Below are 57671 nucleotides of genomic sequence, written 5' to 3'. Positions count from 1 at the left end.
TGGGGCTTCCAATGGTTCTGGTTTCCGTTATTTGGATGGGGGATTGGGCTAACAATTCATGGGTTCTCTGTATTTGGATATGGTTCAGAGTGGGAAGAGCGCAAGATTCAGGAAATAATGGATAAAGATAAACTAAAAACAAAATCCTGGGAATAATGAGAACTAATTATAAAGAGAATTTTAGTTATAAATCAGCTCAAAAAAGGGTAAAGGATATTAAAGGCTTTTATGTTCATCTGATAATTTATCTGTTTGTAAATATCGCCATTTTTGTTGTCACCACTCAGGGTGAAGGATTTATAAGTGGCTTATCTAATTTATCAAATTATAGCACCATATTCTTTTGGGGGATAGGATTGTTTGCTCATTGGGCCAGTGTTTTCGGACCTAATTTTATTTTTGGAAAGAAATGGGAAGAACGGAAAGTAAGGGAATACATGGAAAAAGAAGAAAAGCAGCGTTGGGAGTAATGAAAATAGTAATTGTAGAAGACGAAAAACCTGCTGCCCGGCGTTTGCAAAGAATGCTAAATAAAATCGGTTTAGAAGTAAACGTGATGTTGCATTCGGTGAATGAAGGAATTGCCTGGTTTAAGGAAAATACTGCACCAGACCTGGTTTTTTTAGATATCCAATTAAGCGATGGCATCTCTTTTGAAATTTTTGAAGAAGTAACAATAAATAGTGCCGTTATTTTTACCACAGCCTATGATGAATATGCACTAAAAGCCTTTAAACTGAACAGCGTAGATTATTTGTTGAAGCCTATAGATGAGGAAGAATTGATCAATGCTGTAACCAAGTTTAGAGAAAATTATCTGCAAAATTCACCAAAAATAGATTTTGATGCTTTCAAGAAAATCCTGGAAACAGGAACAAAGCCAGATTATAAATCTCGTTTTACGATTCAGGTGGGCCAGCATTTAAAGATTATAAATACCGAAGATATTTGTTGTTTTTATTCAGAAAATAAGACTTCTTACCTAACTACTAATACCGGAAGGAATTATCCGGTAGAACTCTCGCTAGAAAATCTGGAAAACGAACTAGATCCTGAAAATTTCTTTAGAATTAATAGAAAATCTATCGTTAATATTAACTGTATAGAAGATATTATTAGCTATACCAATAGTCGATTAGAGATTAAGCTGAAAACTTTTAAAGAGTTTCAACTAATCGTAAGTAGGGAGCGTGTGCGAGATTTTAAAAACTGGATTTCTTAAATAACAGTGTTAAAATCTAAGTAAACAAAACCCAAAGCTGTGTTTTTACGTATATATCTTTAGACAGTGGGGTAATTCAAATCTAATTTGCTACTAGCCCCGGTTTTCTTGAATTTTTTTTGGTTGGTTAAGTAAGGGTTTGCTGTATGTTTACAGCAGGCCTTTATTTTTTATGAATTAGAATTAAGAGATACTGGCTTTTTGTTTATCAATGTTCTATTTCTAGAAAGTGTTGCTAGTTTAGTTTTCACTAAGGGCTTAGTCTCCTTTTTAATAAATAATAAGATGTTTATTTATGGAGCGGCTACGGTACCTAAAACATATAGCTGATCCATAGTTGGAGTCTCACTACCACCTTCAGGTTCTAAAGTAATTCCAAATGCTTCAGACTGGTTTTGGTTTTCAAGACTAAAAACTTTATTGTCATCGGCTTTAAAATCTGCCAGTAAACCTATACTGGTAGGGGTAAGTGGTTGCATGGTGAGGGACCATACCTGGTAAACTTTTCCTCTTGGTGGTTCAGGAAGGTCTTTTGCATCTATATAAGCGGTATTATCACGGGTGTTCCAATATACCGAGGCATAAGCTTCCGGAGCTACTTCCTGCCCCCTTAATGGGATGCGCTGTACATTTTTATCCCTAATAATTGCCAGTAATTCCTCAGCATCTTTTGCATTCTCCCTGGCATTGGCAATTTGCTCTTCCATTTGCACATTTCTGGCTTGTGCTGTACGTAATTCTTCTCTTAAATTATTGGTACGGTTAAAGAAGGTAAAAAGTCCTATAAGTAATAATAAACTAGCTGCCCAACCGGAATAGGTAATCCAACTTATGGTTCTAACTGGTCTTTCAGGAGTAGTTTTTGCAGATGTTCCGGTTAATTTATCTTTTATACTGGTAATTAAATGTTCTGCATTATTAGGTGCAGTAGCAGCCGATAAATTGAGTAGAGCTTTTTCAATCTCCTCTACTTCGGTTTTAACTTCCGGGTATTTTTTAAGCACACGGCTTACCTCCCGACTTTCTTTTTCAGAAAGCGCGCCATAAACATAGAGTTCCAGGATTCCAGATGATATGTACTTTTTAATATCCATTACTTAATAACCATTGCTCTTAACTTATCGATACAAATTCTATTACGGGTTTTTACCGTACCCAGTGGCATATCTAATTCTTCTGAAGTTTCTTTTTGTGTATATCCCTTAAAAAAAAGATAATCTATTAATTTCTTACAAACCGGTTTTAAAGCTTTAACATACTTTTTTAGGCCTATAGCATCTACTGCTTCAGAGAAATTTGTTTTTGCCTCTAATATATCTACGAAATTATCAGACGTAAGGTTTTGTTGATTGTTCTTAAAACTTTTAGACCTTATCTTATCTATGGCAGCATTTCGGGCAATATTAAGAATCCAGGTGAAAAACCGGCCTTTATTAGAATTATAGCTTGGGGCTTTGTCCCAAATTTTTAAGAATACATCCTGTAGTACTTCTTCAGCTATGCTCTCATCCCTAACTATACTATAAATAATACCATAGGTGCTTTCTGAATACAAATGATAAATACGTTCAAAGGCACGCTGGTTACCGTTTTGAAGTTCTAGAATTAAAGCATCTTGTTGCATAAAGTAGTATGTGGCTTGCCCAGTAAAAGTATGTAAATCTCTCGCCTCAAAAAAATAAAAAGCGGCATTTTGCCGCTTTTTATTAAAAATTATGTGAAAAAGATTACATTTTTATAACTCCACATCCAACTCTGGTTCCTGCAGCTCCAGAAGGTTGAGAAGTAAAATCGTCTACACCATCGTGTACAATAATCGCTTTTCCAACAATATTTTTGTTATCGTCTTCACAACCTATACACCATTCATCGGTTGTCATAGTAATAGTTCCTTCACCATTGGCATCAACTTCAAAGTTTCCTATATCGCCTTTGTGGTAGCCCTCGGCATCACCCCATTTCCCGTGTTTTTCATTGGTTGGGTTCCAGTGGCCCCCGGCAGAGGTTCCATCTTCAGCAGAGCAATCTGCTTTTTGGTGAATGTGTATTGCGTGCTTTCCTTCAGCCAAACCTGTAATGGTCGCTTCCATAGTAACTTCACCATTTTCTTGAGTGAAAGTTACTTCTCCACCTAGATCACTTCCACTTTTAGGCTCTAAAGGCACGGTAATCTCTTTAATTTCTTCTTCTTTTTCCATGCTATCCATTTCAGAATTCATTTCTGTTTCGGCAGCATTTTCTGTTTCATTTTCTTTCTTTTCGTTTTTACAACCTATAATAAATAAAGAGGCGCAAAATACTAATGATAAACTTATTCGTTTCATAATCTATGATTGGTTTTAGATTTAACAATGCTAAATTAATTTTATCGCATGGTATAGCCAAAAGATTTAAGGATAGGTTAACAACCCTTAGCCTGGTTTAGATCAATTTGGTTTTTATAGTTGTGGTTGAAGTAAGACTTTTATGCACGGGGCAACGGTCTGCAATTTCCAGTAAACGCTCTTTTTGTTTTTTGTCTAAATCTCCATAGAGCTTAATCTCTCTTCTAAAAGTATCGATTTTGGTATTGCTTTTTTCACAATTTTCGCAGTCTTTTTGATGTTCCCTTGAGTAATACACGTGGGTTTCTACATCGTCAAGAGGCCATTTTTTTCTCTTAGCATACATTTGAAGCGTCATGGAGGTACAGGCAGCCAGACCTGAAGATAAAAATTGATAGGGGGTAGGGCCATAATCTTTCCCTCCAGAGCTTATAGGTTCATCTGCCAAAAAGCTATGATTTCCTGCTTTCATTCTTGTGGTAAAAGCATCTTCTTTTTCTAAGCCTGCTACAACATCGGCATTAGATTCTGGAATTTCTTTATTCGGAATGCTTAAATACCTTGAAGCCCAGGTGGCGATTACATTACCGGCATAAGTTGCGTCTTCCTTATTACTTAAAAGATGTTCAGCCCCATCCAAAGAAACAAAACTTTTTGGATGTCTTGCTGCTATATATAATTCTTCGGCATTTTTAATGCCTACAATCTTATCTTGCGGCGAATGCATAATTAAAAGCGATTTTTTAAGCTTGTTTAGATAAGAGGTTAATTCATGTTTATCAATATCTTCTAAAAATTGTTTTTTAAGGTTAAAGCTTCTTCCGCCAATATTCACTGTTGCGTTGCCATTTCTTTCAATCTCTTCTACACTGTCTTCTATTAGATGTTGAACATGCGCGGTGGTAGAGGGAGCGCCAATAGTAGTTACTGCTTTAACCGATTGTAAGTCTTTTGCAGCAAATAATACTGCGGCACCACCAAGGGAGTGCCCAATTAAAAGGCCGGGTGCTTTAAATTCCTGCTCTAAATAGGCAGCAGCCGCAAGTAAATCCTGTATGTTTCCTGAAAAATTACTATTTGCAAAATCGCCCTTGCTTTCACCCAGTCCGGTAAAATCAAACCTTAGGACGCCATAACCGTTTTGTGCGAGGGTTCTACTTATATTTTTAGCCGCAAAGAAATTTTTATTGCAGGTAAAACAATGAGCAAAAAGAACAAAATTATGAGGATCCTGGTCTATTGGTAGTTCTAGATAGCCCGATAAATCATTACCCTGGTTGTTTTTAAAATTTACTTTTTCGGTTCTCATTACTTTATTTTTTACTTCATAAGCTTTAAGTATCAAGACCTCGAGACATGTCTTGAAACCTAAAAATCTTTTTATGGGCACCGCCAAAGGGTGCAATAACCCGAGGCCTGCCTCGAAATTAAAAATTTGTAGGTTTCCCAACAGATTTCTTGATAATTTACAAATTGTTTAGTACAAGTACTAAAATAAAAAAGAGGCTGTCTGAAGAGTATATTTTCGTCAAGCTGAAATTAATTCAGGATGACGGTTTTAAAATCTTTTCAAACAGCCCCAATTATAAAATAGGAATCAGGTTAATCTAATTCTCTAATTTTAATATTTCTAAACCACACTTTGTCTCCGTGGTCCTGAAGAGCAATATGGCCTTCTTTGGTTTTTCCAAAGTGTTCCCAATCTTTAAACTTAGAGTTTGCTACCAGTTTATCCCATTCTTCACCATGAACCGGGAATTCTGTAATTAGCGTACCATTTAAACGAACCGAACCTTTATTGGTTTTATGGTTAATTTTTATAACAGTTTTGTTCCATTCTCCGGCATTACGTGATTTATCTTCACTGGGTGGCATCATATCATAAAGAGCTCCGGCCTGCCTTATGGGACCGTTTTTGGCATCAGGATGCAGTTTATTGTCTAAAATTTGAATTTCAGGACCGGTTAAATAAGGTTCAGAAAACTCCTCACTTTCCTGAACGCCCCACATAATCCCGCTGTTTCCTGCTTCTGAAATTTTCCATTCTAATGAGAGTTCAAAATTGGCATAGGAGTTTTTAGAAATAAGGTTTTCTGTGCTTTCTCTTTTTCCCTCTGCCGGGGTAAAAGCGATAGCCCCATCTTTTACCTGCCACTGGTCTGATATTGAATCGGCATTAAAAGCTTTCCAACTTTCAAGGTTTTCGCCATTAAACAAATGGGTCCAATTATCTTCATTATTTGCCATGGCGGTACTATCTACAGTTTTATCGGCTTCCTGTGTTTTTTCATCTTTTTTATCAGATTTACAGGAGGTAGATAATATGGCTAAGGTTCCTAAAATTAAAATATTTTTCTTCATTGGTTTTTGGTTTTTTGCTCAATAATAGAGATTTATCCGCTCCGAGGCTTGGCTCGAAATCAAAAAAATCATTTATTGTCTCGTTGGTTTTTCAGAAGGTAACTTATTTAAGAGAATTACAACTCTTCTTAATTTATATTTGAAATAATATAGGGTTTATTTTATAAATTTAGTTAATTCCTAAGATTCGTTTTAATTTCTCTTCATCAACTTCGCTGCCTGCGAAATCGTCAAATTTCTTTTGGGTAGCTTCAATAATATGACTTTTAATAAAAGGCGCACCTTCACGCGCACCCTGTTCTGGCGATTTAATGCAGCATTCCCATTCAAGAACCGCCCAAACATCACAGCCATATTCGGTTAATTTAGAAAATATAGTTTTAAAATCTACCTGGCCATCTCCTGGATGTCTGTACCTTCCTGCACGGTCTATCCAGTCACCATAGCCACCAAACGAACCTTTTTTTCCGGTAGGGTTAAATTCGGCATCTTTTACATGAAACATTTTTATGAATTCGTGATAATGATCTATGTACGAAATATAATCTAGTTGTTGTAGCACAAAATGACTGGGATCATACAGTAAATTTACCCTTTTGTGATTATTTGTGGCTTCAAGGAAACGCTCAAAAGTTACCCCATCATGCAAATCTTCACCCGGGTGAATTTCGTAACAAAGATCAACTCCCTGTTCATCAAATTCATTTAAAATAGGCAACCATCGTTTTGCGAGTTCCTGAAACCCCATTTCAACCAGGCCTTCAGGTCTTTGTGGCCAGGGGTGCGCGGTATGCCAAAGCAGTGAACCGCTAAAAGTTCCGTGCACATCTAAATCAAAATTCCTGCTGGCACGAGCTGCGCTTTTTAATTGTTCTACGGCCCACTGGGTTCTTGCCTTTGGATTGCCTTTAACTTCATTTGGAGCGAAATTATCGAACATAGTATCATAAGCCGAATGTACCGCTACAAGTTGGCCCTGTAAATGAGTACAAAGCTCGGTTACTTCTAGACCATAAGAAGCTACTTTTCCTTTAATTTCCTGGCAATACTCTTTGCTTTCACCGGCTTTCTTTAAATCTATTAGAGCCGATTCCCAGGTGGGGATTTGTATTCCTTTGTATCCTAAATCTGCAGCCCATTTACATAAACCATCCAAACTATTGAATGGCGCTTTAGAATCCATAAATTGTGCTAAATAAACCGCAGGTCCTTTTACTGTTTTCATCTCTTTATAATTCTGAACCCAAAGTGGGAATTTTTACAGGTTTAAATTACTTACCTGTATATTACTTATTTTATGTCCAGCATTATGCTGGTTCATCTTACTAAAATTTTATGAGTCTAATTTCACCCAAACGTTCCCTTTATTATGGGAGTCTACTACTTTTTCAATGAAATTCATTCCGCGTACTCCATCTTTCATCGTAGGGAACTCTGCCGGATGATATTTTTCGCCATTAATAGCTTTTGCTACTCCTTTGTAGATATTACCCATAGAATCGAAAATGCCTTCGGGATGTCCCGGAGGTAGTTTTGTTCCGTCTAGCGAAAGTGCTGAATTATACTCGTGCCCGGGTTTTAAAACTTTTATTGGTTGCCCATCTTCCAATTTATAGAGGTAATTTGGGTTTTCCTGTTCCCATTTTAAGCCGGCTTTTTTTCCGTAGATTTTTACGGCAAAATTATTCTCTTCCCCGGTTGCGATTTGGCTGGACCTTAGTACTCCTTTTACATAATCTGAAAAGCGAAGCAGCACAGTACCATCTACATCCATTTTATTATCTGAATACACATAGTTTAAATCGGCTAAAAGTTCTTTTACCTCAAGCCCCGAAACGTATTCAATCATATCAAAGGCGTGTGTTCCAATATCACCAATACAACAGCTTATACCACCTTTTTCGGGATCGAGCCTCCAAATACTGTTTCTTTGATCCTTATCATGAATTATAGGGTTTATCCAACCCTGGTAATATTGTACATCTATTTTTTGAACCTCTCCAATCTCGCCTGTGGCAATCATTTCTTTCATCTGGCGAATCATTGGATAACCTGTGTAGGTATAGGTGACCGCGAAAATAGTTTTCGATTTATTGAGGGTTTCTTCAAGAATTTTAGCTTCTTCAAAAGTAGTGGTCATTGGTTTTTCACAAATCACGTGAAATCCATTTTCCAAAAGCTGCTTGGCCATAGGGAAGTGCAGGAAATTTGGCGTTAGAATAGAAACCACTTTTATACGCTCATCTTCCGGTAGTTTTGTTTCTTCTGTAATTAAATGATCCAGGTCTTGATAAACCCTATCGGTTCCAATCCCCAATTCCTTCGCAAACTTTTTGCTTTCGTCTAACTCAGGATTGAAAACGCCTCCTACAAAATCAAATTTATCAAACATAGAAGAGGCTACCCGGTGTAAAATTCCGATAAGGGAATCACCACCACCGCCTAAAACTCCTAATTTTATTTTTTTACCCATACTATTCTATTCTTTTACTGTGTTATATTTCAATATCTTTTTTTTTCTATTTTTTCATTTTTGAAGAAAATAGCAAATATTATCATTACTACAAAAGCAAATCCTGCGGGAACTACCCATATTTGTTGCCAGTCGTGACTACCATCGGCGTTTAGATAAAGATCACTTATTTGTCCTGCTACCCAAAAACCAATTAACATACCTACACCATAAGTAGCCAGGGTAATCAAGCCCTGCGCAGCACTTTTAATTTTTGGCCCGGCTTTGGAATCGGTATAGATTTGCCCGGAAACAAAGAAAAAGTCGTAACAAATACCGTGGAGTGCAATTCCTATAATTAGCATAAAAGTAAGTTCTCCGGCATCGCCATAAGCGAATAGTAAATAACGTACCACCCAGGCTAACATTCCGGCAAGTAAAGTAATTTTGAATCCGTATTTCTTAAAAAAGAAAGGCAATAACAAAAGAAATAAGGCTTCAGAAATTTGGCCAATAGACATCATAAAAGTTGGATCTTCCATACCAACTTCTGAAAGGAATGGGTTTGCATTTTGGTAATAAAAGGCCAATGGGATACAAATTAAAACCGATGAAATAAAAAACATCAAAAAGTTTTTTCCTTTAAGTAGAGCAAGTGCTTCCAGGCCTAAAATATCAGATAACGTAACTTTTTCCCCTTTACTGCTGGGAGGGGTTTTAGGCAGTGTAAAGCTAAATAAGCCTAAAATTGCAGAAGCAACTGCAGCCATTAAAAAGGTATATTTTAGCATTCCTTCTTCGCGGGCTATAGCAGAGTCCCAGCCAAATACAAGACTAATTACCACTCCCGAAATAATCCATCCAAGGGTTCCAAAAACCCTAATTCCGGAAAATTGTTTGGAAGGGTCTGTCATTTGGTAAAAGGATATAGAATTTACCAAAGCCAGGGTAGGCATATAAATAATCATATAACCTAATACAAAGGGATAGAAATTAGTAAAATCTTCAGATTGGAACATCATATAAAGCAAAACTGCACCTGCAAGATGAAGGAAGCCCAAAATACGTTCGGCATTAAAAAAGCGGTCGGCGATTAATCCAATTATAAAGGGAGCTATAATGGCCCCCCATGATTGTGTAGAAAAAGCCATACCTGTTTGTGCACCGGTAGCACTTAAATTTTGTCCTAAAAATGTTCCTAAGGTTACAAACCATCCGCCCCAAATAAAAAATTCGAGGAACATCATGGTTGAAAGTTGAATTCTGGTTAAAATTTTCATTATCTCCGGTTACTTCTATTGATTATTTAGTTTACTCCCAACTTCTATTAAAAGCTCTTTGGTGGCTTTAATGCCTTCTTCTGGAGATAAATTTTGACCTTCATATTCTACACCAATAAATCCGGTGTATCCTGCGTCATATACAGTTTTAAGTATTCTTTCATAATCCAGCGTGGTTTCTTCGCCTTGTTCATTAAAATCGTAAGATTTTGCACTTACGGCCAAAGCGTGAGGCATCATTTCTTCTATCCCCTGGTATTTGGGGTATTCTTCAACGCAGGAGGCGTCCCAACGCTCACCACCTTTTCTTTTAAGGCAGAAATTTCCAAAATCAGGTAGTGTCCCACAGTTTTCCATATTAACATCTTCAATAATTTCTACTAATAGTGCAGCATTGGAGGATAGGTAACCGTGATTTTCAACTAAAATGTTAACATTTTTTTCTGCTGCATATTCACTAAGAGCTTTTAATCCTTTAGTTGCAGCGGTTTTCCATTCTTCCGGTTCGTCGGTACCAAAAAGGTTTACCCTAATTGACTCGGCTCCCAGGAAATTAGCGGCATCAACCCATTTTTTATGATTTTCAACTGCTTTTTCACGTTCGTTTTGGTCTGGACTGGCCAATTCGCCTTCACCATCAACCATTATTAATACGTTTTCTACATTAAATTCTTCACTTTTTACTTTTAGAGTATCTAAGACCTGTTGCAAAGCTTCTTCAGGATTTTCGGCATCTTTAATCTTTTGCGCATAAAAACTACTCACATATTCAATACCTTCAAAACCCAAATCATTTGCTTTTTCAGCAAAATCCATAGGGTCTAAATCGCCTGCAAAAATAGGTTTGTTAAGAGACCATTGTGCTAGAGAAAGTTTAAAAAAAGGTTCTTTTGTTACTTCTGAACTAGCTTCGGTGGTTGCCGTACTTTCTTTTTGTGATTTTTGATCTTTACAGGAAGAAATTCCGAGGAATAATAAAAGCATAAGGGAAATTGAAAAAAAATTGGTTGAGGTAATTTTCATAAGATAAGTTTAAGTGTTACGAAATGTAATTTTACTGATATTTTTGGAATCTTAAAAGTATACTTTTTTTTAAAGAAGTAAAATTATAAGCATAAATTTATATATTTGGAAGGATTCGATTAACTAAATTATTAATTAACTACAGGAGAGTGAGCAATTATTATGAAAATGACACTTATGATGCAATAGTCGTAGGTACCGGAATTAGCGGTGGTTGGGCCGCGAAAGAGCTTAGTGAAAAAGGATTTAAAACCCTGGTGTTGGAAAGGGGGCGTATGGTAAAACATATTGAAGATTATCCTACAATGAACGATGATCCCTGGGATTATAAGCATAAAGGACAGTTAACAAGGGAGGAAAAGAAACGCCAGGAGAAGCAATCCCGTACAGGTTACACTACCAATAAAGCCAGTGCACATTGGTTCGTAGATGATATTAAGCACCCTTATAATGAAACTAAAAGATTCGATTGGATGCGTGGTTACCACGTGGGAGGTAGGTCTATTATGTGGGGAAGGCATAGTTATCGTTTAAGCGATTTAGATTTTACTGCGAATAAAACTGATGGTCACGGAGTAGATTGGCCCATTCGTTATAAAGATATTGCACCCTGGTATGACTATGTAGAGTCTTATATAGGGGTAAGTGGTGAAAATCTTGGTTTAAGTCAATTGCCAGATGGAAAGTTTCTTCCACAAATGCCACTTAATTGCGTAGAAGACCACCTTAGAAAAAGTATGTCAGAGAATTTTAGTGATGGTAGGGTGTTAACAGCAGGGCGTGTTGCACATCTTACAGGTAATAAGGAATTTGAAGGTCGTTCTAATTGTCAATTCCGAAATCGTTGTATTAGAGGTTGTCCTTATGGCGGGTATTTTAGTAGTAATTCATCTACTTTGCCGGCAGCCGAGCGTTCGGGCAATATGACATTAAGACCAAACTCTATAGTTAGCGAAGTCCTGTACGATGCCGATAAAAAACGTGCTACAGGAGTTAAAGTTATAGATACCGAAACTAAGGAGGAAATTGAATATAAGGCGAACGTGATTTTTCTTTGTGCTTCTGCTATTGCCTCCACAAGTATTCTAATGCAATCAAAATCAGATAGGTTTGAGAATGGTATGGGGAACGATAGTGGGGAATTAGGTCATAACTTAATGGATCATCACTTTCGCGCCGGAGCTTCAGGAAAGTATGATGGTTTTGAAGATCAATATTATAAAGGCCGAAAACCAAACGGTATTTACTTACCGCGATTTAGAAACTTAAAAGCTGGAGATAATCTTGATTTTAAACGAGGATATGGTTACCAGGGAGGTGCCGGTAGGGGAGACTGGAGCCAGAGCATTGCTGAAGCCTCTTATGGCAAAGAGTTGAAAGAAGCCATTGTAAAACCCGGAGGTTGGACTATGGGATTAATGGGCTTTGGGGAGACTTTGCCTTATCATGAAAATAAAATGACCCTGGATTATAACAAAACAGACGAATGGGGCCTTCCTACTGTAACTTTTGATGCCGAGTTTAAAGAAAATGAACTTAAAATGAGAAAGGATATGGTAAACCAGGCTGTTGAGATGCTTGAGAAAGGTGGATTTAGGGATGTTAGGCCTTATGATTATTTAGGAGCACCAGGTCTTGGAATACACGAAATGGGGACAGCCAGAATGGGAAGAGATCCTAAAACATCGGTTTTAAACGCTAATAACCAAATACATGCCGTTCCAAATGTATATGTTACCGATGGATCTTTTATGACCTCTGCCGGTTGCCAAAACCCATCATTAACTTATATGGCGATGACCGCAAGAGCGGCAGACCATGCTTCAAAGAACTTTAAAACATCTAACGCTTAATTTTAGGATTATGAACAGAAGACAGGCATTAAAAAACATAGGACTTGGAGCCGGAGCTATAGTTGTTGGCCCTGCAACATTAAATCTTTTGCAAAGTTGTAAAGGTGAATCCGGTTCTAATTGGGAACCCGTTTTTCTAAGCGTTTCTAATGGTTTTGCTTTAAAACAAATATTAGAGGTTATTATACCTAGAACAGATACACCAGGAGCAGAAGACCTAAACATTGCTGAGTTTATAGATTCTTATATGCAGGAAGTAGCTTCTGAAGAACGCCAGAAGAATTTTAAAGAATCTGCCGATGCTTTTTCCAGAGCTTTTAAAAGTCAGTTTAATAAAGAAGAAAGTGAAGGCAGTTTAGAAGAATATGAACAAATTGTGGCCAAGTATTTAAAAGCTACGCAAGCAGAGAGGGATGAGATAGCAAAACGAAATACCGAGACCCAGGATCCACAGGATAAAGATCTGGAAATTACGTTAGATGCCGATGCCGGTTCTCTTGCCTATTTGCAAGAAGTACGTAATATGGGAATATGGGCTTATAAAACCAGTGAAGAAATTGGTGAGAATGTAATGTGGTACGATCCCATTCCGGGGGAATATATTCCTTGCGGTCCGGTTGAGGACTTAGGTGGCGGAAAGGCCATGTCTCTTTAAGTTTAGGAAGCTAAGTGTATAAAAATATGCCCTCGCAATAATTTTTGTTGAGGGCTTTTTTATAATGTTTGGCTAATTGCGTTCAACCCATAATTGAGACTTGATGCTTCAGGGCTTGCCTCGAAATCAAATAATATTTAATCCCTTTTGGCTTGACACGGGGTAATTAACATATTCCCTTTTTTGAAGCAATGTTGAGAAGCTATATAAATGTTTGTTTAAATAGTGATACAGATTGTTTCACGATATTTTTAGGTCATTATTGACAGTTTTTCAGGAGAAATTTTGACATAAATTTCTTCTTCTTCACCAATATATTCACCATCAATTTGAAATGAAACCGGATTTTTACAATAGACTCGTGCTTCTTTTAAAGGAATTATCTCTACAAATTCAGAATTCACTTCGGTTTCGTTACGTAGAGTTTTTAAGATTTCAAGCATATTGAAATTCTTAAACAAAAGAAGCTCAAAAACACCATCATCAATTTTTCCTTTAGGATTTACATTGGCACCGGTGCCATATTTTTTTGCATTGGCAAAAGCCAGTAAGATTCCTTCTTTGGTAAAGCTTTTATCTTCCATTTGAATCTCAAATTCAAATGGATATTTACTATACAATAGGGTGGGGATAGACTGAAGAAGATATCCCATTTTTCCCCTAATTCGAGATTTTTGATAATTTTTTATCAACTCAGCATTTATTCCCAGGTCTCCCATGTGCAAACATAGCTCGCCATTAATCTCCAATACATCCATTTTGGTTACTGTGTTTCCAAAGGCAATATTTAGTTGTTCTTGTAGATCATTGGGAATACCTAAATTAAGGGCAAGCCCATTAGCTGAACCGGCCGGTATTATGGCAATAGGTGTTTTGTGCGGTAATAATGCTTCGGCTACCAGCTTTATAGTTCCATCGCCACCGGCAATTAGAATCCTATCAAAGTTCTCTGAGGCGACCAAATTTTTAATTTTCTTTTGATCATTCTCACCGGTTGTCTGGTAAACTTCTAGCTCTGCATTTAATTTACTAACCTCCGAATCAATTTTTTGATTGATATTTCTTTTATTAATCCCGCCCGAAATGGGATTTACAATCAGTAAAACCTTATCTATTTCTTTCATATAGCTTCAAATATGTTCTTAAAATTAATTATTTTGGAATTAGAAAAATTCAATAAAATTCTAAAATTTTGAAATTAGATCTAAAACTTTATCGCGGTTACGTAAATGACCAGGAGCTTAATGTATATGGACATTTATTTAAATCGTGGGCGCCAGATAAGTATAAGATGGATAGGCGCGGACTTAAACATGCGGTGGCCATTATTCATATGTTTCGCATTAGTCCTTTAGAAAATAAAGAGATCACTTTAAGGTTTAGAGATATTGAGGTTACTACTAAAACCTTAAAAGATGGCTATTTTAGGTTTTCCATTCCATTTTCTGAAGATTTAAAAAGTGGTTGGCACGAATATGAGGTGAGCTGTAATATTAAAAATTTTGGAATGATAGAAAAAGGTGAGTTTTTAAAGCCTCATCCTTCTAAATATGGTATTATTTCAGATATAGACGACACATTCTTAATCTCCCACAGCAACAGTGTTTTTAAGAAACTTTACGTCATGTTGTCCAAGAATATCAATAAACGCCAGACATTTGACGATGTGGTAGAACATTACAAACAATTAAGCCGGGCTGGCCAGGATTTAGAACATGCCTCCAATAGTTTTTTCTATGTTTCCAGTAGTGAGTGGAATTTATATGAATTTGTGAATGAGTTCGCTAAAATGCATGAACTACCCAAAGCGGTCATAAAACTTAAAAAGATTAAAACCGGGATTTCAGATTTTTTATTTACCGGGCGGGGAAGCCACGATCATAAATTTGAAAAAATAAAAGATATAATATCTTTTTATCCTAATATTCCCTACGTTCTACTAGGCGATGACTCTCAGAAAGATGCTGATATTTATGAGCGTATTTGTAAAATTTTTCCGCAGAGCTTAAAAGCGGTTTATATTAGGCAAACGGGTAGAAAGAAAAAACCTAATATCACTGAAATTCTTAGAAACATTGAAAGTCTGGGGGTTAGCATTTGTTACTTTAAACATAGCCATAAGGCTATAGAACATTCACGGGAAGAAGGGATTATTTAATTCTTTTGAACCCTATATTTGCTAAAACCTACATATTATATAATTTGAAATTGCAATAATTGAAAGTACAGGACTATATACAATCTCGCACAAAGCTGGCTGCTAAAAGCATACAAAACACCATCTCACTTTTAGAAGCCGATGCCACCATTCCGTTTATTTCTCGTTATCGGAAAGAGGCCACAGGAAATTTAGATGAAACTGAAATAGAAAAGATTTCTCAACTGCTTAGTACTTTTAAGGAATTGGAAACCCGAAAAAATGCCATCCTTAAATCTATAAAAGAACAGGAGGCATTGACCGAGGCTTTGGTTGATAAAATAAATGAGGCCACAACCTTAGCTGAAGTTGAAGACATTTATTTACCATACAAAAAGAAACGAAAAACCAAAGCAGATACTGCCAGGGAAGCCGGTTTAGAACCACTGGCTAAAATGTTAATGGCCCAGAACTCACCGAATATAGAGAGATCTGCACAACAATTTATTTCTGGAACAATAAAAAGTAAATCTGAAGCATTCGGCGGTGCCGGGCATATTATTGCCGAATGGATTAATGAGAATACTTATGTGAGAAATTCTCTTAGGAGGTTGTATACCCAAAAGGCCTTGCTAAGTACAAAATGGGTAAAAAAGGAGGAAGAACATCCTGAGGCCCCAAAATTTACACAATTTGAGAAATGGGAAGAACCACTTAAAAGAATCCCTTCTCATAGATTTTTAGCGATATATCGTGCCGAAAAATTAGGGATTATTAAGCTTAAAGTTGAAGTCGATAAATTTGATGCTTTAGCCATAATTGAAAAGGCAGTAATTAAAAATGAGGGCTTTTCAGGAGTAAAGTACTTAAAGAATGCAGCAGAAGATGCTTTTACGAGATTGCTTAAAAAATCTTTTGCAACCGAATTTCTTAATGATGCAAAAGAAAAAGCCGATGAAGATGCGATTGCTGTTTTTGCTTCCAACCTCGAGCAATTATTAATGGAAGCACCTTTGGGAAGCAAACGAATTCTGGCTATAGATCCCGGTTTTAGATCTGGTTGCAAAATTGTTTGTTTAGATGAGCAAGGAAATTTACTCTACAATGAAGCCATATTTCCCCACCCGCCACAAAAGAAAATCGATGCTGCTTCAGCAAAAATTAAAAGCCTGGTAAATGCTTATAAAATTCAAGCTATTGCTATAGGGAACGGTACCGCTGCGAGGGAAACCGAACAGTTTATTAAAAATGTTTACTTACCTAAAGAAGTATTGGTTTTTACGGTAAATGAAGCTGGCGCATCGGTATATTCGGCTTCTAAAATAGCCAGGGAAGAATTTCCTAATTATGATGTTACTGTTCGTGGCGCGGTTTCTATTGGCCGAAGATTGAGTGATCCGCTTGCTGAATTGGTGAAAATTGACCCTAAAGCTATTGGGGTAGGGCAATACCAACATGAGGTAGATCAAACAAAACTTAAGGAAAAGCTGGATGTAGTGGTTAAGCGTTGTGTAAATAAAATTGGAGTAAACCTAAATACGGCTAGCAAGGAATTACTTTCTTATGTTTCGGGAATTGGCCCCGGACTGGCGCAAAATATTCTGGAATATAGAAAAGAAAATCACCATTTTGCGAGTCGAAAGGAGTTGCTAAAAGTACCAAGACTTGGTGCAAAGGCTTTTGAGCAAGCAGCCGGATTTTTAAGAATTAGAAATGCTGAAAATCCTTTAGATAATTCGGCAGTACACCCCGAAAGTTATTTTATAGTTGAAAAAATGGCTAAAAGAAATGGTTTAAATCCTGAGGAACTTATAGGAAACAAAAAGGTCTTGGAAAATATAAAGCCCGAAGATTATGTTACGGGAGATTTAGGAGTACCCAGTTTAAAAGATATTTTGCAAGAGCTAGAAAAACCGGGTGTAGATCCCCGGGCCAGGAAAAAGCCTTTTAGCTTTGATTCTTCTATAAAAACCATTGCCGATCTAAAACCGGGTATGTGTTTACCCGGCATTGTCAATAATATTACCAATTTTGGTTGCTTTGTGGATATAGGAATAAAAGAGAGCGGACTTATACATATCTCTAAACTGGCGAATGAATTTGTGAGTGATGTAAATACCGTGGTAAAATTAAATCAGGAAATGGAGGTGACGATCTTATCGGTTGATGAGGATAAGAAGCGAGTCCAACTTTCTTTAATAGATTGATATATTGTAGAATATAATCAAAGCAAACCTCGCAAATTTTAAAATCTGTGAGGTCTCTTTATGAAAGTTTTTTAATGTTTTTTATCGGATTTTTCCGAGGAGAATTAATTTCCAGTTTTGTTTTTTTGTTAAAGTTTAACGAAAAACTCCTGAAGGGAAAACCACCACACTTTCGTGACCATCTTTCCCTACACTTGCAATTCCAAAAAAGTAGTTGTCTATTACGATTCCATCCAGGGTAAATTCATTTACATTACCCACAAAACGCGAGTATTGCCATTGTGCTTCGGTAGTTTCCCTCCAATAAATTTTATAACCTGCAATTTCACCTTCAACTTTATCCCATCTTAATTTTGCCGAGGGTTCTACAATTCCTCCAATCTCTACATTTTTTGGTGCGGGTGGAGCCCAGGCCAGGCTTGCCATATTTATGGCGTTTACTGCGGTAAGCTTTTTGGCATAATCAAAATTTACGCCGGCTACCACATCGCCATATTCTATTCCATTTTCAGTACGAATATCCTGGTGCTGCCGATTATAATTTTCATGTGCTTCCATAATTCTTATTCCGGCAAACCCCAGATCGTTAAAAGGACGATGGTGACCACCTCGGCCAAACCTGTCTAAACGATAAATCATCATTGGGTTCATTTCGGGCATATAGGTTTCTGTGGTTGTATGTACATAGCGAGCAAGTTGACGTGAAATACCATCTACCTCGCCGCCGTAAAACCTACGCCTGTTTCTTTCCCTATCTGTTTCATTTGGAGGAACGGGTTCAGAAAATATTCTAAAAGTACGATTATCGATTACGCCGTCCACTCCTTCAATATTTCCAATCATATCGTTGTTAAGAACACCAATAATTTCCCAATTATTGGCTTTAGCATATTCGGCCAGGCCTTTACCTCCAAAAAGCCCCTGTTCTTCTCCCGAAAGTCCTACATACACTATGCTATTTTCAAATTCGTATTGTGATAAAACCCTGGCGGCTTCCATAGTACCGGCCATCCCACTGGCATTATCGTTGGCGCCGGGAGCATCGGTTTTAAAATCCATGGTATTGCTGGCACGAGAATCTATATCGCCGCTCATGATGATATACCGGTTTGGATATTTTGTTCCTTTTTGAACAGCTACTACATTTACCACCCAGGCATCGTGAGGAATCCGGTCTCCATCTGCTGTGGTCACAAAATCTTTTTGATAAAAAACATCCAAACAATTATCGCAATTTTTAGAAAGATAGTCGAATTCTGATTTTATCCATCTTCGTGCAGCTCCAATTCCGCGTGTGTCAGAGACGGTGTCACTGAAGGTATTCCTGGTACCAAAACCGGCTAGTTTACGAATGTCAGCTTCAATACTATCGGCAGATACATTTTCAATAATATCGTAAATGCGCTGATCGGTTTGTGCGTTTGTTTGCTGAATTAGTAATCCTGAACATAAGAGTAGGGCAAGGGTGGGTATTTTTCTAAGCATAAAACAATTGTGGTTTAAGCTTCTAAAGTACCCAAAGTTTCTTTGATATCACAAAGAATTGCGAATTTGGTAATACTATAAATAAAAAATCCCGGAAATTTTACCGGGATTTTTTATCACATTCTATTTAAAATAGAATTTAGCTAGCTTTCATATTATGAATTTCAGCTTTTGCTTCGTGTGCTTTTTCGTCAACTTTAGATTTAGAAAGGCTAGCTTTGGTTTTGTTCTTTAAGGCATCTACTTTATGACTTAGAGAATTTGAAAATTCATTGAATTTTCCTTTAGTTCCTTCCAATGCTTCATTGCTTGAATCTGAAATCGCCTTTCTCGTATCTGCTCCTTTTTTAGGGGCAAATAACACTCCTAGAGCTGCACCTACAGCTGCTCCTGATATTAATCCTAATAACATTTTTCCTGATTTCATCGATCTAAGTTTTTAAGTTTGGTTCGTATAATTGTTCAATGTAAAAGTAGAAGATATTAGAATGTTTGCCATATTTTAGGAGTTAAGTTATGCATAAACTTTTTTGGTAAATGTCAAGGATTTTAACAGTTTCAAAGCTTAAGAGTTTTCCGCAAATTTATTCAGAATACTCCTTACTCTAGAGGTGTCTTCTACATAATAGCGGGCACTGGTTTTTTTCATCCCAACTTTAACCGTAAAAGATTCTTCAGGGAGTTCTTCAAACATATATTCATCTGTCCAATCATCTCCAATAGCAAAAATGAAATCGTACTTTTTACCAACTAGTTTTTTGTTGGAAGCTTTTCCTTTATTAACTCCGCTACTTTTTATTTCAAGCACTTTATTTCCCTCAAGAACGCTAAGTCCGTGATTAGAAATCAACTCTTTTAAAACATTAGAAAGTTCATTAGCCCTTATTTCTCCTAATTCCGGATCGGCTTTTCTGTAGTGCCATGCCAATGAATAATTCTTATCCTCAATAAAAGTACCGGGTGTTCTATCTACAAAGGTTTCGATTACCGGTCTTACCGTACTCATCCAATCGTTATTTACATTTTCAGAAAGTTCCCATTCCGAGTTTTTTTGACGCATCCAAACACCATGTTCCGAAATAAGTTCTACAGGAATTTCCTGCCACCAGGAACCCAGGGTGTCTTTGTCCCGGCCACTAATAAGGATTACATCGGTATTTTCGGATTCGTTTAATTTATGAACCAAATCAATTAATTCTTGATCGGGTTTTGCTTTTTCAGGCTTGTCTGTAAAGTTGACTAGAGTTCCATCGTAATCAAGGAATAGGATTCTACTCTCTGCATTTTTAAATTTCTCCAAAATTTCATCTGAAACTTTAGAAGATATCCTTGTAGCTTTAAATGCTTCTCGATCCTGACTTGTGTCTTTTAGTGCCTTCATAAAATCATTGGCCCATTTTTCTACGCTGTAACGTTTTAATCGCTTTTGAAGTGTTTTATTTCGTTGCTGTTGTTCTTCATTTGGCATTTCTATAGCCTGGATTAAAGCTTCTGAAATTTGCTGGAAATTATTGGGGTTTATTATTAATGCTTCATTCATTTCGTGAGCGGCCCCGGCCATTTCGCTTAAAATAAGCACCCCGGTTTGGTTTATTCGGGTAGCTACAAATTCTTTGGCTACCAGGTTCATTCCATCTCTTATTGGCGTTAATAATGCAATGTCGCAACTGGTGTAAAGATCTATTAAGTTTTCAAAAGGCATAGAACGATAGAAATACCAGATAGGAGTCCAGCTTACGGTAGAAAATTTTCCATTTATTCTTCCTACCAACTCATCTATTTCCCTTTTTAATCGTTGATATTGAGGAACATTAGATCTTGAGGGCACTGCAAGCATTACCAATCTCACTTTTTCAATAAACTCTGGGTGGTTATCCAGGAAATATTCAAAGGCACGAATTCTGTTGGCAATTCCTTTTGTATAATCTAAGCGGTCTATGCTTAAAATAAGTTTTGCATTAGGGGTCTCGCTTGCATGATGATCTAACCGCCTTTGTAATTCTGTACGCTGTTCTTCAGTATTTTTAAAATGCTCATGGGCGGCATTTTCAAATTTCTTATAGTCTATACCCATGGGGAAAGAATCTACTTTTACAATCCTTTCCGGAAGTGTGATTTCATTAAAATTCACCTGATGCCTTAAAATTCGGCTTACCGAACTTAAAAAATGTCGCTCATAATCATAGGTATGAAAGCCTATTAAATCGGCGCCCAGTACACCTTTTAACACTTCATCACGCCAGGGTAGTGTTCTAAAAACTTCATAAGAAGGAAAAGGAATATGATTAAAAAAACCAATTGTTGCTTCGGGTTGTTTTTCCCTAATCATATTAGGTACTAAAAGCAATTGATAGTCGTGCACCCAAATGTGATCACCGTCTTTATAATGTTTCAGTACTTCATCTGCATATTTTCTATTTACGCTTTTATAGGTTTCCCAGTGCTCTTTATCGGCTTCGGTATATTCCATAAAATAGTGAAAAAGCGGCCAAATAGTTCGATTGCTGAATCCAAAATAGAAACCTTCAATTTCTTCTTCACTAAGATTTACCGCAACACAATTTTCTTTTCGGGCTTTTTCTTTAACATCTTTCAAAAGATTTTCCGGGATTTCTTCTTTTGTGAGTCCGCTCCAGCCTATCCAAATACTATCACCATCCTTATGGAAAGATTTTAAGCCGGTTGCCAGTCCGCCAACACTTGGAGTGACCTCCAGATGATTATTTTCTAAACTAATTTGTAAGGGTAATCTATTGGAAATTATTATCGTTTTACTCATAATTAAATGTGAATGGCGTTGTTGCGAATTTGATTTTTATTAAATTTCCGAAAATCATTTTACACTACAAGTCTTTTTAAAGAATTTTAAGAGTATATGGAGAATTTAGATTACGGAATTATAGGGAATTGTAAAAGTGCTGCATTGATTTCAAAAACGGGATCATTAGACTGGTGTTGTTTGCCAAATTTCGATTCTTCGGCTGTTTTTGCCAAGTTATTGGATGAGAAGGTTGGAGGCAGTTTTGAGTTTATAGTAGACGATTCCTATAAAATTACCCAGGAATATCTTTGGGAAACCAATATTTTAAATACCCAATTTAATGATGGTGAAAATTCTTTTCAGGTTATAGATTTTATGCCTAGATATCCACGAGAGGACGGGTCTTTTTATGCGCCGCCAGATATAATTAGATTTATTCGTTTAACAGGGGGCAGACCTAAGTTTAGAATTAAATACGATCCTCGTTTAGATTTTTCTCGCGAGAAAACATATAATAATCTAAAGGAAAATTATATTAAAAGCTATACCAAAGAAGGTAAGTACGACTCTCTTTTCTTTTATTCCAGTTTAGACCTGAATGACATTTTAGAACAAAACGAGATCGAATTAACCGGAAACGCATACTGCTTAATTGGGTATCACGAGAAGCTTATAACGCAAACTTTAGATCGTTCTTATTTGAAATTTCAACGAACCAAGACCTATTGGATGAATTGGAGTGCAAAAACTACCCGATATACGCATTATGAAAATGAAATAATGCGAAGTGCACTGGTTTTAAAATGCCTTAGTTATAAAAAATCGGGTGCTGTTTTGGCGGCCGCAACCACCTCTTTACCCGAAACTATCGGGGAAGAAAGAAATTGGGACTATCGTTTTTGTTGGATTCGTGATGCCTCTATGGTAATTAAAGTAATGGCCGGCCTTGGGCATATAAAATCGGCTAAAGATTTTCTTCAGTTTATCATAGATATTATCCCCGATAAGGATGAGAAAATCCAGATTATGTATGGGATAAATGGCGAAAAAGAGCTCACTGAGCATATTTTAGATCATTTATCTGGTTATAAAAACTCTCACCCGGTAAGAACCGGCAATGCGGCTTATATCCAAAAGCAAAATGATATCTACGGAATTTTGATGGAGGTAATTTACCAGCAATTTAACCAGTTTGAAACCTCTTTAGAGAATTCTGAAGAACTCTGGACGGTGGTACGCGGTATTGTAAGTATTGTAGAAGAAAACTGGAAAAAGCCTGATAAAGGAATTTGGGAATTACGTACTGAAGACCGGCACTTTGTGTTCTCAAAACTTTTATGTTGGGTAGCGATAGACCGGGCTATAAAAATTGGAGAGGTTTTAAGAATGGGTATTAATGATACACATTGGAAATCTCTACGTGCCGAAATTTATAATGATATTTATAAAAACGGCTGGAATGAAGAAGTGCAGGCCTATACACAATATTATGGTTCTAAAGATTTAGATGCTTCTACTTTACTAATGGAGCAATATGGCTTTATTGAAGCTAAAGACCCCAGATTTGTAAGCACCGTGAAAGCAACCGAAAAAGAGTTGTGCAAAGATGGACTCATGTACCGCTATAAAAATAAAGATGATTTTGGCGAGCCAACTTCTTCTTTTACAATCTGTACTTTTTGGCTTATAGATAGTCTATTTAAAATAGGGGAGAAGAAGAAAGCCAAAAAAATGTTCGATCAATTACTTTCTTATAGCAACCACCTGGGGCTATTTAGTGAAGATATAGACTTTGAAACCAAAAGGTTGTTGGGGAATTTTCCGCAGGCGTATTCTCATTTGGCGTTGATAGAAACCGCTGCTAATTTTAGCATTGGAACAAGTTCAGAGGAAAGCTGGCTTAGCGAGTTTTAATTAAAAGAGCATTATCTAATTGTGGAGCTTAATTTTTTATTGGCACCGAACATCCCGGGGCTTCCTCAAAATTAAAAATTTGTTTCCAATGAATGCCTCGTGGGCTTTCCCCGAGATAGTTTACTATAGGAAGAAGTTTAGACAGATTTTATTTTATATAAATCTAAGGCTTCTTCCTGCAAATTCATAGATTAAAACCGGCAGCTACTTTAAGTCAATTATTCGTTTGGTTTTTTAATGTTTTTAGAATTGAAATGTGGCTCTTTTACCTCTACACGAGAGCGCGTTAAGTAAATTCCTTCTTCTAACTCTTTAATATAAGCAACCATTTGTTCCCTTAGTTTACAGTGTAGGTCCCAGGCCATAACTGCTGTACTGGCGCTACAAATTGCTCTTACTTTTAAAGATTTTTCAGTCATTTCTGTAACCTGTAATATAGGTGGATGCTCTTTATCCCACTCTTCAGAATTTTCGAGTAATTCTTTAAATTTCATTCTAAGTTTTTCAACATCTACTCTATAATCTACATAAAGTTCTATTTCATTTAAAGAATGGGGACTGGTTATAGAAAGATTCTCAAAAGTATCAGAAATTATTGTTTTTAAAGGTACCACCAGTCTTCTAAGATCCCAGGTTCTAACAATCATATAAGTAAAACGAATATCCTCAACATAGCCCCAGCGTCCCTCAATAATTACGGTATCCCCAATCCTGGCAGGTTTGGTAAGGGCAATTTGAATTCCGGCAATAATATTTCCCAGGGTGCTTTGCGCTGCAATACCTAAGATTATGGTTGCTAATCCTGCCGAAGCTAACATGGAAATTCCAAGTTTCTCCATAGATCTAAATTGAGATAGGATAATGGAGGTGCCAATAATTACCACCGTAAAAGTTAAAATTCTTCTGGCTACCGACAAATAGGTGAAAAGTTGCCTGGACTCATGACTGTTTTCTGAGGTAAGATCGCCAATTTTATGTTCGGCAACGTAGCGCATTGCAAAATCTAATATTCGCATAAAAAACCAGGTTCCGGATGCTATTACAATTGCAAGTAAAAGGGCATAAATAGTACTTGAATAGGCCCCGGAATAGGATATGAGTTCATTAAGACTAATATAGAAGAAGAGCACACCCGTAGCTAAGGCAGCCGGAACGCCTAACTTTTTGGATAGAGCCATAATGAGCGGTTTGTTAAATGAAAGGGCAATTCTTCTAATTAAAAGAATAGCTACCTTTCCCAACATATACGAGAATATTAGCAATATAAAAGTTAGCACCGGCTTCCATAGGGGAACGGTACCTATTTTTGCCTGTGACCAAGTTGGCATATAGCGGTCTAAAAAAGTAGGGCCGTAGACCTGGTATAAATCTTCAGTATTCTCAACAGTGTTCGCAGAAATTAACCAAAAAGCCCCATAATCTTTATATTTTACTCTTTGTAGCCTAAAAATTATATCACGATTTTCTATTGCTGCCTCGCCAAAAACCACACTTCTTCTGGGGGCACCTGCTACTGCCTGGTTGGTAGTTGTACTAATATCTACCTGCCCGTCTGGCCTGTCTGAAATACCATCCCAATTAATTGCCACGCGCTGATCCATGACAAAATATAGTTTTTGAGCGATGTTAATCGCTTCTTCTTCAGTTAAGTTGTTAGGGAACAAATTAAAATTTAAAGCATAAGCGGCATTTTTAAAATTTTTGTTCCTACAGTTAATTACAAAATGTTCCAGGGTAGCCTGGGGAGTTTGTAAGTTAAATTTGTTTGGGGCTAAACCTAAAGGATTATTTAATCGCGTAAGTTGATAATAGGCCTCATTGTAGTCTTCTAAGCTATTAGGGAGATAGTTTGATTTGTTTGGTTCATTTATTTTTTCTTCTGAAGGAAGCTCTTTGGAATTAGCTACCGAGTCTGCTTGAAATGCGTATATTGAAATGGGTAGCAAAAAAATGCTGAAACTTAAAAATAACCATTTTAATTGGTTGCTCATACCTTTTTAATGAAGTTTATTTAAAAATTGCTAATGGATTATTTTTAAAATTAAGCAATAAAAAAAAGACCGTCTAAATTTGACGGTCTTTTAAAATAGATTTATCAGAATTTTCAGAAACAATATTTATTTTCTGAAGTAAGTTTTTCAGCAATAGTATTTCTTAATTCTACAACATTTGGCATTCGGTCGTACTTGGTGAAACGCTTAAGACCCATGAGCATCATACGCTGCTCGTCTCCTTCAGCAAAAGATGCAATTCCCTCTTTGGCTTTTTGATTAACCGTATCTACAGCGTGGTATAGATACAATTTCGCCATGGCAATTTCTTCTTTTTGTGCCTCTTCGCCAAAACGCTTTGCATTTTTTTCGGCTCTTAAAATACCAGATTCGGCCATATAAGCTTCGATAAGTATATCTGAAGCAGCAAGAAGCAATTGTTGGTGCTCTTCTAAATCCTGACCAAATTTTTGAACTGCACTACCGGCTACCATCAGAAAAACTTTTTTCAGTTTTTTGATCATATCTTTTTCCTCGGCGAATGATTCATTATAGTCTGGCTTATCCATAGAAGGTATACCTGTAAGTTCTTCGCCCACCGCCTGCGCTGGTCCTAAAAGATCTACATGGCCTTTCATTGCTTTTTTAATAAGCATACCTACAGCCAACATTCTATTAATCTCATTGGTGCCTTCATAAATTCGGGCAATTCTGGCGTCTCTCCAGGCAGATTCCATAGGGGTGTCGGCAGAGAATCCCATACCTCCCAATACCTGAATACCTTCATCACTACAATTTTGAATATCCTCAGAACAAGCAACCTTTAAAATGGAACATTCTATGGCATATTCTTCAAAAGTCTTTAATTCAGCATCGGCATGAGACTGGCCATCCTGTAAGCGAAGGTTTATTCTATCTTCAATATTTTTTGCAGCCCGGTAACAAGCAGCTTCCCCAACATAAGCTGAGGTAGCCATTTCGGCAAGTTTAGATTTTATAGCACCAAACTTTGCAATAGGTGTTTTAAATTGTACCCGGTCGTTAGCATATTTAACGGCTTCTTCGGTTACTCTTCGCTGTGCTTCTAAAGATGCGGCAGCCAACTTAATTCGGCCTACGTTAAGGGCATTCATCGCAATTTTAAACCCGTTCCCTCGTTCCGAAAGCATATTTTCAGCCGGAACTACGGTATCATTAAAGAACACCTGTCGGGTAGATGAAGCGTGGATTCCCAATTTCTTTTCTTCTTCCCCAAAGGTGATTCCGTTAGGGTTTTCCTTGTCATACTCTACGATAAAGCCCGTAATATTTTTATCGTCCTTAATACGGGCAAAAACAATAAAAACGCTTGCGAATCCTGCATTAGAGATCCACATCTTTTGGCCGTTTATTTTATAGCTTTTTCCGTCGTCGGTAAGCTCGGCTTTGGTTTTTCCCGAATTGGCGTCACTTCCGGCTCCCGGTTCGGTTAAACAGTAGGCACCAAACCATTCGCCTGTAGCTAATTTAGGAACGTATTTTTTGCGTTGCTCTTCATTTCCATATAGTAGAATTGGTAGCGTTCCAATGCCGGTATGGGCTCCAAACGCAGTTGCTATAGATCCCGTTGCTCCCGAAATATAATCGCAAACAAGCATTGTTGAAACGAAGCCCATGCCAAGACCTTCATATTCCTCGGGTACAGCAACTCCTAAAAAGCCCAGTTCTCCTGCTTTTTGCATTACTTCTTCAGTAAGGGCGTAGTTCTTTTTCTCAAATTCTTCTTTTTTCGGCCAGATCTCCCGATCTACAAATTCCTTTACCGAATCACGCATCATTTTTTGCTCCTCTGTAAAATCTTCGGGCGTAAATATATCTTCTGCTTTGGTTTCCTTTACCAGGAATTGACCACCGCGGAGAAACTCATTTTTATTTTCTGTTGTTTCCATTATTTTGATGTTATTTTTAATTTTTCTTGGAATTAAGTATCCGAATACAGGAGTCAGGATTCAAGACTTGTCTAATCCGTCTATAAATCGTGAAATCATTTTTTATATTTCCTGAATTTTCAATTCACATTCTTTAAATCTTTCTTCTGAAATATATTTTTCTGAATAAGCAATTATTAATTGGGTTTCCCACTCAAAAGCTGAACCGAGACTATTTTCAAGGTATTGTATAAAATGTCTATTAGTTCTTTTACTCGTTCCTTCAGCAATATTAGAAGGAATAGAAACCGCACATCTAATTAATTGAGACACAAGATTAAATTTTTCAAAATCGGGAAAATTTCTAACTATTTTATAAGTTTCTTTAATAAGAAACATTCCTTCTTTCCAAATTTTCAATCTTTTGAAATTATGTCTTTGCATCTCTTTAGTATTAAGTCTTGTCTCTTGAGTCTTAGTTCTTGCTTCTAGCTAAGGAACTCATAAACTCCCGCAGCTCCCTGTCCTGTTCCTACGCACATGGTTACCATGGCATATTTGTCTTTTAGGTTGCGTTTTCGCATTTCATCAAAGATTTGTACCGAAAGTTTTGCTCCTGTACAACCCAATGGATGTCCCATAGAAATTGCGCCGCCATTAGGATTTAAAGTTTCAGGGTTTAAGCCTAATTCTCGAATTACAGCCAGAGATTGCGAGGCAAAGGCCTCGTTAAGTTCAATAAGCTGCATGTCGTCTTGTTTTAATCCCGCTTGTTTTAAAGCTTTTGGAATGGCGTGAACAGGGCCAATCCCCATAATTCTGGGATCCACACCTACCGGGGCATAACTTACTAATCTGGCGATAGGCTCAAGATTGAATTCTTTTACCATTTCTTCACTCATTATCATTACAAAGGCAGCACCATCGCTCATTTGTGAAGAGTTACCCGCAGTTACGCTTCCGCCTTCGGCAAAAACAGGTCTTAGTTTACCTAAAACTTCTTTGGAAGTATCGGCACGTGGCCCTTCGTCTTTATTAACCGTATAGGTTTTTGTTTGCTTCTTACCGTCTTTGCCTACAAATGTTTCTTCTACGTCAATAGGCACAATTTGATCTTGAAAACGATCTTCTTTTTGTGCTTTTAATGCTTTTTGATGAGAATTAAACGCAAATTCATCCTGGTCTTCACGGGAAACCTTATATTTTTCGGCCACTGCTTCTGCGGTTAGTCCCATTCCCCAGTAATAATCTTCGTTTCCTTCTTTGGCTACCTTGTAGTTAGGAACCGGTTTATATCCTCCCATAGGAATGTAACTCATGCTTTCTGCACCCCCTGCAATAATACAATCGGCCATACCACTTTGAATCTTGGCCGAGGCAATAGCGATTGTTTCCAGTCCCGATGCACAGTAACGATTAACCGTCATCCCGGGAACTTTCTCGGTTTCCAGCCCCATAAGAGAAATTAAACGACCTACATTTAAACCCTGTTCTGCTTCGGGCATTGCGTTTCCAACAATTACATCGTCAATTCTGGTTTTATCAAAATCGGGTAATTGTTTCATCATGTATGCAATGGTTTCTGCAGCCAAATCATCGGGCCGTTTAAACCTGAATACTCCGCGAGGAGCTTTCCCTACGGCTGTTCTATATGCTTTTACTATGTATGCTGTCTTCTTCATTTCTTAGTATTTAGATGTTAGTATTGAGTATTGAGACAACTCAAACAGCTAACGATTTTATTAAAGCGTAATTCATTTTTTGAACCTCAATTACTTCAGATAAAATTGGAGCAACTTTTTCTTCGTCCACCAAATTCAATCTATAAGAAAGTAACAGTTGAGTATAAAGTTCGTAAGAAGATCCGCTCGCAATTCCAAGGAAATTTTTAAATTCTCCCTTAGTATTTCTGCCGGCTCCTTCTGCTATATTCGAGGGAACTGACACAGCACTTCTTCTTATTTGACTTGTTAAACCGAATTTTTCCTCAGCTGGAAAATTAGCAGAGAGCTGATAAGTTTTTTCAGCAATATCCATTGCTTTAATCCAAACTTTTAAATCATTTAAATTGTGCATATTCTAAACTTTTAAGTTTTTCACTCACTACTCTATACTAAATACTCCATACTAGTTACGAAGCGGCTTCCCTTTCTTCAACATATGCTGAAGTCTCTCAAGGGTTTTGCGTTCACCGGTTAGGGATAGGAAAGCTTCTCTTTCCAAGTCTAACAAGTATTGTTCACTTACCATTTGTGGTTCAGATAAATCTCCACCGGCCATAACATAAGCCAGTTTGTTTGCAATCTTTTTATCGTGGTCACTAATATATTTACCTGCATTCATTTGGTCGGTTCCTACCAGGAAAGCACCTAAAGCCTGTTTTCCAAGTACTTTTATATTCGTACGGCGAATCGGCCTGGTATACCCATTTTCAGCCATTAATAAAGCGTGTTGTTTAGCAATGCTTAGTTGGCGCTCGGGATTAACAACTACAATATCTTTTCCTTTTTGAAGAATATTTAAATCGTATGCTTCATAGGCTGAGGTAGAAACTTTTGCCATTCCAATGGTTAAGAAATGCTCTCTTAATCGGTTTAATTCCACATCATCTTTTTCAAAGGTATCTGCGGCCCGAAGTGTCATTTCTTTAGAGCCCCCACCACCGGGAATAACGCCAACTCCAAATTCTACAAGTCCAATATAAGTTTCGGCTGCTGCCACTACCTTATCGGCGTGTAGTGAAAGTTCACATCCGCCACCCAGGGTCATGGAGTGTGGGGCAGCTACGGTAGGAATAGAAGAGTAGCGCATACGCATCATTGTATCCTGGAAATATTTTATGGCCATATTAAGCTCTTCATACTCCTGTTCTACGGCCATCATAAAGATCATCCCAATATTTGCACCTACCGAAAAGTTTTTACCATTATTGGCTACTACCAATCCCTGATAATCTTTTTCTGCCATATCTATGGCTTTATTAAGGCCATCGAGAACATCACCACCAATGGCATTCATCTTACTGCGGAATTCTACATTAAGGATTCCATCACCAAGATCTTCAACTACAACTCCGCTATTGCTGAAAACCTCTTTAGACTCACGAATATTATCTAAAATGATAAACGAATCTTGCCCCGGAATCTTAACGTGATCTTTTTTATTAATATCGTAATAATAAGTGTTTCCATCTTTAACGGTGTAAAAAGAGTCTTTACCGCTCTCTATCATCTCATGTACCCAAGCCGCGGGTTCTTTACCTTCGGCTTTCATGATTTCAACCCCTTTTTTAACACCCAGGGCATCCCACATTTGGAAAGGACCGTGCTCCCAACCAAATCCGGCTTTTACACCATCGTCAATTTTATAAAGTTCGTTAGAGATTTCCGGAATTCTGTTAGAGACATAGGCGAAAAGTGCAGCGAAATTCTTGCGGTAAAATTCACCGGCTTTACCCTTGTCACCTACTAAAACCTCGTAGCGGTCTTCCAGTTTATCTATTGTCTTGGTTTGCTCCAGTACACTAAATTTCGCGCTTTTTCTATCGCGATATTCCATTTTATCCAGGTCTAACGATTTAATTTCGCTAGAACCATCTTCTTTCTTTATCTTTTTATAAAACCCGGTATTATTGGTTTTACTACCCAGCCATTTATTATCCATCATGGTCTGTATAAAATCCGGTAAGGCAAAAAGATCGTGTGCCTCATCGTCTGGAACACCTTTATGAAGTCCGTTGGCCACATGCACCAGGGTATCTAAACCAACCACATCTACCGTACGGAAGGTGGCAGATTTCTGGCGACCAATAACGGGACCGGTAAGTTTATCTACCTCTTCTATGGTCATATCCATATCTTTCACCATATGGAAAAGACTCATTATGCTAAAAATTCCTATCCTGTTTCCTATAAATGCGGGAGTGTCTTTGGCAACAACCGATTTCTTACCAAGGTATTTTTCGCCATATTCGTTTAAGAAATCTAAAACCTCCTGCTTGGTATCTGGCCCAGGAATAATCTCAAATAACCTTAAGTATCTTGGAGGATTAAAGAAGTGTGTTCCACAAAAATGTTGCTTAAAGTCTTCACTTCTGCCTTCATTCATTTGCTGAATAGGAATTCCCGAAGTATTAGAGGTAATAAGTGTACCTTTTTTACGGTGTTTTTCCAGCTTTTCAAACACTTGTTGCTTTATATCCAGTCTTTCCACAACTACCTCTATAATCCAATCAGCTTCGGAAACCCTGGAAATATCGTCTTCCATATTTCCGGTTTCTATACGATTTGCAAAATCTTTATGATAAATAGGGGAGGGCTTAGACTTTAAAGAAGCTTGTAAAGAATCGTTTACCAATCTGTTTCTAACTTGCTTATCTTCTAGAGTAAGTCCTTTTTTCTTTTCTTTCTCATTGAGTTCTCTTGGGACGATGTCCAACAAAAGAACTTCTACGCCAATATTGGCGAAGTGGCAGGCAATACCGCTCCCCATAATTCCGGAGCCTATTACTGCTACTTTATTAATTCTTCTCTTCATAATTATAATCTGGTTTTAACTATAAGGTTTTCGTTATTGAATAAAAACTACAGATTTTTAAACTGTAGAATTACTTGTTTTTAGTTTACTTTAATTTCTTTCTGGTAAATTTTCTTTTCTGAAATAAGGTTCAGAATTGTGTTGGCTACTTTAATAAAGGTTTTTAAATCTTCTTCTGAAACGTTTTCCTTTACAGCCTCATCAAAACGCAAAACTACTTTTTTGGAGTACTCTCGCATTTCCTGACCAAAATCGGTTAAATATATAAGCACACTTCTGCCATCTTTTGGGTTTTTCTTACGGAGGATTAATTTTTTCTCTTCCATTGTTTTCAATATTCTAGATAAGCTTGTAGCTTCCATTCCCATTTTTGGGCCAAGGGAAGTAGATGGCGTCCCGTTTTCAGGATCTATACTTAACAGAGCAAAACCGGTAGACATAGTGCTTCCGGCTTTACCGGCTTCTTCATTGTACATTTTAGATACTGCCATCCAGGTAGCTCGCAAAACATAGTCTATTGTTTTTTCCTTCATTCTTAAGTGTTGATATTCAAAGTTAATAAAATATATTATGCACGCATAATAAAAATAACATAAATAATTATGTTAATGTAAGTTATGGGGTAATTGATACTTAAATTCTTTGTAAACTGTCTATAAATAAAAATTATTTTCCTCAATAGTATTTCTAAGGCATGCTTTAGTTATTCGATAATCAATATTTAATGCTCAGAGGCCAGCCTCGAAATAAAAAAATCTTTTCATTTAATGCCTCGTTGGCTTGCCATTAGGTAATTTACCCATTAAATTTAAAGGAATTGTATAAAAAAACCCTTCGGAGAGAAGGGTTTAACATTATTATATAGATTGGTAAATTTTATCGTATAATTTTTTGTAACGGTCTTTAATATTTCTTCTCTTTAATTTCATAGTAGGGGTAAGGTGGCCTTCTTCAATTCCCCAAACTTCTCCTGTGAGTTCTATCACTTTTATGCGTTCCCATTTACCGAACCTTTCATTATAAAAATCTATTTCCTCCTGAATACGGGTTTTAACCTGTTCGTTTTCGGCGATTGTCTTTTCAGAGGCATCGCCAAGGTCTATATTTTTTCGTTTTGCCCACTCCTTTATAAACTCGAAGTTTGGCTGAATGAATGCAGCAGGCATTTTTTCTCCATCTCCAATAACCATAATTTGCTCTATAAATCGAGATTGTTTCATGGTATTTTCAATAAGCTGGGGTGCAACATATTTTCCACCCGAAGTTTTAAACATTTCTTTTTTACGATCGGTAATTTTAAGAAAGCCTTCGTTATCAATTTCCCCAATATCGCCGGTATGGAAAAAATTATCTTCAGTTAAGACCTCTTTACTTTTTTCAGGCTCCTTATAATAGCCTTTCATCACGTTGGGACCTTTACATAAAATTTCTCCATCTTCAGCAATTTTTACGGTTACATTATCTATAGGTTTTCCAACAGTTCCAATTTTAAAACCTCTATTTCTTTGGTCATTCACCGCAATAACCGGAGAAGTTTCGGTTAGGCCGTAGCCTTCCATTACCGGAATTTCTGCAGCGGCAAAAACACGAGCAAGTCTGGGTTGAAGAGCAGCCGAACCAGATACTATTAATTCAATATTTCCCCCCAAACCTTCTTTCCATTTAGAAAAAATTAATTTTCGGGCTAGCTTAAGCCGGGTTTCGTACCACCATCCGTTAGCACCGTAAGGTTCATATTCTAAACCTAATTCTACCGCCCAGAAAAACAATTTTTGTTTAATTCCGCCCAGAGTAGAGCCTTTGGCAATTATTTTATCGTAAACCTTTTCTAAAAGCCTGGGTACAGCTGTAATTACATGTGGTTTTACTTCTTTAAGGTTATCGCTAATTTTATCTATAGACTCTGCAAAGTGAATAGAAACCGAATAGTATTGATATAAATATAATATCATACGCTCAAATACGTGGCAAACCGGTAAAAAGCTAAGTGCAACATAGGTGCCCCTTTCAAAAGGAACACGCTGCGAGCTATCCAGTACATTGCTTACAAGGTTTTTATGTGAAAGCATAACGCCTTTTGGTCTTCCCGTAGTTCCCGAGGTATAGATTAAAGTAGCGATATCATCTGGCTTTACCGCTTTTTTTAGTTGTTCTACCTCATCCTGGTTGCTTTTGTCCTCTCCAAGATCCAGTACTTCTTTCCAGTTTTTAGTACCTTCTATTTCATCAAAACTATAAACCTCTTTTAGTTTTGTATTCTGTTTTATGGAATTAAGTTTTTCTAAGACTTCTGAGTCTGAAACAAAACAAAATACCGCTTCACTGTGGTCTAATACATATTGGTAGTCTTCTTCAGAAATTGTAGGATATACAGGTATCGTTTGCGCTCCTGTTTGTAACACCCCAATATCCATAACATTCCATTCCGTTCGGTTGCTGGTAGATATTATAGCAATTTTATCGTTTGGTTTAATCCCAAGACGCAATAACCCGCGACTTATAGCATTGGCTTTATCAATATATTCCTGGGTAGAAAGAGCCTCCCAGATACCATTATATTTAGTGACCAGGGCCTTTTCTAAAGCATGTGTTTCCAGTTGAAAATAAGGGAAATCAAATAGTCTTGTTGGTTTATTCATGTTGGGTGTGGAATTATTATATACCTTGCAAAATAGCAAATTTGCGCTCTATTTCAAATTGAAAAATTAAAATATAACCAGATTTTTTAATAAGAATATAAAAACTTAATAAATGAGATTGGAAAAGTTTAAAGAATGATCGGTAATATGAATTTGATAATCAACCGGTTAATTTATAAAGAAAACGCCCGGGATAAATATCCACGGGCGTTTTAAAAAGTTTACTCGATAATCGAGATTTCAAATAAAAAGATTTTCTGTAAACAAGGTCTTCTGTTAAAATTTTATTTCTCTTCTAACCACTTCCTTGCATTTTCAAAGGCTTCTAACCATGGGCTTACTTCATCTCCTTTTCTATCTTTTGGATAATAAGCCCAGTTCCATGGAAAAGTAGAACGCTCCAGGTGTGGCATCATCACCAGGTGTCTCCCCGAATCGTCGGTTAACATGGCGGTGTTGTAGTTAGAGCCATTAGGGTTGGCAGGGTATGCATCATAGCCGTATTCTCCAACAATATTATAATGCTCTTTTTTATAAGGAAAACTAAACTTTCCTTCTCCATGCGCTGCCCATATACCAAGTTTACTACCGGCCAGGCTGGAAAGCATCACCGACTTGTTTTCCTTTATTTCTACCGAAGTAAAGTTACACTCAAATTTATGCGAGGCGTTATGAAGCATTTTGGGTTTTTCTTCATCCCCCGGATTTATTAATCCTAATTCTATAAAAAGTTGGCAACCATTACAAACTCCCAGAGAGAGCGTATCTTCTCTACTAAAGAAGTTGTCGAGGGCTTTTTTTGCTTTTTCATTATATAAAAAGGCACCGGCCCAACCTTTAGCACTTCCCAAAACATCAGAGTTGGAGAAACCACCAACGGCAGCAATAAACTTAATATCCTCAAGAGTTTCTCTACCTGAAATCAAATCGGTCATATGTACATCCTTTACATCAAAACCTGCAAGGTGCATTGCGCGTGCCATTTCACGTTCAGAATTTGATCCTTTTTCACGAATAATCGCAGCCTTTATCTTTTTACCGATACCTTTGGTAGAGGCTATACGACCTGTAAAATGCTCTGGAAATTTAAATTCCAGCGGCTGATTTTTATAATTATTTAATCGCTCTGTTGCTTTGTCTAAGCCACTTTGTTTTTGATCTAAAAGAAAGGAGGTTTTATACCAGGTGTCTCTTAATTCACTAATATTAAAACTGAAATTTTCTGTATTGTTCTTAATGTTAAGTGTATTTGTTTCGGTTACACTTCCAATTTTAAAGAACTCAATTTTATTATCACTTAATACTTTTCCAGCTGTTTCGTCTTTTGCCTGGAATAGAATTCCGCAGTTTTCATTAAAGAGCAATTTAACACTGTCTTCCTCATTTAATGCCGAAAGATCTATATTGGCACCCAGGTTATTATCTGCAAAACACATTTCCAGGAGGCTGGTAATTAATCCTCCTGAAGCCACATCGTGGCCGGCAAGAATTAAATCCTGTTTGATTAATCCCTGTATATTATAAAATGCATCTGCAAACTTTTTATCGTCTTTTATTGTAGGTACTTCTTTTCCAACTTTGTTCAAAATTTGCGCAAAAGAAGAGCCGCCAAGTTTAAAGCTGTCTTGTGATAAATTGATGTAGTAGATGTCGCCTCCATTTTTTTGCAACACCGGTTCAACCACCCTGGTAATATCGTCACAATGCCCGGCAGCAGAAATAATAACGGTTCCGGGTGAAAGTACTTCACTATCTTTATAACGCTGTTTCATGGAAAGGGAGTCTTTTCCGGTAGGAACATTTATTCCAAGGGAAATCGCAAAATCTGAAACTCCCTGTACCGCCTCATATAGTCTGGCATCTTCACCTTCATTATTACAAGGCCACATCCAGTTAGCTGAAAGTGAGATAGATTTTAAGCCTTTTTCTAATGGGGCCCAAACAATATTGGAAAGTGCCTCGGCTATCGAATTTTTAGAACCCGCAACCGGGTCTACCAATGCAGAAACAGGAGAGTGACCAATAGAGGTGGCCACACCTTCTTTTCCATTATAATCTAATGCCATTACACCACAATTATTTAATGGAAGTTGTAGAGGGCCAGCGGTTTGCTGTTTGGCTACACGACCTGTTACACAACGGTCTACTTTATTGGTTAGCCAGTCTTTACTCGCCACAGCTTCTAATTGAAGTACCTGATTTAAATAGTCTTTAATATGATTTGAAGAATAAACTACATCTTCATAAACCCTTGTTACCGACTTGTCTTCCATGATGGTCTTTGGTGAACTTCCAAACATATCGGAAAGTTCCAAATCCATAGGTTTTTGTTTAGATTCTGAACCTTCAAAAGTAAACCTGTAATCACCGGTAACATTACCCACCTGGTAAATAGGAGAGCGTTCACGTTCAGAAACCCGGCGCAGTATTTCATAATTTTTACCGCCAATAACCAATCCCATTCGTTCCTGAGATTCGTTTCCAATAATTTCTTTTGCCGAAAGGGTAGGGTCACCAACCGGTAATTTATCCAGGTCTATTTTTCCGCCGGTTTCTTCAACCAATTCACTAAGGCAGTTTAAATGGCCGCCGGCACCATGATCGTGAATAGAAACAATTGGGTTTTCTTCACTTTCAACCATTCCGCGCACCGCATTAGAAGCACGTTTTTGCATTTCGGGGTTGGCTCTCTGAATGGCGTTTAATTCAATACCGCTTCCAAAAGCTCCTGTGTCTGCTGAAGAAACTGCGGCACCGCCCATTCCAATTCGGTAATTTTCACCACCAAGAATCACTATTTTATCGTCTTTCTTTGGAACATCTTTTTGTGCCTGGTTGGCTTTGCCGTATCCAATTCCACCGGCCAGCATAATTACTTTATCATAGCCTAAATTTCTTTGGTGTTCTGTATGTTCAAAAGTAAGTACCGAACCAGATATTAAAGGTTGCCCAAACTTGTTCCCGAAATCTGAAGCCCCGTTAGAGGCTTTTATCAAAATATCCATTGGGGTTTGGTATAACCAATCCCGTTCTTTCATACCATTTTCCCATTTTCGGTCTTTTTCAAGTCGGGAGTAAGAAGTCATATAAACCGCAGTCCCGGCTAGTGGCAAAGAGCCTTTTCCTCCTGCCAATCTATCCCGAATCTCCCCACCACTTCCGGTGGCAGCTCCGTTAAAGGGCTCTACTGTAGTTGGGAAATTATGGGTTTCGGCTTTAAGGGAAATTACCGAATCAAAATCTTTATTTTCATAAAACTCCGGTACATCGGGAAGTTTTGGAGCAAACTGTTGTACTCGTGGCCCATTAATAAAGGCTACATTATCTTTATATGCCGAAACAATTTCGTTGGGATTCTCTTCAGAAGTTTTACGTATTAGTTTAAAAAGCGAACTTGGCTTTTCTTCTCCATCAATCACAAAAGTGCCGTTAAAGATCTTATGGCGGCAATGTTCAGAATTTACCTGTGAAAACCCAAATACTTCAGAATCTGTAAGTTTTCTACCTAATTTTTTAGACAATCCCTGCAAATAAGCAACCTCATCAGTACTTAGGGCCAGGCCTTCCTGCTGGTTGTAAGCTGCAATATCATCAATTTCCATGATTGGCTCAGGATTGATATGAATATCAAAAATATCCTGGTCCAGACCTTCATATTTCTGTGAGATCATAGGGTCAAAATCGTGGTAATTCTTATCTATTCGCAAGAACTCTTCTATCCTAATAATACCATGGATTCCCATATTTTCGGTAATTTCAACCGCATTGGTACTCCAGGGGGTGATCATGGCTGCCCGGGGACCAACAAAAAAATCTGCAAGCGCAGATTTATTGATTTGTTGTGTATTTCCAAATAGCCAATTTAATTTCGTGATGTCTTGAGCCGTAAGGTTGGTATGCGTTTCTACTGCATAAACCTTAGTAGTTTGGTCTCCAAAGAAAAGGATCATTCTATGTTGTTTTGTGTTGTTTGAGAAAGCACAAATTTAGGTTTTTTAAAGGAAATATTTTATGATGTTGGCATAGAAATAAATGGAGTTTTTTTGCAGCAATTCATATAGCTGATTTCTTAATTGATTAGGGTCGAAAGGATCGTAGCCAAATCGGTATTCAGAAGTCATTTTTTAGGCTTTAAAAAAGTCTTTATTCCAAAAGATAAAGTTGGTTTTGGTGAATTGAAAGGTGAAATTTTAATAATCTCCCAGCCCCTCTATATTATTCATTTCATGAACTTCCCAATCCTCTATACGAAATTCGGTAGATGCTTCATTGATAGCTTGTTTTCTTCTTAATGTTTGGTCTTTGGCAAATTCTTCGGAAGTATTAGGAATTCCAATAATATCTATTAATTGGCCATTTTTAAAAAGCCCTACGGGGTCGTTTCCATTAAAATCTAAAGGAGCCCCGGTTTTTAATTGATTGGCTTTGTTGGTAATTTCAGGAATATCTGCAGCCTCGTTACTTATCACAAAAGTTTCGTTATGGGCTATGTTACCCTTAAGCATAACTTCGCCCATCCAATCCCCATCGCCATTAGCTTGTTTTTTTATTGAATAGGCTAAAGTTTCCAGGTTAATTGTTTTGCCTGTAAGGTTTACAATTTCCAGTGCTTTATTGAAGGAGCTACCTTCTATATATTCTGAAAAGAAAATTTCAGTTGAAAAATTATCTTCTGGCGGAATTTCAATAGAAGTATCATCTTCGGCACAGGAATAAACCAGGATAGTAAGAAGAAATGCGTAATATTTTTTCATCGGAAATCAATTTCAGGGAAAATACCTGGATTTTTCCTGAAATTGATTCAGTTAAAGATTTCGGGTAAAAACCCTTAAGCTTTTTTCTCTAAAAGGGCCATGTAGAAACCATCAAAACCGGTTTCTGAAGAAAGTATTTTTTGCTCTTTAAGCATTTTGAATTTTTTACCTTCTTCGGTGTTTGTAAGGAAGTTTTCTACTTGTTTTTCATTTTCTGAAGGCAAAACAGAACAGGTTGCGTACACCATTTTTCCTCCCGGTTTTACAATACGAGAATAGGTTTCAATTATCTCGGCCTGGGTTTTTATAAGCTTGTCTATAAACTCGGGTTGTAATTTCCATTTTGCATCCGGATTTCTGCTTAAAACCCCAAGTCCGCTGCAGGGGGAATCTATTAATACACGATCTGCGGTTCCATAAAGTTTTTTAATCACTTTAGTGCTGTCAATGCTTCGTGTATCTATATTATGGGCTCCGGCACGTTTAGCACGGCGTTTAAGTTCCTTGAGTTTATTGCCATAGATATCGGTCGCGATAATCTGGCCTTTGTTTTCCATTAAAGCTGCTAAGTGAAGCGTTTTTCCACCGGCACCGGCACAGGTGTCTACCACCCGCATTCCGGGTTCTACTTCAAGAAATTCGGCTACTAATTGGGAAGAAGCATCCTGAACTTCAAAAAAGCCGTTTTTAAAAGCCTGGGTTCTAAAAACATTGCCACGTTCTTCCAATTTTAGAGCGTTTCTGTAACCTTTTAGAGGCTCAGAAATAATTTCTTCATCCTTAAGAACACTGCGTAATTTATCTTTGGTGATTTTAAGGGTGTTGGCCCTAAGAATAACTGGTGCCTGTAGGTTAAGGGCAGCTATTTCTTTTTCCCAAATCTTTTCTCCCAGTTCTTTTACCCCAAGTTCGTCCATCCAGTCGGGTATAGATTCTCGGTATTTTCTAATTTTACTAAGGCTATCAAATTTACCTTTAATTCTTCGGGTGGGCGTACCCTCAAATTGTGGCCAGTCTGGTAAAACAATACCACGTAAAGTGGCCCAAACGGTAAAGAGACGAAATAGGTTTTCCCGGTCAAAAGGTTCTTTAACTTCAGCAATTTTAGCGTAAAGTCTTTTCCAACGAACAATATCATAAACGGTTTCAGCTATAAAACTACGATCCCTGGAACCCCAGCGTTTATCTCGTTTTAAGGTTTGCTCAATAACCTTATCGGCATATTTACCATTATTAAAAATTTCATTTAAGGCATCCATGGTCGCAAAAACCAAATTCCTGTGTAACCGCATAATTAAATTTTGAGTTTGCAAAGGTATGTTTTTTACTCGATAATCGAGATTTAATGTATATAGGCTTAGAACTAAAGCTCATAATCTACTTTATTTCAGGTTTTTCTAACTATTGGAGGTTTAATTTCTGGATAATTGATATATAAAATCATCAAGATTTTTCCCAATACAATCTGCATTTTTTACCTGAATTAGAATTGGGCTAATTGCGTTAGAAAAAATTATCTTTGATCACAAAATAGTAAAACCTTGGGGTATTATGCCTTTTGAGGTGTCAATAAAAAATCTTTTTATGAAACGACTTATAGTTTTTTGCCTGCTTGCCATACTTAGTAGCTGTAAAAACCAGGATAAAACCGAAAAACAACCAGAGAAAAGTTCTCAAATAAATTATTCTTCAGTAAAGATAGAGCCTATTCTTGAAGATGACTCCTTAAGTATTAGAGCTATAGAAATAATTGGTAATAATTTAGCTTTTGCAGCCAATAGGGGCAGTTTTGGAATGTATAATTTAGATAATAAAACCTGGCGAACCAATACACAAACCTTGGACAGCCTGGTTCCGGAATATAGAGCAGTTGCTGCCACAAATACCGATTTTTTTATGTTAAGTGTAGGTAGTCCTGCTTTGCTTTATAAAACAGGAGATTCGGGAGCAATGGAATTGGTATATAAAGAAGATCACGAAAAGGCCTTTTATGATGCTATGGCCTTTTGGAATGATAGGGAAGGAATTGCGATGGGCGATCCAACAGATAATTGTATTTCTATAATAATAACACGTGACGGAGGAAAAACCTGGCAAAAAGTAAATTGTGACCTGTTACCGGAAGTTGTTGAAGGCGAAGCAGCTTTTGCCGCAAGTAATTCTAACATTGCTATTAAGGGTGATAAAACCTGGATTTTATCAGGCGGAAAGACGTCGAGAGTATATTTTTCGGCCGATAAGGGCGAGACCTGGGAAGTTTTTAACACTCCATTGGTTGACGGAAAAGCAACTACCGGTGGCTATACGATAGATTTTTATGATGAGAATTTTGGGGTTATTATGGGAGGAGATTATACCAATCCCGAGGGTAATAATGGAAATAAAGCCATAACAAAAGATGCTGGGAGAACCTGGAAACTGGTTGCAGAAGGGCAGAAGCCTGGCTATAAAAGTAGCGTTCATTTTGTGCCAAATAGTGGGGGAGAAAAGATAATTGCTACCGGATTTAGCGGTATTTCTATTTCTAGAGATTCGGGCGAGACCTGGGAGGAACTCTCTAATGAAGGTTTTTACACTTTGAGGTTTAAGAACGATTCGGTTGCTTATGCCGCCGGAAAAGGCCAAATTGCAAAACTTACATTTAGGTAAAAAAGAATCCCGGAAGACTTAAACCAACCGGGATTCTAACTACTAACTAACCAAAAAACTAACTTTTATCTATTCTTGTTTCTTTTTTTCACGTTCTTTACGGGCGCGGTATTCTTTAATTAATTTTTTATGGAATTCATCTTCCAGTTTATGAAGTTTGATAATTTCCTGGGCAGACATTATTTCTCTTAAATCTTTAAAAAGCTTTTCTTTAAGTACATAATCCTGCTTTTCTATCGCTACATATTCTTCCAGCATATTTTCAGCATCATCTTCGGTAATACATTCAAGGTTGGGAAGATCTCTATGTTCTCGCTTTCTTAGTTGATGTAATTTAGATTCGTATTCATTATAAATTGGCCAAAACTTTTGTGCCTTATTTTTATCGAGGTTTAATTCCTGGGTTAGAAATGCTGTTTTTAGCTCTTTGATTTTCTCACGATGGTTATCATGTTTGTCCTGTGATTGCATTTGCCATAATCCAGAAAACATCAATAATATTATAAGTAGGGTTTTCATATTAATTTTCATCTAATATATAAAGGGGTTCTTCTAAATTTTCATCAAGATAATTTATCATCGCCTCAGAGTCTACTTTATCTAAATCGGTGTCATCTATTATATAACCCTGTTGAAAAATATAGTTTGAAATTTCACCGGTAGAGAACTCTATATTATTGTTATCTATATAGCTTTCCATAACAGAAAGTTCTACATTTTCCCAACTAGTTTGATTTTCAGGGTTTATATAAAAAGTACTGGCAAAAGCAATGATTATTGCTGCTATACTCGCTGCATATAAAAAGGCCTCTTTTGTAATTAAACTACGTACTTTAGGTTTGCTTTGAGTTGCTTTCTTTAACAGCCCATCTTCCGTTTCATCAAAATATCCTTTAGGTACGGTAAACCCCGCATGTTTTATATCGCGCAAGCTTTCGTTAAAATGTATTTTATTCAGCAATTCATTTTCCAACCCCTCAAAATATTCTTGTGGAGCTTTAAAACCTGAATTAGAATAATATGATATTTTATCTTTCTTCATTTGTGTATTTGACTATAAAAACGGCAAAAGGTTTAATTTGTTTTTAAGTATTCTTCTATTTTTTTTGCAGCGTGATGATAGGAAGCTTTTAAAGCGCCTTCACTAGTTTCAAGAATTTCAGACATTTCTCTATACTTTAGTTCCTGAAAATATTTCATATTAAATACTTGTTGTTGTTTCGCGGGAAGACTGGCAATTGCTTTTTGTAATTTAAGCTGAATTTGATCACCTTCAAAATACACGTCACTTTCTAAATTAGCAATAAGCTGTTGCTGTAATTCTTCTGAAGAAATTTGATGCTGCTTAGCTTTTTTGTTTAAAAAGCTAATGGCCTCGTTAGTGGCAATCCTGTACATCCAGGAAAACAATTTGCTTTCTCCTTTAAAGTTTTGAATATTTTTAAAAACCTTAATAAAGGTATTTTGAAGAACATCATGGGTATCCTCATGGTCCTTAACCATGTTTCTTATATGCCAGTATAAACGCTCCTTGTATAGGGAAATCAGTTCTTTAAAAGCTTCTGCTGAAGTTTCTTTTTCCTGTAAACGTTTAATAAGTAGATTTTCGGACGTTTTCAAAGGGACGCTAGTCTTAATAAAATTGGTGAACCTCGTATAACGGGTATCAAAGGTAGTTAAAACTTTATTCTTCTTAAAGTCAGTCTCTAAAAGAATTTAGCCCGAAATTCTTTTCAATACCTTCAAGTGATTTTCCGACTAAATGCGTAAAAATAGGATAAAATGCATTTTTTGTTTGGTGAATAAGTTTTTCTAACCTATATTTACTTTATAAATGAGATTTAAATTTTTTGCCCCAAACAAGATTGATTTAAATCAAATATTCTTATTAGCCCCAAAATAAGAATAATTTAAAAAAGGATAGAGTTTGCTCTATCCTTTTTTTATACCCAAACAACAGCTTTTTAATTAATCCTGCTATTTATCGCTTAATTGAGCGATACCGGAAATTTAAATATTTTTAGAGGTTGAATTTTGAATTTATTTATTGGCCCGGCCAAAGGGTGTAATACCCCCGAGGCTTGCCTTGAAATTAAAAATTTGTTACCAACGAATGACTCTTGGGCTTTTTTAGAGGTAGTTTACTCGAAAGATTGCATCTCCACTAATTTTTGATAAGTTCCTTTTTGGGCAAGTAATTCGAGATGCTTTCCCTGTTCTACAATTTCTCCACGATGTAGCACTATAATTTTATCGGCGTTTTGAATGGTGGAAAGCCTATGGGCAATAACGATAGAGGTTCTGTTTTTCATCATATTCTCCAGAGCTTTTTGTACAAGTTTTTCGCTTTGGGTATCCAGGGCAGAAGTAGCTTCGTCCAGGATCATGATTGGCGGGTTTTTAAGTACGGCACGGGCAATGGAGAGTCGTTGTTTTTGCCCGCCACTTAGTTTATTTCCGCTGTCACCAATGTTTGTGTTTAATCCTTGAGGCAGCTCTTTTACAAACTCCCAGGCATTGGCTATTTTTAAAGCCTCAATAATTTCATCTTCGGTAGCCTGGTCTTTCCCCAGGGCAATGTTGTTTTTTACCGTATCATTAAATAGAATAGAATCCTGGGTAACCAATCCCATTAAATCTCTGAGTGATTTTTTAGTGATACTTTTTATATTATGCCCATCCAGCATTATTTCGCCTTCATTTACATCGTAAAATCTTGTTATTAGATTGGCAATGGTAGATTTTCCGCTCCCAGACTGGCCAACAAGCGCCACCATTTGCCCTTTTTCAACTTGCATAGAGAAATTCTTTAATACATTCTCTTTCTCATACCTAAAGTTGATGTTTTCTACTTCAATAGTATTATCAAAGCTTTCTTTTTTTAAGGCATTTTTATCGTCTTGTATCGTTGATTCTGTCTCTAAAATTTCCAGGATTCGCTCTGCACTGGCATTTCCTTTCTGGATAGAGTAAGTTGCTTTAGAGATCGCTTTTGCCGGGGTTAAAATATTATAGGTTAAGACAAGAAAGCCAATAAAAGTTTCAGGCTCCAATGTGTTGTCGAACAATACCATTCTTCCTCCAAACCAAAGAACGATAGTGATAACTACCACTCCCAAAAACTCACTCATTGGAGAAGCCAGGTTTTGCCTATGTAAAAGTGTATTTAAGATTCGATTTAAACGACCTGTACTGCTATAGAACTTTTCCTTAAATTTATTTTCAGCATTAAAGCCTTTAATAATCTTTAAGCTTGAAAGTGATTCTTCAACTATGGTGAGAAAATTTGCATTTTCCTGCTGCGCCTGGGTAGATTTCGATTTTAATTTTTTTCCAATAGAAGAAATTAGTAGTCCAGAGATTGGTAGAAATACCAGCACAAAAAGCGTGAGTTTAGGACTTAATGCAATCATTGCCACTAATGTGAAGATAAGTGTAAGCGGTTCTTTTACAAAAAGCTCTAACATACTTAAAAATGACGTTTGAATTTCCTGAACATCACTGGTAATCCTGGAAATAAAATCTCCTTTGCGCTTTTCAGAGAAATACGAAACCGGTAATTCTACAATTTTATCATAGATGCGGTTTCTTATGTCTTTAAGCATTCCGTTTCTAAGATTAGCAATAAAATATAGCGCCAGGTAATTGAAGAGGTTTTTGAGAAAAAATAGTACAATAACGGTGATACAAATACTTACAAGTGCTGCAAGTTGACCATATTCCTCAACCTGTTGATTTAGGAAATAGTTGGAGTAATCGTTGGCAAAATCTTTTAAACTTGCAAAGCTTCGGTCCCATACCGGTTTTACGTATACGGGCTTCTCCTGGCCAAACAAAACCCTAAGCATTGGAATAAAAGAGATAAACGCCAGGGTGCTAAATAGCGCGTAAAAAATATTACTAATAATATTGAGTATTGCAAAACTTTTATAGGGTTTTGCAAACCTGAGGATCTTTCTTAAATACGTCATAGATACGAGCAACTAGCCCAGTTGTAGTTCGTTTTTAATTCGCTGAATTTTATCGGCAAGTTTTGCATTTTCTGTTTCAAAATCTTCAACTTTTTCCAGTTGCGAATTTACGCTGAAATAAAATTTGATTTTTGGCTCGGTACCACTGGGCCTGGCAGCGATCTTTGTTCCGTTTTCGGTATAGTAGATAAGCACATTAGATTTTGGTATTGTTAATTTTTGCTCGCCGCGTTCCTGAAGATTTGTGGCAATAGAAGTATGGTAATCTTCAATAAGTACTACTTTTTCGCCGTCTATCTTTGTCCAGGGCTTTTCCCTTAAATCTATGAGCATTTGTTTTATTTCTGCCTCGCCTTCAATACCTTTTTTCACTAAAGAAGTAAGCTCTTCACGGTAAAGGCCAAATTCTGTGTAAAGTTGCAATAATTGCTGGTAAAAAGAAGTTCCCTTTGCTTTCATTTGTGCCGCAATTTCGCAGGCAAGTAGGGTAGCGGTTGCCGCATCTTTATCGCGTACAAAATCGCCTACCATATATCCAAAACTTTCTTCACCACCGCCCACAAAATCAAGTTCTGGATGATCTTTTATCAATTTAGCAATCCATTTAAACCCAGTTAAAACTTCGTGATATTGTGCGCCATAGGCTTCCACAATATTTTTAAGCATAGGAGTAGAAACAATAGTGGAGGCTACAAAAGAATTTTCAGAAAGCTTGTTTTGTTCTTTATGCTTCTCAAGTAAAAACCAGGTCATTATTAGCATGGTTTGGTTTCCGTTAAGAAGAATCATTTTTCCATTTAAATCACGTACAGCCACACCCAGTCGATCTCCATCGGGATCTGTACCAATTACAATGTCAGCATTTTTTTCTTCAGCCAGTTCTAATGCCATTTGCAAGGCTTCCGGTTCTTCAGGGTTTGGCGATTTTACTGTAGGGAAATTGCCGTTAGGTTCTTTTTGGTCTTCCACCAGGAAAACATTTTTATAACCTGCCTTTTCTAAAATTTGCGGATTGGTTTTGCAAGCCGTTCCGTGTAGAGAGGTAAAAACTATTTTTAGGTCGTCTTTTGCCGCAGGTGTGGTGTCGAAACTGCCATTTTGTACCGAAGCTTGCTGGAATGCCTTATCTACATCGCTATCAATTTTATTTATAAAGTCTGGTTTGGCTTCAAAATTAACCTGGTTGTAGTCTAACTTATTAATTACATCTATAAGTTTTGCATCTTGGGGAGGTACCAATTGGCCACCATCCTGCCAATACACTTTATAGCCGTTATATTCAGGCGGGTTATGGCTGGCGGTTAGCACGATCCCTGCGTGACAATCTAGATACTTAACAGCAAAAGAAAGCTCGGGGGTTGGCCTTAATTCTGAAAACAGATAAACTTCAATTTCATTTGCCGAAAATACTTCAGCCACCATCTGTGCCAACTCTTTTGAGTTGTTCCTGCAATCGTAGGCAATAACTACTTTTAATTTTTCTCCGGGAAATTCGGTTTTTAATAAATTTGAGAGTCCCTGGGTATTTTTTCCAAGGGTATATTTATTGATTCTGTTAGTGCCCACGCCCATAATTCCGCGCATACCTCCAGTACCAAAAGCGGCATTTTTATAAAAAGAATCCTCTAGTTCGGTGGGGTTGTTATCTATAAGATTTTTGATCTCTTTTTGGGTATCTTCATCAAATATATCGGTAAGCCAGGCTTGAGCCTTAGCTAGGATTTCTGGTTTATTTTGAGCCATAATTATCTGTTTAGGAAAACAAAAATAAGGATTAATGCCTTAATGGCATTATAAATTAGAGGTGGTTTTATTGATTAAATAGCGTTCTTTCTCTCGTTTGGAGCGTAAAATGAGTTCGCCCAGGAAACCGGCAAGAAAGAGCTGAGAACCAATTATCATTACTGCCAGGGCTATATAAAACCAGGGGTTAGAGGTTACTAAAACATTGGGAACCCCATGGTATAGTTTGTAGAGTTTAGATATACCAATCCATCCGGCAGAGAAAAAACCAAATATAAACATAAGTACCCCTAAAGCACCAAATAGGTGCATAGGCCTTCTACCAAATTTAGAAAGAAACCAAATGCTGATGAGGTCTAAGAAGCCGTTAATAAAACGTTCTGCACCAAATTTTGTTTTACCAAATTTTCGGGCCTGGTGCTGTACTTCTTTTTCAGTGATTTTTGAATAGCCTGCATTTTTTGCTAAAACCGGGATATAGCGATGCATTTCACCGTAAACATCAATGTTTTTGATTACTTCTTTTCGGTAAGCTTTAAGTCCGCAATTAAAATCATGCAGTTTTACTCCCGAAGTTTTTCTGGCGGCGGCATTAAAAATTTTTGAAGGAATATTTTTTGAGATTACCGAATCGTAGCGTTTCTTTTTCCAGCCCGAAACAAGGTCGTAGCCTTGCTCTTTAATAAGTTGGTAAAGTTCGGGGATTTCCTCAGGATTGTCCTGCAAATCGGCATCCATGGTAATCACTACATCGCCTTGTGCCCTTAGAAAACCTGCGTGTAAGGCCTGTGATTTCCCGTAGTTTCGGTTAAATTTTATGCCTTTAACTGCATTATCGTTTTTAACAAGGGCCTCAATGGTTTTCCAGGAGCCATCGGTACTCCCATCGTCAATAAAAATAATCTCGTGTGAAAAGGAATTGGATCGCATTACTTTTGCGATCCAATTGTATAATTCAGTTAAAGATTGTTCTTCGTTTAAAAGAGGAATAACGACGGAAATTTGCATGTATCTATACGTCTTGTGGATTCTTATTTTTCATAATTAAACCGGCTATAAGTGCAATAATAAAACCAAAAAACAAGTTGCCAATAATTGCAAATGCGGCAATAATCCAGGGAGAAGAAAATTTGGCATTCATCTCCATAGCGTCGTTAATTTGGGATTCGCTCATATTAGGAAAATTTTCTGTCATTTGAGTTCGTTGTACCTCTGCCATTTGACTCATGTAATCTGGTTCAAGGATATTCATTAATATTAATTGCCAAACCACGCTTACTAAAGCACCAATTAGTGCAATGCCCAGGCCTAATTTAAAAGCCTCTTTTAAAGATAAATAATTGTTGTTTTGAGCCTTGTAAGCTTTTATTCCTAAAACGATAGCTGCAACTATAAGTATAAAACCAATTGTACCAAAAATCCAACTAGGATTTAAGTAGGCGTTGGTAACATACATTATAACACCAAGAACTACAGATAAGATACCAAGTAAAAGACCATAATTAAGAATTATACTTTTAGAATTTGCGTTAGAATTTTCCATAATTTTAAGATTGTTTAGTTACAACCGGTTAGTAAGCAAATATAATAAAACGTTACATTGCATAAGAATTAAAAATAATTTTGTCTAATACTTGTTTTTATAATTGAATTCCTTAAATTTGCACTTCGAAAAATTAAAAGAACTAAAGCGATGAAGCAGGGAATCCATCCGGAAAATTATAGATTAGTAGCATTTAAAGATATGTCTAACGAAGATGTATTCATTACTAAATCTACCGCAAACACTAAAGAAACTATTGAAGTAGACGGTACAGAATATCCACTTATTAAGTTGGAGATCTCAAGAACTTCTCATCCATATTACACCGGGCAAACCAAATTGGTAGATAGCGCCGGACGTATCGATAAGTTTAAAAACAAATACAAGAAATTTAAGAAATAAGTTTTTGTTATATATAATACTAAAAGTCGTCTTTTTAAGGCGACTTTTTTTTGCTTAAAACTTTTTAACCAGCCGTATTTGCAAATTTAGGAACATTTTAAAAAGCGAAACTTTTCAGTTTTAATTTTACTTGTAACTTTGAGTTCTAAAATTTGTGCGGATGAATTATATATTATTTGACGGTTCTGCCAGGAACCGATTACTCCCTTTTACCTTTACACGGCCAGTTGCCGATATTAGGGTGGGAATTCTTACCATTAGAGAAAAATGGGAATTACTTTTAAAAACTACCACTTCTACAATTACCGAAGATTACTTGGCCGAAAAGTGGCCTATGGTAGAGTTGCAGGAAAATGTAATGATTAATGCTTCGTTTTTGCCTAATCCCGAATTTTTAGAGCAGGTAAAAACCCTGAAGCCCAATCAGGCTATTTTTTATAAGGAAGATATTGTTGCTTTTCATGCTTACGAAGACCAGGAGGTTGATTTAGATGCTTATGAGGCACTGGAATTGGCAGGAGCTGTAATTCAAATAGACAATAAATGGGATATCTTTTTAAAAAATGGAGCGGCCATAGAAGCGGACTTTGAGTTTGTAACACAGGGCAGGAGTTCACAACCTATTCCAGACTCTAATTTTGTGAAAAACCCGGAGCGTATTTTTCTGGAAGAAGGTGCAGAAGTGGAAAATTGTTCCCTAAATGCATCATCAGGGCCTATTTATATTGGTAAAAATGCAAAAGTGCTTGAAGGTAGCCTAATTAAAGGAGCGTTGGCAGTTTGCGAAGAAGCCCTGGTGAAAATGGGGGCTAAAATATATGGCCCTACTACTTTAGGTCCCGGTTGTAGGGGTGGGGGTGAGATGAACAATGTTGTGTTTTTTGCAAACTCTAATAAAAGCCACGATGGCTATTTGGGGAATTCAGTTTTAGGTGAATGGTGCAATCTTGGCGCCGATACCAATACCTCTAACTTAAAGAATAATTATGCCGAAGTGCGAACCTGGGACTACGAAACAGAAGGTTTTGCTAAAACTGGTTTACAGTTTTGCGGATTATTAATGGGAGATCATAGTAAGTGTGGTATAAACACCATGTTTAATACCGGAACCGTGGTTGGTGTAAGTGCCAATATTTTTGGTTCTGGGTTTCCAAGGAATTTTATACCTAGTTTTAGTTGGGGAGGTAGTGCTGGGTTTACTACTTATAAAACACAAAAAGCTTTTGAGGTTGTAGAAATTGTGATGAGGCGCCGAAACCTGGATTTTACAGCAGAGGATCAAAAGATTTTGGAACATGTTTTTGAGGAAACCGCTAAGTGGAGAAGAGCTTAGGTAGGTGCCTCAACCTTTTAAAACATCAATTTTGAAAGGCTTAAAATAGAGGCTATCTGAAATATCTTTAACGCGTCATCCTGAATTTATTTCAGGATCTAAGCTGTTTCAAGTGTTCATGCTAGAAGCTGAAACAAGTTCAGCTTGACGAAAATTTGATATTTCAGATAGCCTTTTCTTTCATTAAAAATCTATTTATCCCGGTTAAGAATTCTTTCTAAAAAACGTGGCTTCATAGGTGTTGCTATTTCCAACATTATCAGTGACAATAATTTTTAGCTGATTTTCTGTTTCAGTCACTACATCATCACTAAAGTCATGAGTTAATGTATTATTTTTATATTCATATTCCATCAATATAAATTTACCATTAACTGTAGCGCGATAACTTTTTATTCCCGATAAATCATCACTTATTCCAACTTGTAAAGTACTGTTGTTCGAGATCCATTGGCCGTCATTAAAATTTTTGGGCCATATTTTTGGAGGGGTAACATCTGAAGCTAGCGTATATTCCCCAAAGGTTCTTGTTCTGGTGGTGAAACGATTTGCTTTCTTGTAAGTTGAAGAGTAATTAAAACGGTCTCTGTAACCTAGCCTGGCAATAAATAGTTTTTCCTTTTCTTCTGCTGAATAGTTGCTCACATCAAATCCTATGCTGATGTTTTTGTGAAGCGGGGTGTGCTCGTTGTGAACTTTTACTTTGTCATCTTTAAATTCTATGTCCAGGAAAGTATCTGTGTAAAGGCTTCCTTTGGGAATGTAAATGTCCATTCCGTTGGCTTCGGTGGAAAACGGCTGATTTACTTGTGCAAAATAATCGGTTTTTTCTTCTTCTTTAGGAGGTAAGTCAGTTACGTGTGCTCCCTGAATAGGAATTCTTATTATTCTTTTATTTCCGGCGAAGTCGCTCACTTTAATTGTGTAATTGTAATTTAAGCTATCCTGAATGTGAAGCTCCCCTTTATTAACCACATTTGAATATAGGCTTAGTGGATTACTATCTTCAACAAAAAGCTTTTGTATGCGCTTTTTGGTTTTACTGTAATGCCCGTAATCAATAAGTTGATTTAAATGACGGGTTTCCGAAAAGGAAAATCGGTTAAAGGGTAGGTTGAGTATTTGGTCTCCATTTAACTCAGTTTCAATTTGATAGATTCCATTTTTGTTAGGTGCCCCATCTTGCTGATCTACAGTAGAAACACCAAAACCTATATTTCCGCAGGCATCTATTTCAGAAGCGATATAGCTACCGTCTTTTAAAGGAGTAAGGTTTATTTTCTGCATTTCACGAGAATTATTTATGTGAGCATCGGCATCTAAAGGATAGGCGTATACACCGTCTATAATGGGGGCGCGGCCATCAGATACAGATATTCCAAAGAGTTTTGGGTTCATAGGGCGTTGGTTGCCATCACGAATTTCAAAATGGAGGTGTGGGCCGCCACTACCGCCTGTATTACCACTGTAAGCTATAAGTTCATCAGCAGCTACAGGTAATTCACCTGCTTCGGGAAAAAGTTCTATTTCGTAAGATTCTTTGGCGTATTGTCGCTTTTTTACATATGCTTCAATTTCGGGAGAAAACTCTTTTAAATGGGCATAAACACTGGTATAGCCGTTAGGGTGCTGTATATAAAGAGCTTTTCCGTAGCCATAATGCTGAATATTAATTCGGCTTACATAACCTTTTGCTGAGGCTACTACTTTTAATCCCTGCCGCTGTTGGGTTTTAATATCCAGGCCACTATGAAAATGATTAGATCTTAATTCTCCAAAAGTCCCGGATAATACCAGGGGGACATCTAAAGGATTTTTAAAATAATCTTTTGGTACGTTTGACTGGGCAAGTAAAACTGCGCTAAAACAAAAAAGAAAAACGCTTAAAACAACTTTCATATAAAATTATTATTTGAGGTCTAAATGAACCGGTAAAGTTAATCAAACTTTAAGTGAAAATTAAATCCTTAGTGCTTAGAAACTTAGGATATGTCCTGCCAAATTTTAAAAATAGACGAAAAAACTATTGGCATATTAAAGTGCGAATGTTAACTTTGTGGGGATAAGCATTACATTTGGCTTTTATGAGTGAATTGACAGAAATCGTTGATAGCCTTGAAAATAGGATCAGTAAACTGCTTCATAAGTATGAAAATTTAAAGCAGGTTCATGGTGCTTTAGAGGCAGAAATGGCTTCTGTAAAAGAAGAAAACAACAGATTGGCTCATAAATTAGAAGGTTCTAATTTAGAAGTTCAAAACCTTAAAGCCGCCAATGCAATGCTTGGCAGTAGCGAATTTAAAACAGAAACTAAGCTTAAATTAAACAGCTTAATAAGAGAAATTGATCAATGTATTGTTCAATTATCTGAATAATAAATATGGCCGATAAATTAAAAATAAAACTTTCTATTGCAGATCGTGTATACCCTTTAACTATTAATCCCGAACAGGAAGAAGGTTTACGAAAAGCTGCTAAGAAAATTGAGGCTATGATTAAGCAGTTTGAGCAAAGTTATGCCGTAAGGGATAAGCAAGATGTATTGGCTATGTGCGCTTTACAATTTGCTGCCCAAACCGAGCAAAAGGATATAGATAGATCTAAAGACACACTTCAAGCAGAAGATAAACTCAAATCGCTTAATGATTTGTTGCAGAAGCATTTAGTGTGATAAACGTTCTTTAAATAAAGGTTACTGCCTGTATTAGTGATATTTTGATAAACTCAACAGAGATTCTTTAAAAAGGGTGAGTCTAAGTTGTAAAAGCGCGCCGCTCCCGATTTTTCGGGATGAGCGGATTCTTGATCAGCTTGTTAGCCCTAAACTTGTTTTTAAGGAGTTTAATACAAAAACCTATCTAATACAGGCTTTTTTTTTACTTAAATCTTAAATATGGAAATATTACTAAATATAGTTATTGGATTAGTTGGTGTAGCAATAGGTTTTGCAATCGCCAAACAGTTAGAGCGGAAAAGAGCTTCGCAAACCATTAAAAATGCCAAAAAGACGGCAGCAAACATTCTAAAAGAGGCGAAGTCTGAAGGAGAAAGTATCAAAAAAGATAAGATACTTCAGGCTAAAGAAAAGTTTATCGAGTTAAAGTCGGAACATGAAAAAGTAATCATGAGCCGTGACAAGAAGATGAATGATGCTGAAAAGCGTATTAGGGATAAAGAATCTCAGGTTTCCGGAGAACTTTCCAAAAACAAAAAACTGAATAAAGAGTTTGAGAATAAGCTACAGGATTACAATCACAAGCTGGAATATGTAGAGAAGAAACAGCAGGAAATCGATAAACTTCATAACAGCCAAATCCAGCAATTGGAAGTTATTTCTGGTCTTTCGGCCGAAGAAGCCAAAGCGCAACTTTCTGAAGCTTTAAAAGATAGTGCCCGTACAGATGCTATGGCGCTTATTCAGGACACGGTAGAAGAGGCAAAATTAACGGCGCAACAGGAGGCCAAAAAGATTATTATCAATACTATTCAACGAATTGGAACCGAGGAAGCTATAGAGAATTGTGTTTCGGTCTTCAATTTAGAAAGCGATGACGTAAAAGGTAGAATTATTGGTAGGGAAGGTAGAAATATTAGGGCTTTAGAAGCCGCTACCGGAGTAGAGATTATTGTAGATGATACACCAGAGGCTATTATTCTATCTTGTTTTGATTCGGTAAGGAGAGAGGTTGCCAGGTTATCTTTACACAAGCTGGTTACCGACGGTAGAATTCACCCGGCCAGAATTGAAGAAGTGGTTAAAAAGACGCGTAAACAAATAGATGAAGAGATTATAGATATAGGCAAACGAACGGTAATAGACCTGGGAATTCACGGATTAAACCCCGAATTGATCAAACTGGTTGGCCGAATGAAATATCGTTCTTCTTACGGGCAAAATTTATTACAACACTCTCGTGAGGTTGCAAAACTTTGTGGTGTAATGGCTTCAGAACTTGGAATTAATCCTAAGCTTGCTAAACGTGCCGGCTTACTGCATGATATTGGTAAAGTTCCTGAAACCGAAACAGAGGTGCCGCACGCAATCTTAGGGATGCAATGGGCCGAGAAACATGGAGAAAAACCGGAGGTTTGTAATGCTATTGGAGCGCACCACGACGAGATAGAGATGAACTCATTGTTATCTCCTATTGTTCAGGTTTGTGATGCAATTAGCGGTGCAAGACCGGGAGCCAGAAGACAGGTGCTTGATTCTTATATTCAACGCTTAAAGGATTTGGAAGAGATAGCTTTTGGATTTGGAGGTGTTAAGAAAGCTTATGCTATTCAGGCAGGTCGTGAACTTCGTGTAATTGTAGAAAGCGAAAAAGTAAGCGACGAAAAAGCCAATAATCTATCTTTTGAAATTTCGCAAAAAATTCAAACCGATATGACTTATCCGGGGCAGGTTAAAGTAACCGTAATAAGGGAAACCAGAGCGGTTAATATTGCGAAATAGGATTAAAGCTTATAGTTTTTAATTAAAAAAATGCCTTAGAATTTTTCTAAGGCATTTTTTTTGGCACAGCCAAAGGCTACAATACCCATAGGCTTGCGACTTAAGATAGTTTACTGTGAATCTTTTTAAGCTTTATAATCGTCGTCATCAAAGATGTTTTCATAAGAATTACCTTTGGTTACAAAAAACTCTCCGGTTACATACCTAAAATGGCTGTCTAATTTTGCGATCTCTTTAAAGTCGGATTCATCTAGATTTACCCCGGTGCTTTCAAGATTTTCTTTAATTCTATTTTCATTTGTAGACTTTGGGATTACTGCAGTCCCACGCATTTCACTCCATTTAATTAAAATCTGGCCGGCACTGGCGCCGTGTTTTTTAGCGATTCGGTTTATCACTGGGTTTTCTAATAATGACGGCTCATCTTTAGCTTTCATTCCATCTGGTCTATCTCCACTTCCAAGAGGGGAGTAAGCCGTAAGGTGTATATTATGACGGCTACAAAACTCCAGTAAATCGTTCTGTTGCAGGTAAGGGTGTAATTCTACCTGGTTCATTTCGGGGTTTTCAGACGTTTCTTCCAGTAGTTCTTCTAACTTCATACTGCTAAAATTAGATACTCCCACGTGCTTCACCAGCCCTTGCTTTTTAGCTTCCAACATCATATTCCAGGTTTCTATAATTGGAGCTTCTTCTAAAGATAAATAGTCTTCGTCTTTCTCAGGAAAATCCACATCAGGCTTAAAGGCGACCGGCCAATGAATAAGATATAGGTCTAAATAATCTAATTGCAGGTCTTTTAAAGTTTGTTTTAAAGCAGGGATTACATCTTCTTTTTTATGAGCATTATTCCATAATTTTGAAGTAATCCAAACTTCTTCCCGCTTTATTTTACCTCCATTGAAAACTTCCGAAAAAACTTCTCCAATAGCATCTTCATTTCCATAAGTGGCTGCACAATCTATATGTCTGTACCCATTATTTAATGCTATTTTTACGGCTTCTTTAACTTCATCTTTTCCAGATTTCCAGGTTCCTAAACCTATGGCTGGCATTTTATCGCCATTTTTAAATTCTAATGTTTTCATTATTTTAAATTTGATTGGAAATAATTTTTCTTCGATTTTATACTTGTAATCGAGATTTAATAGTTCAAGGCTCGCCTCTAAATAAAAACTTTTATTTTATGCTTTGTTGGCTTGCCAGGAATTTATCTATTATACGTTTGCCTGAAAATACTAATAAATAAAAGTAATAGGAAGTCCTGGAGTGGCTTTAACCCAAATTTAATAGCATTTAGCGCCTGGGGTGAAACTGTTCTACTACTTCTCGAAGATGTTTGCGATCTACGTGCATATAGACCTCGGTAGTAGTGATGCTTTCATGACCCAACATTTGCTGAATGGCCCTTAGGTTTGCGCCGTTTTCCAATAGGTGGGTAGCAAAAGAATGACGAAATGTATGCGGACTAATCTTCTTTTGAATACCTGCTTTTTTAGCCAGTTGTTTTATGATAGTAAAAATCATAGCCCTTGTAAGTTTCCCTCCCCGCCGGTTTAAAAATAAAATGTCTGAATCTTCTTTGTTTATTTTTTGATGAATTCTAACTTCATCCTTATAAATGTTAATAAACTTTTTAGTGTAGTCTGATGTAGGTACCAGGCGCTGTTTGTTACCTTTTCCGGTAATTTTAATAAAGCCCTCTTCAAAATAAAGATCAGAGATTTTTAAATTGGTTAGTTCGCTAACACGCAAGCCACAGCCGTATAAAGTCTCTAAGATAGCGCGGTTGCGTTCTCCTTCAGCTTTACTTAGATCTATATTTTCAATAAGTAAATCTATTTCATTAGTAGAAATAGTATCAGGTAGTTTTCGGCCTATTTTGGGCGACTCTATTAAGTCTAAAGGATTGTCTTTTCGGTAATCTTCAAAAATTAAATAGTTAAAAAAACCGCGTATGCCAGATATTATGCGTGATTGTGAGCGTGCATTGACTTTCTTTGCCGTATCATAAATAAACTCTTGCACGATTTCTGCCGAAATTTGGGTAGGAGAGACCTTTAGTTTTTTAAC

Annotated in this window: 49 protein-coding genes and 1 other RNA gene (2 of these 50 only partly in view); 15 read left to right on the top strand and 35 right to left on the bottom strand. The window is 36.9% G+C overall.

The features are described from left to right. The 3 genes in view from I6U49_RS10035 to I6U49_RS10025 are tightly spaced (each overlapping or abutting the next) and all read left to right on the top strand, a layout consistent with a single transcriptional unit that may run on beyond the window. On the top strand, positions 1–156 hold the final stretch of the coding sequence (locus I6U49_RS10035) for a 2TM domain-containing protein (protein ID WP_198628573.1). 1170 nt of this gene lie to the left of the window's left edge; 156 of the gene's 1326 nt are visible here — the last part of the coding sequence; the start codon falls outside the window, past its left edge; its stop codon occupies positions 154–156. Beyond that, the gene (locus I6U49_RS10030; RefSeq protein ID WP_198628572.1) at positions 156–470 is read left to right on the top strand and encodes a 2TM domain-containing protein; all 315 of its coding nucleotides are present in this window, start codon (positions 156–158) and stop codon (positions 468–470) included. The genes I6U49_RS10035 and I6U49_RS10030 overlap by 1 nt, the downstream gene beginning before the upstream one ends. Continuing rightward, complete coding sequence (locus tag I6U49_RS10025; RefSeq protein ID WP_198628571.1) at positions 470–1222, top strand: LytR/AlgR family response regulator transcription factor; 753 nt, start codon at positions 470–472, stop codon at positions 1220–1222. The genes I6U49_RS10030 and I6U49_RS10025 overlap by 1 nt, the downstream gene beginning before the upstream one ends. A 293-nt stretch (positions 1223–1515) precedes the next feature. On the opposite strand, the gene I6U49_RS10020 is transcribed toward I6U49_RS10025, so the two are convergent. The 9 genes from I6U49_RS10020 to I6U49_RS09980 all read right to left on the bottom strand — a co-directional run bounded on the left by I6U49_RS10020 (position 1516) and on the right by I6U49_RS09980 (position 10662). Beyond that, complete coding sequence (locus I6U49_RS10020) at positions 1516–2316, bottom strand: anti-sigma factor (protein WP_198628570.1); 801 nt, start codon at positions 2314–2316, stop codon at positions 1516–1518. Beyond that, a complete protein-coding gene (locus tag I6U49_RS10015) occupies positions 2316–2846 on the bottom strand; it encodes an RNA polymerase sigma factor (protein WP_193710788.1) in 531 nt (176 codons plus the stop codon). Before I6U49_RS10015 ends, I6U49_RS10020 begins: the two co-directional genes overlap by 1 nt. A gap of 103 nt (positions 2847–2949) precedes the next feature. After that, complete coding sequence (locus I6U49_RS10010) at positions 2950–3546, bottom strand: superoxide dismutase family protein (RefSeq protein WP_193710789.1); 597 nt, start codon at positions 3544–3546, stop codon at positions 2950–2952. A gap of 97 nt (positions 3547–3643) precedes the next feature. Further along, positions 3644–4855, bottom strand: a complete 1212-nt coding sequence (locus tag I6U49_RS10005; protein ID WP_198628569.1) for a bifunctional alpha/beta hydrolase/OsmC family protein — start codon at positions 4853–4855, stop codon at positions 3644–3646. Positions 4856–5148: 293 nt separating this feature from the next. Next, on the bottom strand, positions 5149–5907 hold the full coding sequence (locus I6U49_RS10000; RefSeq protein ID WP_198628568.1) for a 3-keto-disaccharide hydrolase: 759 nt from the start codon (positions 5905–5907) through the stop codon (positions 5149–5151). Between the two features lie 169 nt (positions 5908–6076). After that, positions 6077–7132 carry a sugar phosphate isomerase/epimerase family protein gene (locus I6U49_RS09995; RefSeq protein ID WP_193710792.1) on the bottom strand — a complete coding sequence of 352 codons (1056 nt, stop codon included), beginning with the start codon at positions 7130–7132 and terminating at the stop codon, positions 6077–6079. A gap of 108 nt (positions 7133–7240) precedes the next feature. Then, positions 7241–8380, bottom strand: a complete 1140-nt coding sequence (locus I6U49_RS09990) for a Gfo/Idh/MocA family protein (RefSeq protein ID WP_198628567.1) — start codon at positions 8378–8380, stop codon at positions 7241–7243. Between the two features lie 29 nt (positions 8381–8409). Then, positions 8410–9639, bottom strand: coding sequence for a nucleoside permease (locus tag I6U49_RS09985; RefSeq protein ID WP_198628566.1), 1230 nt, complete (start codon positions 9637–9639; stop codon positions 8410–8412). 15 nt (positions 9640–9654) lie between these two features. Further along, positions 9655–10662 (bottom strand): sugar phosphate isomerase/epimerase family protein, encoded by a 1008-nt coding sequence (locus I6U49_RS09980; RefSeq protein ID WP_198628565.1) that lies wholly within the window; start codon positions 10660–10662, stop codon positions 9655–9657. A gap of 149 nt (positions 10663–10811) precedes the next feature. On the opposite strand from I6U49_RS09980, the gene I6U49_RS09975 reads away from it, so the two are divergent. Next, entirely contained in the window at positions 10812–12515 is a 1704-nt protein-coding gene (locus I6U49_RS09975; protein WP_198628564.1) for a GMC oxidoreductase, read from the top strand. A gap of 10 nt (positions 12516–12525) precedes the next feature. After that, entirely contained in the window at positions 12526–13170 is a 645-nt protein-coding gene (locus tag I6U49_RS09970; protein WP_193710797.1) for a gluconate 2-dehydrogenase subunit 3 family protein, read from the top strand. A 251-nt stretch (positions 13171–13421) separates the two neighbouring features. Here the strand turns inward: I6U49_RS09970 and I6U49_RS09965 are convergent, their stop codons facing one another. Next, complete coding sequence (locus tag I6U49_RS09965; RefSeq protein ID WP_198628563.1) at positions 13422–14294, bottom strand: diacylglycerol/lipid kinase family protein; 873 nt, start codon at positions 14292–14294, stop codon at positions 13422–13424. A 68-nt stretch (positions 14295–14362) separates the two neighbouring features. On the opposite strand from I6U49_RS09965, the gene I6U49_RS09960 reads away from it, so the two are divergent. Together I6U49_RS09960 and I6U49_RS09955 are read left to right on the top strand one after the other, a co-directional pair. Continuing rightward, positions 14363–15328 (top strand): App1 family protein, encoded by a 966-nt coding sequence (locus I6U49_RS09960; protein ID WP_198628562.1) that lies wholly within the window; start codon positions 14363–14365, stop codon positions 15326–15328. A 59-nt stretch (positions 15329–15387) separates the two neighbouring features. Further along, a complete protein-coding gene (locus tag I6U49_RS09955; RefSeq protein WP_198628561.1) occupies positions 15388–17514 on the top strand; it encodes a Tex family protein in 2127 nt (708 codons plus the stop codon). Positions 17515–17649: 135 nt separating this feature from the next. Here the strand turns inward: I6U49_RS09955 and I6U49_RS09950 are convergent, their stop codons facing one another. The 3 genes from I6U49_RS09950 to I6U49_RS09940 all read right to left on the bottom strand — a co-directional run bounded on the left by I6U49_RS09950 (position 17650) and on the right by I6U49_RS09940 (position 21778). Further along, a complete protein-coding gene (locus tag I6U49_RS09950) occupies positions 17650–18999 on the bottom strand; it encodes a M28 family metallopeptidase (RefSeq protein WP_198628560.1) in 1350 nt (449 codons plus the stop codon). A 139-nt stretch (positions 19000–19138) separates the two neighbouring features. Then, positions 19139–19426 carry a YtxH domain-containing protein gene (locus tag I6U49_RS09945; RefSeq protein ID WP_193710802.1) on the bottom strand — a complete coding sequence of 96 codons (288 nt, stop codon included), beginning with the start codon at positions 19424–19426 and terminating at the stop codon, positions 19139–19141. A gap of 138 nt (positions 19427–19564) precedes the next feature. After that, a complete protein-coding gene (locus I6U49_RS09940; RefSeq protein ID WP_198628559.1) occupies positions 19565–21778 on the bottom strand; it encodes a bifunctional alpha,alpha-trehalose-phosphate synthase (UDP-forming)/trehalose-phosphatase in 2214 nt (737 codons plus the stop codon). A 96-nt stretch (positions 21779–21874) separates the two neighbouring features. Here I6U49_RS09940 and I6U49_RS09935 point away from each other — a divergent pair, with 96 nt between their 5' ends. Further along, complete coding sequence (locus I6U49_RS09935; RefSeq protein ID WP_193710804.1) at positions 21875–23674, top strand: glycoside hydrolase family 15 protein; 1800 nt, start codon at positions 21875–21877, stop codon at positions 23672–23674. 218 nt (positions 23675–23892) lie between these two features. Here the strand turns inward: I6U49_RS09935 and I6U49_RS09930 are convergent, their stop codons facing one another. The 12 genes from I6U49_RS09930 to I6U49_RS09880 all read right to left on the bottom strand — a co-directional run bounded on the left by I6U49_RS09930 (position 23893) and on the right by I6U49_RS09880 (position 40793). Then, the gene (locus I6U49_RS09930) at positions 23893–25665 is read right to left on the bottom strand and encodes a mechanosensitive ion channel family protein (protein ID WP_198628558.1); all 1773 of its coding nucleotides are present in this window, start codon (positions 25663–25665) and stop codon (positions 23893–23895) included. A 113-nt stretch (positions 25666–25778) separates the two neighbouring features. Next, entirely contained in the window at positions 25779–27593 is a 1815-nt protein-coding gene (locus I6U49_RS09925; RefSeq protein ID WP_198628557.1) for an acyl-CoA dehydrogenase family protein, read from the bottom strand. A gap of 102 nt (positions 27594–27695) precedes the next feature. Beyond that, positions 27696–28016 carry a four helix bundle protein gene (locus tag I6U49_RS09920; protein WP_198628556.1) on the bottom strand — a complete coding sequence of 107 codons (321 nt, stop codon included), beginning with the start codon at positions 28014–28016 and terminating at the stop codon, positions 27696–27698. 44 nt (positions 28017–28060) lie between these two features. Beyond that, positions 28061–29254: an acetyl-CoA C-acyltransferase gene (locus I6U49_RS09915; RefSeq protein ID WP_198628555.1), complete on the bottom strand. Its 1194-nt coding sequence runs from the start codon at positions 29252–29254 to the stop codon at positions 28061–28063. A gap of 40 nt (positions 29255–29294) precedes the next feature. Continuing rightward, positions 29295–29648 (bottom strand): four helix bundle protein, encoded by a 354-nt coding sequence (locus tag I6U49_RS09910; protein WP_198628554.1) that lies wholly within the window; start codon positions 29646–29648, stop codon positions 29295–29297. Positions 29649–29699: 51 nt separating this feature from the next. Next, positions 29700–32108 carry a 3-hydroxyacyl-CoA dehydrogenase/enoyl-CoA hydratase family protein gene (locus I6U49_RS09905; protein ID WP_198628553.1) on the bottom strand — a complete coding sequence of 803 codons (2409 nt, stop codon included), beginning with the start codon at positions 32106–32108 and terminating at the stop codon, positions 29700–29702. A gap of 80 nt (positions 32109–32188) precedes the next feature. Continuing rightward, the gene (locus tag I6U49_RS09900; RefSeq protein WP_193710811.1) at positions 32189–32641 is read right to left on the bottom strand and encodes a MarR family winged helix-turn-helix transcriptional regulator; all 453 of its coding nucleotides are present in this window, start codon (positions 32639–32641) and stop codon (positions 32189–32191) included. 324 nt (positions 32642–32965) lie between these two features. Beyond that, the gene (locus tag I6U49_RS09895; protein WP_198628552.1) at positions 32966–34747 is read right to left on the bottom strand and encodes an AMP-dependent synthetase/ligase; all 1782 of its coding nucleotides are present in this window, start codon (positions 34745–34747) and stop codon (positions 32966–32968) included. Between the two features lie 284 nt (positions 34748–35031). Next, entirely contained in the window at positions 35032–38697 is a 3666-nt protein-coding gene (gene purL / locus I6U49_RS09890) for a phosphoribosylformylglycinamidine synthase (protein ID WP_198628551.1), read from the bottom strand. Between the two features lie 45 nt (positions 38698–38742). Further along, on the bottom strand, positions 38743–38868 hold the full coding sequence (locus I6U49_RS17095; protein ID WP_262894964.1) for a hypothetical protein: 126 nt from the start codon (positions 38866–38868) through the stop codon (positions 38743–38745). Positions 38869–38937: 69 nt separating this feature from the next. After that, positions 38938–39501 carry a lamin tail domain-containing protein gene (locus I6U49_RS09885; RefSeq protein WP_198628550.1) on the bottom strand — a complete coding sequence of 188 codons (564 nt, stop codon included), beginning with the start codon at positions 39499–39501 and terminating at the stop codon, positions 38938–38940. A gap of 74 nt (positions 39502–39575) precedes the next feature. Continuing rightward, positions 39576–40793 (bottom strand): RsmB/NOP family class I SAM-dependent RNA methyltransferase, encoded by a 1218-nt coding sequence (locus tag I6U49_RS09880; RefSeq protein ID WP_198628549.1) that lies wholly within the window; start codon positions 40791–40793, stop codon positions 39576–39578. Positions 40794–41085: 292 nt separating this feature from the next. Here I6U49_RS09880 and I6U49_RS09875 point away from each other — a divergent pair, with 292 nt between their 5' ends. Beyond that, positions 41086–42150, top strand: a complete 1065-nt coding sequence (locus tag I6U49_RS09875) for a WD40/YVTN/BNR-like repeat-containing protein (protein WP_198628548.1) — start codon at positions 41086–41088, stop codon at positions 42148–42150. Positions 42151–42219: 69 nt separating this feature from the next. On the opposite strand, the gene I6U49_RS09870 is transcribed toward I6U49_RS09875, so the two are convergent. The 7 genes from I6U49_RS09870 to I6U49_RS09840 all read right to left on the bottom strand — a co-directional run bounded on the left by I6U49_RS09870 (position 42220) and on the right by I6U49_RS09840 (position 49407). Continuing rightward, complete coding sequence (locus I6U49_RS09870) at positions 42220–42669, bottom strand: hypothetical protein (RefSeq protein ID WP_198628547.1); 450 nt, start codon at positions 42667–42669, stop codon at positions 42220–42222. Between the two features lies 1 nt (position 42670). Then, positions 42671–43192 (bottom strand): hypothetical protein, encoded by a 522-nt coding sequence (locus I6U49_RS09865; RefSeq protein WP_198628546.1) that lies wholly within the window; start codon positions 43190–43192, stop codon positions 42671–42673. Positions 43193–43224: 32 nt separating this feature from the next. Continuing rightward, positions 43225–43770 carry an RNA polymerase sigma factor gene (locus I6U49_RS09860; protein WP_198628545.1) on the bottom strand — a complete coding sequence of 182 codons (546 nt, stop codon included), beginning with the start codon at positions 43768–43770 and terminating at the stop codon, positions 43225–43227. Positions 43771–44291: 521 nt separating this feature from the next. Then, positions 44292–46121, bottom strand: a complete 1830-nt coding sequence (locus tag I6U49_RS09855) for an ABC transporter ATP-binding protein (RefSeq protein WP_198628544.1) — start codon at positions 46119–46121, stop codon at positions 44292–44294. A gap of 12 nt (positions 46122–46133) precedes the next feature. After that, positions 46134–47864, bottom strand: a complete 1731-nt coding sequence (locus tag I6U49_RS09850) for a phospho-sugar mutase (RefSeq protein ID WP_198628543.1) — start codon at positions 47862–47864, stop codon at positions 46134–46136. Positions 47865–47912: 48 nt separating this feature from the next. Further along, a complete protein-coding gene (locus tag I6U49_RS09845; RefSeq protein WP_198628542.1) occupies positions 47913–48872 on the bottom strand; it encodes a glycosyltransferase family 2 protein in 960 nt (319 codons plus the stop codon). A gap of 4 nt (positions 48873–48876) precedes the next feature. Continuing rightward, positions 48877–49407, bottom strand: coding sequence for a DUF4199 domain-containing protein (locus I6U49_RS09840; protein ID WP_198628541.1), 531 nt, complete (start codon positions 49405–49407; stop codon positions 48877–48879). 150 nt (positions 49408–49557) lie between these two features. On the opposite strand from I6U49_RS09840, the gene I6U49_RS09835 reads away from it, so the two are divergent. Both I6U49_RS09835 and I6U49_RS09830 read left to right on the top strand, forming a co-directional pair. Further along, the gene (locus I6U49_RS09835) at positions 49558–49809 is read left to right on the top strand and encodes a type B 50S ribosomal protein L31 (RefSeq protein ID WP_079722006.1); all 252 of its coding nucleotides are present in this window, start codon (positions 49558–49560) and stop codon (positions 49807–49809) included. A gap of 160 nt (positions 49810–49969) precedes the next feature. Continuing rightward, positions 49970–51142, top strand: a complete 1173-nt coding sequence (locus I6U49_RS09830) for a GlmU family protein (protein WP_198628540.1) — start codon at positions 49970–49972, stop codon at positions 51140–51142. A 204-nt stretch (positions 51143–51346) separates the two neighbouring features. Here the strand turns inward: I6U49_RS09830 and I6U49_RS09825 are convergent, their stop codons facing one another. Further along, positions 51347–53041: a M23 family metallopeptidase gene (locus tag I6U49_RS09825; RefSeq protein ID WP_198628539.1), complete on the bottom strand. Its 1695-nt coding sequence runs from the start codon at positions 53039–53041 to the stop codon at positions 51347–51349. Positions 53042–53226: 185 nt separating this feature from the next. Between I6U49_RS09825 and I6U49_RS09820 the strand changes: the two genes are divergently transcribed. The 4 genes from I6U49_RS09820 to rny all read left to right on the top strand — a co-directional run bounded on the left by I6U49_RS09820 (position 53227) and on the right by rny (position 55598). After that, positions 53227–53517, top strand: coding sequence for a DUF4164 family protein (locus tag I6U49_RS09820; RefSeq protein ID WP_193710826.1), 291 nt, complete (start codon positions 53227–53229; stop codon positions 53515–53517). A 5-nt stretch (positions 53518–53522) separates the two neighbouring features. After that, positions 53523–53813, top strand: coding sequence for a cell division protein ZapA (locus I6U49_RS09815; RefSeq protein ID WP_198628538.1), 291 nt, complete (start codon positions 53523–53525; stop codon positions 53811–53813). Between the two features lie 51 nt (positions 53814–53864). Then, a non-coding RNA gene (ssrS, locus tag I6U49_RS09810) (6S RNA) lies at positions 53865–53985 on the top strand. 50 nt (positions 53986–54035) lie between these two features. After that, a complete protein-coding gene (gene rny / locus I6U49_RS09805; protein ID WP_193710828.1) occupies positions 54036–55598 on the top strand; it encodes a ribonuclease Y in 1563 nt (520 codons plus the stop codon). Between the two features lie 125 nt (positions 55599–55723). On the opposite strand, the gene I6U49_RS09800 is transcribed toward rny, so the two are convergent. Further along, on the bottom strand, positions 55724–56686 hold the full coding sequence (locus I6U49_RS09800) for an aldo/keto reductase (protein WP_198628537.1): 963 nt from the start codon (positions 56684–56686) through the stop codon (positions 55724–55726). A 208-nt stretch (positions 56687–56894) separates the two neighbouring features. Next, a protein-coding gene (xerD, locus tag I6U49_RS09795; protein WP_193710830.1) for a site-specific tyrosine recombinase XerD crosses the window boundary here: on the bottom strand, positions 56895–57671 show its 3' portion. It continues 120 nt past the right edge of the window; the window shows 777 of its 897 coding nt (coding positions 121–897); its start codon lies off the right edge, out of view; its stop codon occupies positions 56895–56897.

Source organism: Salegentibacter maritimus (genome assembly GCF_016236915.1).
GTDB classification, from domain to species: Bacteria; Bacteroidota; Bacteroidia; order Flavobacteriales; family Flavobacteriaceae; genus Salegentibacter; species Salegentibacter maritimus.
Note: the sequence above shows the minus strand (reverse complement) of the source record. Positions and strands in the feature narration are given on the sequence as shown.

Excerpts from the sequence above, each read along its gene's own strand:
- I6U49_RS09885 (WP_198628550.1), bottom strand. The coding sequence starts at position 39,501 with ATGAAAAAATATTACGCATTTCTTCTTACTATCCTGGTTTATTCCTGT.
- I6U49_RS09950 (WP_198628560.1), bottom strand. The coding sequence starts at position 18,999 with ATGCTTAGAAAAATACCCACCCTTGCCCTACTCTTATGTTCAGGATTA.
- I6U49_RS09815 (WP_198628538.1), top strand. The coding sequence starts at position 53,523 with ATGGCCGATAAATTAAAAATAAAACTTTCTATTGCAGATCGTGTATAC.
- I6U49_RS09990 (WP_198628567.1), bottom strand. The coding sequence starts at position 8,380 with ATGGGTAAAAAAATAAAATTAGGAGTTTTAGGCGGTGGTGGTGATTCC.
- I6U49_RS09945 (WP_193710802.1), bottom strand. The coding sequence starts at position 19,426 with ATGAAATCAGGAAAAATGTTATTAGGATTAATATCAGGAGCAGCTGTA.
- I6U49_RS09935 (WP_193710804.1), top strand. The coding sequence starts at position 21,875 with ATGGAGAATTTAGATTACGGAATTATAGGGAATTGTAAAAGTGCTGCA.
- I6U49_RS09925 (WP_198628557.1), bottom strand. The coding sequence starts at position 27,593 with ATGGAAACAACAGAAAATAAAAATGAGTTTCTCCGCGGTGGTCAATTC.
- I6U49_RS09900 (WP_193710811.1), bottom strand. The coding sequence starts at position 32,641 with ATGAAGGAAAAAACAATAGACTATGTTTTGCGAGCTACCTGGATGGCA.
- I6U49_RS09895 (WP_198628552.1), bottom strand. The coding sequence starts at position 34,747 with ATGAATAAACCAACAAGACTATTTGATTTCCCTTATTTTCAACTGGAA.
- I6U49_RS10000 (WP_198628568.1), bottom strand. The coding sequence starts at position 5,907 with ATGAAGAAAAATATTTTAATTTTAGGAACCTTAGCCATATTATCTACC.
- I6U49_RS10030 (WP_198628572.1), top strand. The coding sequence starts at position 156 with ATGAGAACTAATTATAAAGAGAATTTTAGTTATAAATCAGCTCAAAAA.
- I6U49_RS09910 (WP_198628554.1), bottom strand. The coding sequence starts at position 29,648 with ATGCACAATTTAAATGATTTAAAAGTTTGGATTAAAGCAATGGATATT.
- I6U49_RS09970 (WP_193710797.1), top strand. The coding sequence starts at position 12,526 with ATGAACAGAAGACAGGCATTAAAAAACATAGGACTTGGAGCCGGAGCT.
- I6U49_RS09875 (WP_198628548.1), top strand. The coding sequence starts at position 41,086 with ATGAAACGACTTATAGTTTTTTGCCTGCTTGCCATACTTAGTAGCTGT.
- I6U49_RS09840 (WP_198628541.1), bottom strand. The coding sequence starts at position 49,407 with ATGGAAAATTCTAACGCAAATTCTAAAAGTATAATTCTTAATTATGGT.
- I6U49_RS09905 (WP_198628553.1), bottom strand. The coding sequence starts at position 32,108 with ATGAAGAGAAGAATTAATAAAGTAGCAGTAATAGGCTCCGGAATTATG.
- I6U49_RS09930 (WP_198628558.1), bottom strand. The coding sequence starts at position 25,665 with ATGAGCAACCAATTAAAATGGTTATTTTTAAGTTTCAGCATTTTTTTG.
- I6U49_RS10020 (WP_198628570.1), bottom strand. The coding sequence starts at position 2,316 with ATGGATATTAAAAAGTACATATCATCTGGAATCCTGGAACTCTATGTT.
- I6U49_RS09915 (WP_198628555.1), bottom strand. The coding sequence starts at position 29,254 with ATGAAGAAGACAGCATACATAGTAAAAGCATATAGAACAGCCGTAGGG.
- I6U49_RS10010 (WP_193710789.1), bottom strand. The coding sequence starts at position 3,546 with ATGAAACGAATAAGTTTATCATTAGTATTTTGCGCCTCTTTATTTATT.
- I6U49_RS09845 (WP_198628542.1), bottom strand. The coding sequence starts at position 48,872 with ATGCAAATTTCCGTCGTTATTCCTCTTTTAAACGAAGAACAATCTTTA.
- I6U49_RS09830 (WP_198628540.1), top strand. The coding sequence starts at position 49,970 with ATGAATTATATATTATTTGACGGTTCTGCCAGGAACCGATTACTCCCT.
- I6U49_RS09820 (WP_193710826.1), top strand. The coding sequence starts at position 53,227 with ATGAGTGAATTGACAGAAATCGTTGATAGCCTTGAAAATAGGATCAGT.
- I6U49_RS10025 (WP_198628571.1), top strand. The coding sequence starts at position 470 with ATGAAAATAGTAATTGTAGAAGACGAAAAACCTGCTGCCCGGCGTTTG.
- purL (WP_198628551.1), bottom strand. The coding sequence starts at position 38,697 with ATGATCCTTTTCTTTGGAGACCAAACTACTAAGGTTTATGCAGTAGAA.
- I6U49_RS09880 (WP_198628549.1), bottom strand. The coding sequence starts at position 40,793 with ATGCGGTTACACAGGAATTTGGTTTTTGCGACCATGGATGCCTTAAAT.
- I6U49_RS10005 (WP_198628569.1), bottom strand. The coding sequence starts at position 4,855 with ATGAGAACCGAAAAAGTAAATTTTAAAAACAACCAGGGTAATGATTTA.
- I6U49_RS09850 (WP_198628543.1), bottom strand. The coding sequence starts at position 47,864 with ATGGCTCAAAATAAACCAGAAATCCTAGCTAAGGCTCAAGCCTGGCTT.
- I6U49_RS09865 (WP_198628546.1), bottom strand. The coding sequence starts at position 43,192 with ATGAAGAAAGATAAAATATCATATTATTCTAATTCAGGTTTTAAAGCT.
- I6U49_RS09825 (WP_198628539.1), bottom strand. The coding sequence starts at position 53,041 with ATGAAAGTTGTTTTAAGCGTTTTTCTTTTTTGTTTTAGCGCAGTTTTA.
- I6U49_RS09995 (WP_193710792.1), bottom strand. The coding sequence starts at position 7,132 with ATGAAAACAGTAAAAGGACCTGCGGTTTATTTAGCACAATTTATGGAT.
- I6U49_RS09835 (WP_079722006.1), top strand. The coding sequence starts at position 49,558 with ATGAAGCAGGGAATCCATCCGGAAAATTATAGATTAGTAGCATTTAAA.
- I6U49_RS09870 (WP_198628547.1), bottom strand. The coding sequence starts at position 42,669 with ATGAAAACCCTACTTATAATATTATTGATGTTTTCTGGATTATGGCAA.
- I6U49_RS09855 (WP_198628544.1), bottom strand. The coding sequence starts at position 46,121 with ATGACGTATTTAAGAAAGATCCTCAGGTTTGCAAAACCCTATAAAAGT.
- I6U49_RS09940 (WP_198628559.1), bottom strand. The coding sequence starts at position 21,778 with ATGAGTAAAACGATAATAATTTCCAATAGATTACCCTTACAAATTAGT.
- I6U49_RS09985 (WP_198628566.1), bottom strand. The coding sequence starts at position 9,639 with ATGAAAATTTTAACCAGAATTCAACTTTCAACCATGATGTTCCTCGAA.
- I6U49_RS10015 (WP_193710788.1), bottom strand. The coding sequence starts at position 2,846 with ATGCAACAAGATGCTTTAATTCTAGAACTTCAAAACGGTAACCAGCGT.
- I6U49_RS09800 (WP_198628537.1), bottom strand. The coding sequence starts at position 56,686 with ATGAAAACATTAGAATTTAAAAATGGCGATAAAATGCCAGCCATAGGT.
- I6U49_RS09920 (WP_198628556.1), bottom strand. The coding sequence starts at position 28,016 with ATGCAAAGACATAATTTCAAAAGATTGAAAATTTGGAAAGAAGGAATG.
- I6U49_RS17095 (WP_262894964.1), bottom strand. The coding sequence starts at position 38,868 with ATGACTTCTGAATACCGATTTGGCTACGATCCTTTCGACCCTAATCAA.
- rny (WP_193710828.1), top strand. The coding sequence starts at position 54,036 with ATGGAAATATTACTAAATATAGTTATTGGATTAGTTGGTGTAGCAATA.
- I6U49_RS09980 (WP_198628565.1), bottom strand. The coding sequence starts at position 10,662 with ATGAAAATTACCTCAACCAATTTTTTTTCAATTTCCCTTATGCTTTTA.
- I6U49_RS09965 (WP_198628563.1), bottom strand. The coding sequence starts at position 14,294 with ATGAAAGAAATAGATAAGGTTTTACTGATTGTAAATCCCATTTCGGGC.